This is a genomic window from Enterobacter cloacae complex sp. I1M (genome assembly GCF_014982425.1).
In the GTDB taxonomy this organism is placed as follows: domain Bacteria; phylum Pseudomonadota; class Gammaproteobacteria; order Enterobacterales; family Enterobacteriaceae; genus Enterobacter; species Enterobacter intestinihominis.
The window spans coordinates 56920-114590 of the sequence record NZ_JADCLG010000019.1; the positions used below are offsets into that span (position 1 = coordinate 56920).

Here is a 57671-nt window from a genome sequence, read left to right on the forward strand (position 1 = left end):
GCAGGCGGGCGAGGACGTGAGTTTCAGGTAGTTTTGTTGCCCGGTGGCGGCTACGCCTTACCGGGCCTACAACGGCTCGAACCATAGTCCGGGTAAGCGTGAGCGCCAACCGCAACAGCAGCTCGGACCGTAGGCCGGGTAAGTGTGAGCGCCAACCGCAACAGCAGCTCGGACCGTAGGCCGGGTATGCGTTAGCGCCACCCGGCAACAGCGGCTCAGACCGTAGGCCGGGTAAGCGTTAGCGCCACCCGGCAACAGCAGCTCGGACCGTAGGCCGGGTAAGCGTTAGCGCCACCCGGCGAAAAGGGTCAGGAGAAATACTGCTGCAACAGCGGCGCAGTTTCCTGGTTAGCGGGCGCCGCAGGGGTAATCGCCTGCGTACGGAACGGGATCACCTGCGCTCGTCCATCCACATTCACAATCTGGTAGAACTGCGGCAGGTTGAAGTTGATAAAGCTTGAGCCGTAGGTAAAGCGATCGTGCGAGGATGAATAGAACCGGCTGACGTCGCGCACCAGCTCCTCTTTGCTGCCTTCACAGTGGTGATACACCTCGGCACGGTTGGTTTCATCCAGAATGTAGATATTAAACCCGGCGTTATCGCCCGACTCCTCGAAGAAGAACTGAATAATCCCTTCACTCGCAAAGCCATCCACCACCTGCGGCAGCTTAACGTGGTTGGTTTCCACCTGAACCGACAGGCCATGCAGTTTGTTGTGTGAAATCGCGCCGTAGAATTCAATGGCGTTCTCCAGCTTCTGCACCGACACGTTCAGGCGCTCAAAGAACAGCCCCCAGGTCTGGCCGGAGACGCGCAGCGCTTTAAAGCGTCCGGTTTCATTCCGGGTGCTGGAAAGACGCAATTCGATGCACTCAGACACCAGCTGCTGCACGCGGGTACGAATCAGGCCGCGAAGGTGCTGGCTGTAGCAGAACACCTCCACGCTGTCCGGCGGCGCGGCGTCCTGGTGCATCTTGCCGAGGATCGTTTTCAGCGCCTCGATCATCGCCTGCTCGCCGTTAAAGTGCAGGGTACGCACTTCGTTCCACGAGTTGCGGTACAGCAGATCCACGCTGCCCACCAGGCAGTTTTGCTGCTCACCGAAGCTAAAGACGTCCAGCTTACGGAAGTCAAAGTGAACCACCTGATTGCGGAAGGCCGCCGTCGGGTCGTATTCCAGGTTGACGATGATCGCCAGATGGCGAATCTCACACGGGCTGTAGAGCGCTTTTGGCGTCGGCGCAGGCAGACGCAGTGGGAAGTGGTGCGAGACATCCGCCACCATCTCCTGCAATTTGGCTAAATCGACCACCTCGTTGCCCTTGATAAACAACCGGGTGCGTGAGGTGAGAAGGCCGTTAAACCAGGCCCAGGCCACCAGCTTGTTAAGGTAGCGGTTATACTCCAGCGGCTGATGGCTGATGATCGAATCCATGCTTGGCGCACGGTTGTACAGATACCACCCGGTGCGGTTTGCGCGGCCCGGCGGCACGTAGATAAAGGTCAGATTCGGTTCAGACAGGTCAGGCGAAATCTGTGGGTTCACCAGCGTTACCTTGCCCGGCAACGCTTCAAACGCGGCGTACAGTTTACGGGTCAGCACCCCGATATCCTGTGGGCTGGCAGAAACGCTAAGGTTGTTACGGCGGGCAAAGCGGATCAGGTTGCGGTAGCTCTGCATCATCGCATCAAGCAGCTCGTTGTGCGCCTCGCGCACCTGATCGATTTTCCAGTTGGCGCGGTTGTCGAGCATGGCGAGACGCGCTTCGTCCCATCCCCACTCTTTGACTAACTGGCTGACCACTTCACGGCGCCAGCCAACGCAGGCGCGCTCGCGGCTCAGTTTTTCACAGACTTTGAGATAGAAACATCGACGCACCAGGTCAAGACGCGTGGCGTCATCAATGGCAGTCAGGTATTCGGTGACGCGTTCCAGCATCATGCAGTAGGCATCAAGCCCGTAGGAGACGATCTCCCCGTCGTGCAGACGCTGCTTAATATCTTTCGCCAGCAGACGCGGCGTGGGGTATTCCCAGGAGTAGGCTTCCAGCAGCAGGGTTTTCAGCACCGCTTTGTACGGTGAATCAATGCTCTTATAGAGCTGCCAGAGGCTTGCACCAAAGTACTCTTCGGCGGACAGGGAGCTCAGACCGCCTAGATCCAGCCACTCGTTTGGCGTCAGTACGCCCTGCGAGTAAAGCGACATGACGTAGTCGTCATAATTCTCTTCTTCATCGCACGGCACCATATTCCACAGAATACGTTTTCCGGCCAGGCGAACCGCAGTACGGTAAAACTCATCCAGCAACAGAATGTGCTGAGTCGAGCCGCAGTCTTCACCACCCAGACTGCCGCTTTCGTTATGGCGGAAACGGTTTTCATCAATCAGGAAGAAGCTCACTTCCACGCCGAGCGACGCCGCCCAGCTCTCCAGCAGACTGCATTTACGCTGCAACAGCTGGCGCTCTTCATTGTCGAGCCAGGACTGATGGCAGACCCAGATATCCAGGTCAGAAGAACAACTTTGCCCAACCGATGACGTGCTGCCCATGGAGTAAACCCCGGTAATCGGCAGCTCGCCTTTCGGCGAAACCTGCGGCGGCATACCACGATAAAGCTCAAGTTCAGTCAGATAGTGCTGTTGGGTTTCATCAGGCGTGAAGAGGCAAATGCCCTGGGGAACGTTACCATCGAGGTAACCCGGCATTAGCGGATGGTGATAGTGCAACAATGTCGGCAGTAGACTGTATACCTGCTGGAAAGCAGGGCCCATGGCAGCAAGCGCGCGATCCACACGCAATTGATTGATGGCATCCAGTCTCTGTTTCAGAGTCTCAATATAGAGGTACAAGACGTATCGCCTGATGTTTCCGGGTGTCGCACGCCAGTCAAAACAGAACAAGCAGCGGACCCGCAGTATTTCAAAAAATAACCGTTACCCTTTTTCGCCTTGTTGTTTTCTGGTGGTACAGACGAAAAAATGGTCTAAAACGTGATCAATTTAACACCTTGCCGGTTGACCGTAAAGAAAGATGCGCTACATACAAGTGTAGCACCGTTCTGTACGTGTAAATTCCTGAATACGGCGGTGGCTGACGCGAACGCCGCCCTGTCCCTCTCACTCTTCATCAACCGTAAAACTGCCATCCGAGTGTCAACAATGTTAGGATGGTTAGCGATTGATAATGACGGTAACAAGCATGTTAGACAATGTTTTGAGAATTGCCACACGCCAAAGTCCTCTTGCGCTCTGGCAGGCACATTATGTTAAGCAGCGCCTGGAAGCCTGCCACACCGGATTACGCGTTGAGCTGGTGCCAATGGTCACGCGTGGCGATGTCATTCTTGATACGCCGCTGGCCAAAGTGGGCGGAAAGGGTCTGTTTGTCAAAGAGCTGGAGCTGGCATTGCTTGAGAACCGCGCCGATATCGCCGTGCATTCGATGAAGGATGTGCCCGTTGAGTTCCCGAAAGGGCTGGGGCTGGTGACCATCTGCGAGCGCGAGGATCCGCGCGATGCGTTTGTCTCTAATCGCTATGACTCGCTTGATGCGTTGCCGGCAGGCAGCGTGGTCGGCACGTCAAGTTTACGCCGCCAGTGTCAGCTGGCTGAACGTCGCCCGGATCTGGTGATTCGCTCGCTGCGTGGGAACGTCGGCACACGCCTTGGCAAGCTGGATAACGGCGACTACGATGCCATTATTCTTGCGGTTGCGGGCCTGAAACGCCTGGGGCTGGAAGAACGTATTCGCGTGGCGTTGCCGCCGGAGCTGTCGCTGCCCGCCGTCGGCCAGGGTGCCGTCGGCATTGAGTGTCGTCTGGATGATACGCGTACTCAGGCACTGCTCGCGCCGCTGAATCATGACGATACCGCCGTTCGCGTAAAAGCCGAGCGCGCGATGAATACTCGCCTCGAAGGAGGCTGTCAGGTGCCAATTGGCAGCTATGCTGAATTAACTGACGGTGAGCTGTGGCTGCGTGCGCTGGTTGGCGCGCCGGACGGCTCGCAGATGGTTCGCGGTGAACGTCGCGGCAAGCCGCAGGATGCCGAGGCGCTTGGCGTATCGCTGGCGGAAGAGCTGCTGAGTAATGGCGCGCGTGAAATTCTGGCTGAGGTCTATAACGGAGAGCCCCCTGCATGAGCATACTTGTCACCCGCCCTTCTCCCGCAGGAGAGCAGTTAGTGAGCCGTCTGCGCGCACTGGGGCAGGTGGCCTGGAGTTTTCCGTTGATTGAATTCTCCCCCGGTCGCGAGCTGCCTACGCTCGCTGACCAGATGCGTGCCTTGCAGGAAGGTGATCTGCTCTTTGCGCTATCGCAGCATGCCGTGGAATTTGCCCATGCGCAGCTACAACAGCAGGGCGTTAACTGGCCCCACGCACCCCGCTATTTCGCCATCGGGCGCACCACGGCGCTGGCCTTACATACCGCGAGCGGAATCGATGTTCGTTACCCGTTAGATCGGGAAATCAGCGAAGTCTTGCTACAATTACCTGAATTACAAACTATTGCCGGAAAGCGTGCGCTCATTTTGCGCGGCAACGGTGGTCGCGAACTGCTGGGCGAAACGCTGCGCGAACGCGGCGCAGACGTGACGTTTGTGGAGTGCTATCAGCGCTGTGCGAAACACTATGATGGCGCGGAAGAAGCCATGCGCTGGCACGCGCGCGGCATTAATACGCTGGTGGTTACCAGCGGTGAAATGTTACAACAGCTTTGGTCGCTGATTCCGCTTTGGTATCGCGAAAACTGGTTACTCCGCTGTCGGCTTCTGGTCGTCAGCGAGCGTCTGGCGAACCACGCCCGGGAACTGGGCTGGCAGGATATTCGGATCGCTGATAACGCCGACAACGATGCGCTGCTGCGCGCATTACAATAACTCTCAAATGGGAAGCCATAATGACGGAACACGAAAAATCCTCCGCCGTGGTTGAAGAGACCAGGGAGACTGTGGACACCACGTCACAGCCAGAGACGACAGACAAAACCGTTGAGAAGAAAAACGGCAGCAATAAAACCAGCCTCACGCTGAGCGTGATTGCCATCGCGATTGCGCTGGCCGCAGGCGTGGGTCTCTACGGACTGGTGAAGAAACAAGGCACCAACCAGACGGCCACCAGCGACGCGCTGGTTAACCAAATCACCGCCCTACAGAAAGCGCAGGAGACGCAAAAAGCTGAGCTGGAAGGCGTGATCAAACAGCAGGCTGCCGCCCTCGCCGACGCGAACAGCAAACGTGAAGAGTTGACCAAACAGCTGAGCGAAGTGCAGGAGAAAGTCGCCACGATTTCGGGAACCGATGCCAAAACCTGGCTGCTCTCACAGGCCGATTTTCTGGTGAAGCTGGCCGGGCGCAAGCTCTGGAGCGATCAGGATGTCACCACCGCCGCCGCGCTGCTGAAAAGCGCCGACGCAAGCCTGGCCGATATGAACGATCCGAGCCTCATCAACGCACGCCGCGCTATTACAGAAGATATCGCCAGCCTGTCTGCGGTTTCTCAGGTCGACTACGACGGTATCATCCTTAAGGTAAATCAGCTCTCCAACCAGATTGATAACCTTCAGCTGGCCGATAACAACGACGATGACTCCCCGATGGATTCTGACGGCACCGAGCTTTCCAGCTCCCTGAGCGAATGGCGTATCAACCTGCAAAAGAGCTGGCAGAACTTTATGGACAGCTTTATTACCATTCGCCGCCGCGATGAAACTGCCGTGCCGCTGCTGGCACCGAACCAGGATGTCTATCTGCGCGAAAACATTCGCTCCCGCCTGCTGGTGGCTGCCCAGGCCGTACCACGTCACCAGGAAGAGACCTACAAACAGGCGCTGGATAACGTTTCAACGTGGGTACGTGCTTACTACGATACCAATGACGCAACCACGACCGCGTTCCTGGAGGATATCGACAAGCTGAGCCAGCAAAACATCACCATGAACGTGCCGGACAAGCTGGAAAGCCAGCCGATTCTGGAGAAGATCATGCAGACGCGCGTGCGTAACCTGCTGGCCCAGCCGGGCGTTCCGGCAGAGCGCCCGGCTGAAGCACCTGCCGCCGCGCCAGCGCCTGAAAGCGCGCCGCAAGGAGAGTGATGATGCTAAAAGTCTTCTTACTCTTCATCCTGCTGATCGCCGGAATTGTACTGGGGCCGATGCTCGCGGGTCACCAGGGTTACGTATTGATCCAGACCGATAACTACAACGTCGAAACCAGCGTGACAGGGCTGGTGATCATCCTGATCCTGGGTGTGGTCGTCCTGCTGGCAGTGGAATGGATCCTGCGTCGGATTTTCCGTACCGGGGTTCACACGCGCGGCTGGTTCGTTGGCCGTAAGCGCCGTCGCGCCCGTAAGCAGACCGAGCAAGCGTTGCTGAAGCTGGCCGAAGGCGACTATCAGCAGGTTGAAAAGCTGATGTCGAAAAATGCCGACCATGCAGAACAGCCGGTTGTTAACTATCTGCTGGCCGCTGAGGCGGCGCAACAGCGAGGCGATGAGGCCCGCGCCAATCAGCATCTTGAACGCGCATCTGAGCTCTCAACTAAGGATCCGATTCCGGTTGAGATCACCCGCGTTCGTCTGCAACTGGCGCGCAATGAAAACCATGCCGCACGTCACGGCGTTGACCGTCTGCTGGAAATTACCCCTCGTCATCCGGAAGTGCTGCGTCTTGCGGAGCAGGCATACATTCGGACAGGTGCCTGGGGTTCGCTGCTGGACATTATCCCTTCCATGGCGAAAGCCGACGTGGGTGATGATGAACATCGTGATGAACTTCAGCGTCTGGCCTGGATTGGCCTGATGGATCAGGCGCGCGCCGATCTTGGCAGCGACGGCCTGAAAACCTGGTGGAAAAACCAGAGCCGCAAAACGCGCCAGCAGGTTCCCCTTCAGGTGGCGATGGCAGAACATCTGATTGAGTGTGACGACCATGACACCGCGCAGGAGATCCTTCTCGACGGTCTCAAGCGACAGTATGATGACCGCCTGGTGATGGTCATCCCGCGTCTGAAAACCAACAATCCGGAACAAATAGAAAAAGCACTGCGCCAGCAGATCAAAACCGTGGGCGATCGTCCGCTGCTGTGGAGTACGCTTGGCCAGTCTTTGATGAAACACGGCGAGTGGCAGGAGGCGAGTCTCGCCTTCCGCGCTGCGCTGAAGCAACGCCCGGACGCATTTGATTACGCCTGGCTTGCTGATTCGCTGGACAAGCAGCACAAGCCGGAAGAGGCCGCAGCCATGCGGCGTGATGGGCTTCTGCTTACGCTACACAATAACGGAACGCAGCAGTAATTATCCAGGAGGCCAGATGGCCTCCTTTTTTGTACCCATAAAAAAACGCCTGCTATAAAAGCAGGCGTTAAAACAGGTCTGTAAGACAACATATTTGGTGCTTCACTCAACGTTATGTCCATGGTGTTTGATGAGGCCGAAGCGACATCTGTCAGTGGACGATAAGCACCGTAAACGGCTCTGCGTCATTCCTGAGTTTATGAGGCCGTAGGGCGAACATAAGAGATGGAATGAGCATCTACACGCATATTATTGCATGTAATGTGCCAGGTTTACACGCATAACTTTTACATCGCGCAACATTTTAAGATAAAAGGAAATTATGTTGTTAAGAGGCGCCTTACGCCATACAAACTCGCGCTAAGGGCGGCAATCTGTCGTCACCAGGAGACAGGTTAAGAGAGAAAATAATAAATTCTTTATTATTAAAGGCTTATATGTCGCTGAATCGCGACAAGGATATAGAGTGTTGTCGGGGAATGGCTACAGGATGAAAAAGCGCAGAAAACAAAAAACCCCGCCGAAGCGGGGTTCAAAATTGGTCGGCGAGAGAGGATTCGAACCTCCGACCCACTGGTCCCAAACCAGTTGCGCTACCAAGCTGCGCTACTCGCCGATGTACTGCTTTTTTGAATTTTTAGTTCAACTCATTAAAAGTCGTGGTGCGAGGGGGGGGACTTGAACCCCCACGTCCGTAAGAACACTAACACCTGAAGCTAGCGCGTCTACCAATTCCGCCACCTTCGCAATTCACAACTCTTTCAATAATGGGGTGGCTAATGGGATTCGAACCCACGACAACTGGAATCACAATCCAGGGCTCTACCAACTGAGCTATAGCCACCACTGTATTCTTTCACGCGGTTCTGACTACTTCTCAGACCACCGCAGCTCTAGCGCCGGGACTAAAATGGCGCGCCCGACAGGATTCGAACCTGAGACCTCTGCCTCCGGAGGGCAGCGCTCTATCCAGCTGAGCTACGGGCGCTTAGCGCCGTTGCGGGGCTGGATATTACGTACCTCCGACCCCGCTGTCTAGTGCTTTTTTGAAAAAAATGCGCGTTTGGTTATGGTTTGCACATTTTGCCGCTTATTCCTCCACTTTATGGGCGGAGCCACGGCGACCCAGGCCAAAAAGTTTATATGCAGCTGTGACGGCAGCCAGGAAGATCATCCCGACAAACAGCGACATGCGGGTATCTTCATTAAAGTACATTCCAATTAATACGCAAATCAGGAACGCCATCGTCAAATAGTTCGCATACGGGAACAGAATGGAACGGAATGGATGGCTGGCGATCGCTTCTTTGTGCGCCTGTCGGAAACGCAGCTGGCTAATCAAAATGACAAACCACGGTACCATCCCCGGCAGCACGCTGGCGCTATAAACATAAACAAACACGCGCTGCGGATTCGGGATGATGTAGTTCAGGCAAGAGCCAATCAGCAGAATCACAATCGACACCGCTACGCCCGCCACCGGTACACCCACGCGGGAGACTTTACCCATCACCGCCGGCAGCTGTTTGTTTTGCGAGAGCGCGTAAAGCATGCGCCCGCAGCTGTACATCCCGCTGTTACAGCCGGAGAGCGCCGCCGTCAGCACCACAAAGTTGATAATGGCGGCTGCCGCCGTGATGCCAATCTTAGCGAAGGTTAAGACAAACGGGCTGCCGGTGGTGCCGATCTCGTTCCATGGGAAAATGGTCACGATAACGAAGATCGCGCCCACATAGAAAATCAGGATACGCCACAGCACCTTGCCTACCGCGCTACGCAGCGTGACCTGCGGGTTTTTCGCCTCACCTGCGGTAATGCCGATCAGCTCAACGCCCTGATAGGAGGCGACAACGATACAGAGCGCCGTCAGAAAGCCCTTCCAGCCGCCCGCAAAGAAGCCGCCGTGCCCGGTCAGGTTATCAAAACCGATAGCGTGCCCGCCGTTACCGAAGCCAAAGAAGATGACCCCAAGGCCAACGACAATCATCACGATGATGGTGGTGACTTTGATCATCGCAAACCAGAACTCGATTTCGCCGTAAAGACGAACGGCGGCAAGGTTCGCCAGCGCCACCAGCCCTACGGCAATAAGCGCGGGTATCCACTGGGCCATCTCCGGGAACCAGAACTGCACGTAGACCCCGATGGCGGTGATCTCCGAAATCCCCACGGCCATCCACATAAACCAGTACGACCAGGCCGTGAGATAACCAAAGAACGGGCTCATATACCGGTGGGCGTAAACGGCGAAAGAGCCCGTCACCGGCTCCAGAAACAGCATTTCGCCCATTGAGCGCATGATGAAGAAGACGAACAGTCCGGCAATAATATACGCCAGCAGGACGGAAGGCCCCGCCCACTTCAGCGTGCTTGCCGAGCCCATAAACAGGCCAACGCCGATAGTCCCGCCCAGCGCGATCAGTTCAATATGTCGAGCTTCCAGCCCACGCTGAAGCTCCGGTTTTTTCTCTGCCATAATTCCTCGGTTGTGTTTGCTGTTTCCCGACTTGTTGCCGGGTATTGTTTTGAGGGGTACTGAAATACGGAGCGAATGGTTTCTTAAATTCTGGCAAATGGCAAACAATGCATTAAAAAAATGAATGCATTGCACATAAACTCAGCAGTTTTGCGGGGGGCGTTGCAGCGCGAACAGCAGATCGCGCTGCATATTGATTACATTTTCCCGGTGTAGTGCCAGGCGAGGTAGCGCAGAAGGCGAATCTGTCGTTTTATACGCGTCGGTTGGGAGAGCAGGCGGTAGAGCCACTCCAGCCCCAGATTTTGCCAGACTTTGGGCGCACGCTTAACGTGGCCGGTAAAGACGTCGTAGGTGCCGCCAACGCCCATATAAAGCGCATCCGGGCTGACCAGACGGCAATCGCGCATCAGTATTTCCTGGCGCGGCGACCCCATAGCGACAGTGACAATTTTCGCCCCGCTGTCGCGCACGCGCTCATATAACGCCTGGCGATCTTCCGGCCTGAAATAGCCATCCTGGCTGCCCACTATGTTAACATTCCACTGGCTACGCAGCTTTTGTTCGGTCTGCGCCAGCACCTCTGGCTTGCCGCCGATCAAAAATACCGGCGTGCCTTCAGCGCCTGCGCGCTCCATAAGCCGCTCCCAAAGGTCAGCACCCGCCACGCGAGACACATTAGCGTCTGGAAACTTTTTACGAATTGAACGTACCACGCTAATACCGTCTGCGTATTTAAACTCCGCGGCTTCAATCAGGCTTTTCACTTCCGCATTATCTTCAACCGCCAGCATTTTTTCTGCGTTGATGGCCACCAGCGTGCCCGACTTCATCTGCCCGTCCGCGAACAGAAAATCCAGCGCGTGCTGCATGTCACGCCAGCCAATCAGCTGTAGCCCGCGCAGTGCATAACGCGGGGCTGAAGTTGTATCCGTCATGATAATCCCTACTCAGACTTGCGACAGCGTTGTGCTGCCCTGTGGCTCACGTCTGTGCACAAGCCCTGCACTGTCAAACAACCAGTACAGCAGTTTTGCCAGCAGCAGACAGAGTCCGAAAACGACCATAAAGAACACCACGCGTGAGACGAATGAATCCAGCCCCTCGCGCGCCAGAACGATCATATTGAAAATGGCACCGAAACAGAAACTGTGCAAAACAGCGGCTTTGTAGCGGTTGGTCTCTTCGTTACCCAGCGTATATAGCCAGTCGAACCATTTTATTATCAGCCCTACCGCGATCGCGCCAGGCAGGATAAACCACGTTCCGCCCATCACTACCAGCGAGCCAATCAGGGTTGGGGAAATCGCCAGACCCGAATGGTTGTTCAGCACTTCCCAGGTGAAGTAGTTCGCCGTGTTCAGGACAATGCCGGGACGATCGGGCCACAGCCACGTCGGTATAAAGACATAGAAATCGCGAACAATCGGCGCCAGCCCCTGGAATTCGATCTTGTCGTAGTTTTGCAGCAGTAATGCCAGGTTTTCCCACGGCGAGAAGGTGTCGCGCGTCAGATACAGGAAGGTGTAAAACGCTTCGTCGCCGGCCACGTTCAGCCCGTAGCGCTTCAGCGCCAGCCAGAACATCCCCACAATGCCAAAGACGCCTGCCGCCGCCAGCATCCACAGCGAGATCCAGCCGCGAATAATGCCAATAAACAGGAAAATCGCGAAGGCGATAATGATGTTGGCGCGGGTGCCGCCGACGATCATGTAGGTCAGAATGCCAAATGCGACGGTGCTGACCAGGAAGAACAGCCAGGCTTTGCTGTCCTGACGCAGGAAAAAGATCACCAGCATCGCCGGGATAAAGAAATAGAAGAAACGCTTGAGCGCGACGCCGGAGACTTCGGCGGAGAAAATCTGGCTATAGGACTGCAACTTAAACAGTAAAAAGCCGTTATGCATGAAGAAAATCGCCACGCTGACGAGGGCGATAGTCATCAGCATAACCCACGTCAGATGGGTTTCTACCCGGTTCATGGTAAACAGCGGACGACGGGGGGTGGTGTCTTTTGCCGCCCGCAGGCGCGTTTTATAAGTGACGTAGTACACCGCGTAGAAGCAGGTCGCAGAGAGCAGCGCCTGCAACAAGATTTCCGGCGGCGCGACGCCAACATCAAAGCGGAACACGAGGATGCTGGTCAGCGGGAAGCCAAAGAAAAAGGTCAGCAAAAACAGCAGCGAGAAGAATACGTTGAAGTTAAAACGTACCCGCCGGAATTCAAACCAGGTGAGCGTGGCGATAAACAGCGTGCTCAGCAGCCAGACCACCAGCAAGCCGCTAAACTGCAACTGACTCATGCGTTGTCTCCTGAAGCAATACGCAGCGCGCGGTGCCACGGCGTGAGGTAGTTCGGGCTGAAAAAGTCGATGCTATTTTTATCCACCAGCGTGAGCTGACGCTGCGCTTCCCGTACCACCTCGACATTAAGCGTGTCAGAGGTAAACAGCACCGGAATATGCTGCTCGGCCATGTCCTGCCAGAACGGGTTTTCGCGGTTGAGCACGCAGGGTACGCCCGCCTGAATCAGCAGACACAGCGTGCCAATCCCCTGCTGACGGGCAAAGATGAAATAGCCCAGATCGCATTTTCGCAGCAGCGCGAGATAGTCATCAAATTCCAGCTTATCGCTGAGAATGTGCAGGTTTTCCGCGCTAAACAGCGCAAGCCCCTGCTGGCGAACTTCATCGATGTAGGCGTCGTTATTGGCGGGATAGCCCATCGGCACCACCACGTTCACCGTGTCGCCAAACTGCTGATGCACCGCCCTCAGCGCCGCGACATGCTCGTTACTGCGATCGCCGGAATTCCCCACCAGGATGGTCAGCTTGCCCTCTCGAACCGTGTCATTCGCCATGGTGTTCAGCGCCGGATCCATACGGGTCGGGAAATAGAGCAGCTCCCCGCGAACCTTCGGGTGCTGTTTAGCAAAATAGTTGAGATCGCCTCGGGTAGCAAAAACGCAGCCCACGCGCGCCTGCGCCAGACGACGCAGCGGATAGAAAAGTCGGAACTTCCAGCCACGGGAGACTTCGTAGAGATCCGCTCCCCAGATATGCCAGCTGAACTGAGAAGGTTTGATCCCGCCGCTTAACAGCGCCAGCCACAGTCCGGTATTGAACTGTCCATGGAAGAAGAAACGTTGGCTTCGATCCGCTTTGGCTTTAGCAACCACGGCCTTCGTCAGCGCCGCTTTGTCTGGCCAGAAGGTGATATGCAATGCCGGACACGCCGCGCTCAGGCCGCTGTCGCGTCCAACGACCATAAACTCACGCGCATCGGGCGTGCCGGATGCCAGTTCATCGTTGAAGAACCGCAGAACGGTCTGGTTATGATGCGGGATATCCGATCCCAGTATGTGTATCAGTGCAGTCATGCGCGTTTACGCCAAAGTAAAAATACGCCGCAACAGGCAGCGAAATAAACGATATAAGTTGCCATATAGGCCTGCGCCGCCCCCAGCGCACCGTAGGTGGGGATCAGCCAGTGAGAAAATGCCGTTAGCAGCGCAAACTGGCCGATCTCTGCCAGGATATACAACCGCAGCGAAGCCTTCGCAATCACCAGATAGCCGAAAACGTATGCCCCCACTTTCAGCACATCGCCGACCAGTTGCCAGGCAAACAGATCGCGCATGGCGGTAAACTTCGCCGAAAACAGCAGCCAGATGGCGAAATCACGCAGTAACCACACGGTAAAGCTGGCGATCGCAACCGCCGGTAACACGAAACGCAGGGCGCGAAAAATCTCGCGGGTAATATCCTGCCTGGACGTCAGGCGCGATAAGGTTGGCAGCAAATAGACGCTAAAGGAAGCCGTAATAAATTGGAGGTAAGCATCTGAAATGCTGCTCACGCCCTGCCAGATCCCCACTTCATCCCAGCTGTAATGCGCTGCCAGCAGGTTTCGCATCATCACGTAAGCCACGGGAAGCGTTACCGAAGTGATGAGCGCCATCAGGGTAAACTTTCCTAGCTGCCCCGCCAGCATCTTGTCCCACTGCGGTTTCAGGTAACTCAGCGGGACATTGCCTCTGCGCATCAGCATAAACGCTGCCGGAATGACAACGAGCGCAGGCACCAGCGCCAGCCCCAGCAGCGCGCCTTCATAGCCGCCCAGTCGATAGCAAAAGTAGTAGGCGATAACGCCGATGATGCTGCCGAGGATCAGCGCCAGCGCATTCCCGGCGGCATCACGGAAGCCTTTCATCAGCGCCAGCAGCAGGTTCGCCCAGGCGATGCCCATCTGAACGAACGCCACCAGGCGCACCAGTCCCTGATAGTGCGTGTGTCCGAACAGTCCCTGACTAACAGGTGCCGCCGCCAGCAAAAAGACGATGGCCAGCAACGTAGAGAAGCCCAGCACCATAGCAGAGGAGGTGCCCACCACCGTGCGAAGCTTTTCGGCATCGTCATGATGCTGCGCGACGTATTTGGTGACGCCATTAAATATCCCGGCACCTGCCAGCACGCCAAGCACCGTGACCAGCTGGCGGAAGTTCCCTGCCAGCCCAACGCCTGACGGACCAAATGAGACGGCCAGCAGCTTGACGACCAGTAACCCGGCGCCAATTTTTACTAGCGTGGACGCTGCCGTCCACACCGACGCTTTTGCCAGAGACATATCAGGCGAAATAACTCAGAAGCGAATTGATCACCGTACGCTGGTTCACCGGCGCGAGGTTGTAGAACAGGGGCAGGCGGAGCAGACGTTCGCTCTCTTTGGTGGTGTAGCGGTCTTCACCGGCAAACATCCCGAAGGCTTCGCCAGCCGGGCTGGAGTGCAGCGGAATATAGTGGAATACCGCCATAATTTCCGCCTCTTTCAGCCAGGCAATCAGCTTGCTGCGATCGTCGTTATCGCGCAGCTTGATATAGAACATGTGGGCGTTGTGGATGCAGTCTGCCGGAATGGTCGGCAGTTCAATACGTCCGGCTTTAGCCAGTGGTTCCAGCGCGTCGTAGTAGGTTTGCCACAGGGAGAGGCGTTGCAGATTGATTCGCTCTGCCGCTTCCAGCTGCGCCCAGAGATACGCGGCCTGCAAGTCCGCCATCAGGTAGCTTGAGCCGATATCGCGCCAGGTGTATTTATCCACCTGACCGCGGAAGAACTGGCTGCGGTTGGTCCCTTTTTCACGGATCACTTCCGCACGCTCCACAAGGGCACGATCGTTAATCAGCGTCGCGCCGCCTTCGCCGCCTGCGGTGTAGTTTTTGGTTTCGTGGAAGCTAAAGCAGCCGATATGACCGATGGTTCCCAGCGCGCGACCTTTGTAGGTGGACATCACGCCCTGCGCGGCGTCTTCCACCACGAACAGGTTGTGCTTTTTGGCGATGGCCATGATGGTGTCCATTTCACAGGCCACGCCCGCGTAATGCACCGGAACAATCGCCCGCGTTTTGTCGGTGATCGCCGCTTCAATCAGCGTTTCGTTGATGTTCATGGTATCCGGACGGATATCCACAAACACGATTTTCGCCCCGCGCAGGACAAACGCGTTCGCCGTGGAGACGAAGGTGTAGCTCGGCATGATCACTTCATCGCCGGGCTGAATATCCAGCAGCAGCGCGGCCATTTCGAGCGATGCGGTACAGGACGGCGTCAGCAGCACCTTGGCACTGTGAAAACGTTGCTCCATCCACTGCTGGCAGCGACGGGTAAAACCACCGTCGCCACAGAGCTTGCCGCTGCCCATAGCCGACTGCATGTAATCAAGTTCAGTGCCCACAACGGGAGGCGCGTTAAATGGAATCATCTTGTCACCTGTATAACCAGTAGGCGGTGGCGTCAATGCTGGCACCACTCGCAATATAACGTTTAAGCGCAGCGGTGTTGCCCATCTGGGTTGCGACCCGCAGCGTCGATACCTGTTGTTGCTCCGCCCAGTGCAGCGCCGCCTGCATGAGTTTTTCGCCCATGCCGCGCCCGGCTAACAAACCGATGCGCGCCTCGTGCTCGTTGAGCCTGCGAAGCGAAACAAAACCCTGAATCTGCCCACCGGCAGTACGGAACACCAGACAGACGTGGTCAAACGTGCCTTTAACCGCATTCTCTATCCACCGGGCATAAAAGCGGCCGCTGTCATCGGGCGCATACCAGGGCGCCCGGAAACGGCTTTGAGCGAAAGCCAGCGCCGCCATCTTGCGCAGCGCGGGGATATCCTGCTCCGTTGCAATTTCCGCGCCCGGTGAGCCGTGGCGGGCCACGGTAACAGAGAGATCAACCTCGCCCTCGACCAGCCGGAATCCGTGCTGCTGGAGCGCGTCCAGCAGATCGGCGCGGTCCGCCGGGATCTTAGCCTGTACGCGCTGCCAGGCGCTGAAGTCTGCGTCCTGCAACGCAGGAGCGTTATCGCGCAGACGCACTATCGCTGAGGGGAGCGAAAAAAATACGCTTTCCCACTCAAGGGACTCCAGCACGCCGTTGAGAGTAATCAACGCCAAACGCCCTTAGTATCAACAATATACTGCTGACGCACGGCATCAGCGGAGACCGCTTTAAACGCATTGTGATCCACCAGCAGCACCAGCACATCCGCCGTCGCCAGCGCGTCATCCAGTGCGGTAAGGGTGCAGTGACCGGCAAGTTTTGCCGGCAACGCATGAATATTCGGCTCAACCACCAGCGTTTCACCGCTGTGCCAGGCTGCGATCGTTTCGGCAATTTCCATTGCCGGGCTTTCGCGAAGATCGTCAATATTCGGTTTGAATGCCAGACCAAAGCAGGCAATTTTCAGCTCACTGGCACGTTTACCGCTGTCGGCGAGGCAATCCGCCACCGTGGCTTTCACCTGGTTGATAACCCAGTGCGGTTTGTGGTCGTTTACTTCGCGCGCGGTGCGAATCAGGCGTGCCTGTTCCGGATTCTGCGCCACGATAAACCACGGATCGACAGCGATACAGTGCCCACCCACACCCGGCCCCGGCTGAAGGATGTTCACGCGTGGGTGACGATTGGCAAGGCGAACAAGTTCCCAGACGTTAATCCCCTGATCGGCGCAAATCAACGACAGTTCATTCGCAAATGCAATGTTAACATCGCGGAAGCTGTTTTCGGTCAGTTTGCACATCTCGGCGGTGCGGGAGTTGGTCACCACGCATTCGCCTTCAAGGAAGATCTTATACAGCTCGCTGGCGCGCGCGGAGCAGACTGGGGTCATGCCGCCAATCACGCGGTCATTTTTAATCAGTTCCACCATCACCTGGCCTGGCAGTACGCGCTCAGGGCAGTAGGCGATGTTGATATCGGCCTGGTCGCCCGCCTGCTGGGGGAAGCTGAGATCGGGACGCGCCTCGGCCAGCCACTGTGCCATCTGCTCGGTTGCCCCAACAGGTGAAGTGGACTCAAGAATAACCAGTGCCCCTTTCTTCAGCACAGGCGCAATGGATTTTGCCGCCGCCTCGACGTAAACCATGTCAGGTTCATGATCGCCTTTAAAGGGCGTTGGAACCGCAATCAGGTACGCATCGGCTTCTACCGGCGTGGTGCTGGCGCGCAGGAAGCCACCATCCACCGCCTTTTTCACCACACGATCGAGATCAGGCTCCACGATATGAATTTCGCCACGGTTGATGGTTTCTACCGCATGCGCGTTGATATCTACGCCAATAACCTGCTTTTGACGAGAGGCAAAGGCCGCCGCAGTAGGCAGCCCGATATAGCCGAGACCAACAACAGAGATGGTAGTAAAACTCATAGCGTTACCCGATTGTGTTTAAGTGCGTGCAAAATACGTCCACAAGCCTGCCCGTCCCCGTACGGGTTATGGGCACGGCTCATCGCCTGATACTCTTCTTCGTCATGCAGTAAGCGCGTGACCTCTTCGACAATACGATGCGGATCCGTTCCCACCAGACGCACGGTACCGGCAGTGACCGCTTCCGGACGTTCAGTGGTTTCGCGCATCACCAGTACCGGCTTACCGAGGGAAGGCGCCTCTTCCTGAATGCCGCCAGAATCGGTCAGGATCAGCCAGGCGTGGTTCATCAGCCAGACAAATGGCAGATAGTCCTGCGGCTCTATCAGGAGCACGTTTTCCACGTGGCCCAGGATACGGTTGACCGGTTCGCTGACGTTAGGGTTAAGGTGCACCGGATAGACAATCTGCACATCCTCATTCTGCGCGGCGATTTCAGCCAGCGCGTGGCAGATTTGCTCAAAGCCACGGCCAAAACTTTCGCGGCGGTGTCCCGTCACCAGAATCGTTTTCTTGCCGTTGTTCAGGAACGGATAGCGCGCAGCGAGTTCTGCCTGAAGCTCGCTGTTAGCCAGCACGCGGTTACGCACCCAAATCAGCGCATCAATGACCGTATTGCCGGTAACGAAGATTTTGCTGTCGCTGATGTTTTCGCGCAGCAGGTTCTGACGTGAGTTCTCGGTTGGCGCAAAATGGTACATCGCCAGGTGACCGGTGAGCGTACGGTTGGCCTCTTCCGGCCACGGGGAATAAAGATTGCCGGTACGCAGTCCCGCTTCGACATGGCCAACAGGGATACGCTGATAGAACGCGGCCAGGCTGGTCGCCACGGTGGTGGTGGTGTCGCCGTGCACCAGCACTACATCCGGCTTGAACGACTCCAGAATAGGCTTTAATTCTTGCAGAATACGGAAGGTGATTTCCGTCAGTCCCTGTCCCGGTTTCATTATATTGAGATCGTAATCCGGGACGATAGAAAAGAGGGTTAAGACCTGATCGAGCATCTCACGGTGCTGGGCAGTCACGCACACTTTCGCTTCAATATCAGGATCTCTGGCCAGCGCATGAACCAGAGGCGCCATCTTGATGGCCTCCGGCCTGGTGCCAAATACGGTTAGTACTTTCACATCGATTCTCTTCGATTAGACGATGAAGGCCGCAGCCTTCATCGTAGACGGCGTTCTTAGTTTGTGCGGCGACGCAATAACGCTACGCCAGCGCCAGTCAGTGCGCCCACAATCCCCCACATGATCATCAGGAATGCGCGACGCGGACTATCGCGTTTTACAGGCTCTTCAGGCGTTCTTAAATAACGATAGGTCTGAAAACGCGGGTCCAGCGTTGGACCGACGTTGAGCGTATTGAGCATGGCGCGGTTTTGGTCGTAATCAAGGTCAAAGTCAGGGCCTACGGCCTGGATATTTTCCAGACGTGCCTGAAGCATTGGGCGACCAAGAAGGAACATTTCTGAATCAGGGAGTTCGTCAGCCGGAACATCCGTTTCGCTACGGGAAATATTGTGCTGTTCCGCAATCTTCAGCGCCTGCTCAATATTATGCACGCGACGGGCGAAGATGGCCTTAGCGACCTCTTCCTGACGTTTGACCTGCGCTTTCATCTGAATAGTACGCGCAGCCCAGGCGCCTTTCAGCTCGTCATTCAGATGACTGGCCGCACGCTGGCTGGCAAAAGCAACGTACTGACGCAACAGGTTATTGGCGTCCGGCGCCGTTTCCGCAATCAGCTTCACGCTGTCGCTAACGTTACGGAGCACATCGCCAGGCATAAACTGAATGTTGTTGATTAAATCATCCAGCAGCGCGGCATCCGCTTTGCTGTTACCGACCATGCGCTGCTTGTAGTAGTCTGTCTGGGACCAGAAATCGCGACGTGTATCCCACGACGCCAGCTGCATCACAAACTCTTTGTAGGACTCATCCATCACCGAGGCCTGATCCGGGGTCGCCAGATTGGCCTTGACATCAAGATTACGCAGGAATTGCTGCTGGGAGTAGTAGCCTCCAAGCATATTCACCGTTGGTCGGTCTGTGATCGCCGTGGCGCTCCACTCTTGTTTCGCAAAGAAGGTGTAGGCAAGCGCTAACAGCGCGAACCCCAGGCCAATCCCCACAATCCACAGTTTGCCCTGCCATAACACTCGAAACAAACCACGAATATCCAGCTCGTTCTCAGTGCCCACTGATTTCGCTCCCGCCAACGGTTGAGTCATCATAGTCCCGGTTTTACTTAGTTAAAGTTGTGTTTTTGCCACTGTTCCGACGCATCCTGCGTTTTAAACGTTTAATAAAACGCGCGACTTTCCATGCACGCTTGATGCAGTAACCGTACATGAAAAATGCTAGCAAGAATAATACCAACATTACCCATTCAGGAATGAAATGAGCGTATTCCGCAGCAACGCCAATCGCAGCCAGAATAGCAGCCGCTAGCGTAATCAGCACAAACGCCTGACGAGACGTGAAGCCGGCGCGCATAATCAGATGATGAATATGCTGCCGGTCCGCAGAAAATGGGCTCATTCCTTTACGCAGACGACGATACATAATCGCCACCATATCCATCAGCGGAATGGCAATGATCCAAAGCGCTGTAACCGGGCTGATTGGATGTGTTTTACCCTGAGTGGTTTCCAATAAGATCCAGATAATAGTGAAACCAATCAATGTGCTACCCGCATCGCCCATAAAGACTTTATAGCGACGGCCCAGCGCGCCAAGATTTAAAAGAATATAGGGCAGAATGGCCGCAATCATAGCAAAACACCACATTGCCAGGCTGTATTGACCATCAAACCATAAGATTATGCCAATGGCAGCAAATGAAACACAAGATAGTCCGCCCAATAAACCATCAATCCCATCTACCATATTAAATGCATTGATGGCGACCCATACGGCAAAGAGTGTAAGGAAGTAACCAAACGGCCCAAGTACCATCTCCCAAGAACCAAAAATGTATCCAAGACTGCTAAGGTGAAGGTTTGCCGCCACCATCATGGCAAGAGCAACTGCAGCCTGCACGAAGGCTCGAATTTTTACACTGATATCGTAGCGATCATCAAGTGCCCCCACAACAACCAGAACAGACGCACAGCACAGGTACAGCCTGGCATGTGGGATATAGTAATCCGCGATAGCAAAAGTGAAAGAAACACCTGCAAAAACGGAGATTCCTCCCACCAAGGGAATCATACCTTGGTGCCGTTTACGGAAGTTAGGTTTGTCCACTAAACCGACATATTTTGCTACCTTACGTGCTAAAAAAAGAAAGCAAGTAGTGAACAAAAAAATACTGGTGAGTTCAGCAAACGTATCGAATAGGTTCACAACGGATGTTCTCAACATATGTTAGTCAAAGAAGTATAACCATGATGGCATCAAGCCAGAAGGCATAAAGCACACCTCTTGCGACCCATTTGTTTATTATTCAAGCTATTAATATTTTTACTGTGCGAATTTTCTTATTGTCGCACCGACCGGTCAAAATTGGGAGTGTGTGGTAATAGCGTATAGTCCATAAATAAAAAACGCCACGTAAAAACGTGGCGTTTACTGGGATTATTTGCGTTACGAGCGTTTCATCATGTCGAAGAAATCGTCGTTCGTTTTAGTCATCGCCAGTTTGTTAATGAGGAATTCCATTGCGTCGATTTCGCCCATTGGATGGATGATTTTGCGCAGGATCCACATTTTCTGCAGCTCTTCCTGAGTGGTAAGCAGCTCTTCTTTACGGGTACCGGAACGGTTGTAGTCGATCGCCGGGAAGACGCGTTTTTCTGCGATTTTACGAGAAAGGTGCAGTTCCATGTTGCCTGTACCTTTAAACTCTTCGTAGATAACTTCGTCCATTTTGGAGCCGGTATCGATCAGCGCCGTCGCGATAATGGTCAGGCTACCGCCCTCTTCCACGTTACGCGCCGCACCGAAGAAACGCTTCGGACGATGCAGGGCGTTGGCATCCACACCACCGGTCAGTACTTTACCGGAAGCCGGCACCACGGTGTTGTAGGCACGCGCCAGACGGGTAATGGAATCGAGCAGGATGATCACGTCTTTCTTGTGCTCAACCAGGCGTTTCGCCTTCTCGATAACCATTTCCGCAACCTGAACGTGGCGGGAAGCAGGCTCGTCGAAGGTTGACGCAACCACTTCCCCTTTCACCAGACGCTGCATCTCGGTCACTTCTTCCGGACGTTCGTCAATCAGCAGCACCATCAGCACACAGTCTGGATGGTTGTAAGCAATGCTCTGCGCGATGTTTTGCAGCAGCATGGTTTTACCGGCTTTTGGCGGCGCCACAATCAGACCACGCTGGCCACGACCAATTGGCGATGCCAGATCCAGCACACGAGCGGTTAAGTCTTCAGTAGACCCGTTACCACGCTCCATACGCAGACGAGAGTTCGCGTGCAGCGGCGTTAAGTTCTCGAACAGGATCTTATTGCGGGAGTTTTCCGGTTTGTCGTAGTTGACTTCATTAACCTTCAACAGCGCAAAGTAGCGTTCACCCTCTTTTGGAGGACGAATCTTACCTGAAATGGTGTCACCAGTGCGGAGGTTGAAACGGCGGATTTGGCTAGGGGATACGTAGATGTCGTCAGGGCCGGCGAGGTAGGAGCTGTCTGCAGAGCGGAGGAAACCAAATCCGTCTTGCAGTATCTCCAGCACACCGTCGCCAAAGATATCTTCGCCACTCTTAGCGTGTTGCTTCAGGATGGCGAAAATGATGTCCTGCTTGCGCATACGAGCCTGGTTTTCCAGTCCCATATTTTCGCCGAGAGTGATCAGCTCAGAAACCGGCGTATTCTTTAATTCGGTAAGATTCATAATGGTGTGGGTTCTTAAACTCGGGGTGATTCTCGAACTTAATGTTGTGAATGGTATGGCAGGGTCATCCATGCCTGTTTAGCGGCCATCACCTCATGTCTGTTCGCTGTCTGGTCACAGGGAAAGAACGCAGAACTGAAACGACAAGACGGATTGAGTGACAAGCCCGGAATCTAGCAACTTCACGCACTGTTTAAGTTAACAACGGGAAGTATCGGGTAAAACAAGATTCAAACAACAAGATATGTTTAAAACGTAGTCATAGCTAACTTAGCACGACTAAAGCCGGGCGTCCAGAGCTCACCATTAATTAGGCGCTCTGGACGCTCAGCGGAGAAACCTTACGCCAGGTTAGCGTCCAGGAACTCTTTCAGTTGACCTTTGGACAGTGCGCCCACTTTGGTCGCCGCCACGTCACCGTTCTTGAACAGCAGCAGGGTCGGGATGCCACGGATACCGTATTTTGGCGCGGTGCCCGGGTTCTGGTCGATGTTCAGCTTGGCAACGGTCAGTTTGCCCTGATATTCGTCAGCGATTTCATCCAGAATCGGAGCGATCATTTTGCAAGGACCACACCATTCAGCCCAGAAATCAACGAGGATCAGCCCGTCAGCTTTAAGTACGTCCGTGTCAAAACTGTCGTCAGTCAGGTGAATAATTTTATCGCTCATATATAACTCCACAGGAATAAGCCTGGTACGTTGGTTTTGTCTCCACCAACGACGTGTTGATGTCGCATTAACCAACTAAAGGTTGACTTTATTTCACCGGATACGCTTTCGTAAAGCAATAGTAAGCTGATATTCTACCACACTATGAGCAAAACACATTTAACAGAACAGAAGTTTTCCGACTTCGCCCTGCACCCAAAGGTGATCGAAGCCCTTGAAATTAAAGGGTTTCATAACTGCACGCCCATTCAGGCTCTCGCCCTGCCGCTGACGCTGGCCGGTCGTGATGTTGCAGGGCAGGCGCAAACCGGTACTGGCAAAACGATGGCGTTTTTAACGTCAACGTTTCATTATTTACTTTCTCACCCAGCGATTGCAGACCGCAAAGTTAACCAGCCGCGCGCGCTAATTATGGCCCCGACGCGAGAACTGGCGGTACAGATCCACGCAGACGCTGAGCCCCTGGCGCAAGCCACCGGCCTGAAACTTGGCCTGGCCTATGGCGGCGACGGCTACGATAAACAGCTGAAAGTGCTGGAAAGCGGCGTCGATATCCTGATTGGGACCACCGGCCGTCTTATCGACTACGCCAAACAGAACCATATCAACCTCGGCGCAATCCAGGTCGTGGTGCTGGATGAAGCAGACCGCATGTACGATCTGGGCTTCATTAAAGACATCCGCTGGCTGTTCCGCCGTATGCCTGCGGCAAACCAGCGTCTGAACATGCTGTTCTCCGCAACCCTGTCATACCGCGTACGTGAACTCGCATTCGAGCAGATGAACAATGCGGAATATGTGGAAGTAGAACCGGAACAGAAAACCGGGCACCGCATTAAAGAAGAGCTCTTCTATCCTTCTAATGAAGAGAAAATGCGCCTGCTGCAAACCCTGATCGAAGAAGAGTGGCCGGATCGCGCGATCATCTTTGCGAACACTAAACACCGCTGTGAAGATATCTGGGGCCACCTGGCGGCAGATGGTCACCGTGTGGGCCTGCTGACCGGCGACGTGGCGCAGAAAAAACGCCTGCGCATTCTCGACGAATTTACTCGTGGCGACCTTGATATTCTGGTCGCGACCGACGTGGCGGCCCGTGGCCTGCACATTCCAGCCGTGACGCACGTCTTTAACTATGACCTGCCAGATGACTGTGAAGACTATGTACACCGTATCGGTCGTACCGGTCGTGCCGGCGCAAGCGGTCACTCCATCAGCCTTGCATGTGAAGAGTATGCGCTGAACCTTCCGGCCATTGAGACCTATATCGGTCACTCTATTCCACAGAGTAAATACAATCCGGACGCGCTGATGAGCGAACTGCCGCCACCTAAGCGCCTTACCCGTCCACGTACCGGTAATGGCCCGCGTCGTTCCGGCGGTGCGCCGCGTAATCGTCGTCGTTCAGGTTAAAAAATGATGCTCAGTTCCACCTCGCTCTATGCGGCAATTGATCTCGGTTCGAATAGTTTTCATATGCTGGTTGTACGCGAGGTGGCGGGAAGCATACAGACGCTGACGCGCATCAAGCGCAAGGTCCGCCTGGCGGCGGGCCTGAGCAGCGATAATCACCTCTCTCCCGAAGCCATGGAACGTGGCTGGCAGTGTCTGCGCCTCTTTGCAGAGCGTCTGCAGGACATACCGCATGCCCAAATCCGCGTTGTCGCGACCGCGACGCTCCGTCTGGCGGTTAATGCCGTCGATTTTATTGCCAAAGCGCAGGAAATTCTCGGCTGCCCGGTGCAAGTCATCAGCGGTGAAGAAGAAGCGCGTCTGATATATCAGGGCGTGGCGCACACTACCGGGGGCGACGATCGCCGTCTGGTGGTGGATATTGGCGGAGCGAGTACTGAACTGGTGACCGGTACGGGTGCCCAGGCGACCTCGCTGTTCAGTCTGTCGATGGGCTGCGTAACCTGGCTTGAGCGCTACTTTACTGACCGCAATCTCGCGCAAGAAAACTTCGACGAGGCTGAAAATGCCGCGCGTGAAGTGCTGCGTCCGGTCATGGACGAACTGCGCTACCACGGCTGGAAAGTGTGTGTTGGGGCGTCAGGAACTGTACAGGCGTTGCAGGAAATCATGATGGCGCAGGGGATGGATGAGCGGATCACGCTTGCTAAACTCCAGCAGCTTAAACAGCGCGCCATTCAATGTGGTCGTCTGGAAGAGCTGGAAATTGAAGGGCTGACGCTCGAACGTGCGCTGGTCTTCCCCAGCGGGCTAGCCATTCTCATCGCCATTTTTACCGAGCTAAACATCCAGTGCATGACCCTGGCAGGCGGCGCACTGCGCGAAGGTCTGGTCTATGGGATGCTGCATCTTTCGGTGGATCAGGACATTCGAAGCCGTACGCTACTTAACGTCCAGCGCCGCTTTATTGTGGATACCGATCAGGCGCAGCGAGTGGGCCAACTGGCATCGCTCTTTGCGGATCAGGTTATACCACGTTGGGATATCGAACCGTTAAGCCGCGATTTGCTGCTAAGTGCGTGTGCGTTGCATGAAATTGGGCTTAGCGTTGAGTACAAACAAGCGCCGCTACACGCAGCCTGGCTGGTGCGTAATCTCGATTTGCCGGGCTACACTCCCGCGCAGAAAAAATTGCTCGCGACCCTGCTGCTGAATCAAACCAACGCCGTTGACCTCTCTTCACTTCATCAGCAAAACGCTGTACCGCCGCGCGTGGCCGAACATCTCTGCCGCTTACTTCGTCTGGCGATTCTGTTTGCCAGCCGGCGTCGCGACGATCTCCTCCCGGCCATTACGCTGGTGGCAGACGATGAAAAACTGACGCTGACGCTGCCGGAAAATTGGCTAGAAGATCATCCGCTTGGAGCAGAGTTGATCGAGCAGGAGTGCCAGTGGCAGAGCTATGTGCACTGGGCGCTTGATGTGAAGTGACCCTTTGAAGCGTGCCGGGGGGCGGCTTCGCCTTACCCGGCCTACAAAATTGTTATCCTTTCTCTTTGGCTTTCGCCAGCATGGCGCGTATGTTCGCCACGTTGGCTTGACCCTTGTGCATCCGCTCTTCAGCGGTAATAGCTTTACGCTCCTGCTCCCAGATAAGATCGTCCTGAGGCAACTCCAGCAGGAAACGGCTCGGCTCCGGGCGCACCAGCTCACCATACTGACGGCGCTCTTTGCACAGCGTAAACGTCAGCTCTTTCTGCGCACGGGTGATCCCCACGTAGGCCAGACGGCGCTCTTCGTCGACGTTATCTTCATCAATGCTGCTCTGGTGCGGCAGCAGGCCCTCTTCCATCCCCACCAGATAGACATACGGGAACTCCAGCCCTTTCGAGGCATGCAACGTCATCAGCTGGACCTGATCGGCTTCTTCTTCACTCTCGCCGCGCTCCATCATATCGCGCAGCGTGAAGCGGGTGACCACCTGCGTCAGGGTCATCGGCTCGTCAATCTCAGATCCTTCAAGCATTTCGGTCATCCAGCTGAAGAGCTGGTTAACGTTTTTCATGCGCATTTCTGCCGCTTTCGGGCTGGCGGAGGTTTCATACAACCAGGATTCGTAATCAATACCGTGGATCAGATCGCGTACTGCCGCCACGGGCTCGCGCTCTGCCAGACGCTGCACCTCACCCAGCCAGTGGGTAAAGCGGGTTAAGGCGTCATAGCCGCGCCCGGTCAGGGTCTGGCTCAGCCCCATATCGAAGCTGGCGGTGAACAGACTTTTGTTGCGGGTCATCGCCCATTCACCCAGCTTTTGCAGCGTCGCAGAGCCAATCTCGCGCTTCGGCGTATTTACAATGCGCAGGAAAGCGCTGTCGTCATCCGGGTTGGTCAGCACGCGCAGATAGGCCAGCAGATCCTTGATTTCCGGACGCGAAAAGAACGACGTACCGCCGGAGATTTTGTAGGGGATGCGGTTCTGCATCAGCATCTTTTCAAAGACGCGCGACTGGTGGTTTCCGCGATAGAGGATCGCGTAATCCTTGTATTCAGTTTTGTTGACGAAGTGATGGGCAATCAGCTCGCCGGTTACGCGCTCCGCTTCGTGCTCTTCGTTATTGGCGCTAAGGACTTTCAGCTCGGTCCCGTAACCCAGTTCAGAAAACAGGCGCTTCTCAAAGACGTGCGGGTTGTTGGCAATCAGGATGTTCGCCGCCTTCAGGATACGCCCGGAAGAACGGTAGTTCTGCTCCAGTTTAATCACCTGCAACGCCGGGAAGTCTTTGCTCAGCAGCACCAGGTTTTGCGGACGTGCGCCACGCCATGAGTAAATCGACTGATCGTCATCGCCTACAACGGTAAAACGCGCGCGCTGTCCTACCAGCAGCTTCACCAGCTCGTACTGGCTGGTGTTGGTATCCTGGTATTCATCCACCAGCAGGTAACGAATTTTGTTCTGCCAGCGCTCGCGCACCTCTTCATTCCGCTGAAGCAGCAGCGTCGGCAGCAGGATCAGATCGTCGAAATCCAGTACGTTGCAGGCTTTCATATGCGCGTCGTACAGGCCATAGCAGTGGGCAAAGATGCGGTCACGCTCGCCTTTGGCACTTGCCGCAGCCTGGGCCGGCGTCATCAGATCGTTTTTCCAGTTCGAGATCGTCGAGATCAGCTGTTGCAACAGCACTTTGTCATCTTCTATCAGCCCTTCCGTCAGCTCTTTGAGCAGCGCCACCTGGTCGGTGTCATCAAAGAGCGAAAAGTTGGACTTCATTCCCAGCGCCGCGTATTCGCGCTTGATGATATCCAGACCCAGCGTGTGGAAGGTGGAGATCATCAGCCCGCGCGCCTCTTTACGGCCAAGCGTCTGGCCGACGCGCTCTTTCATCTCACGCGCCGCTTTGTTGGTAAAGGTGACCGCCGCGATATGGCGCGCCTGGTATCCACAACCCCGAATTAAGTGGGCGATTTTGTTGGTGATCACGCGTGTTTTACCAGATCCCGCTCCCGCCAGCACCAGGCAGGGTCCGGTGACGAATTCGACAGCTTGTTGTTGTCCGGGGTTTAAACGCATAAATGATCACTCAATGAAAGTCGGGAGAGGAGGAAAAACGCGTGGTAGTATACCGATCGTAAACTCGTTGACTCAAGGCACGATCATGGCAAAAACAGCAGCAGCACTGCATATCCTTGTTAAAGAAGAAAAACTGGCACAGGATCTGCTCGAACAGATTAAAAACGGCGCCGACTTCGGCAAACTGGCGAAGAAACACTCGATTTGCCCGTCAGGCAAACGCGGTGGTGACTTAGGCGAGTTCCGCCAGGGCCAGATGGTTCCGGCGTTTGATAAAGTGGTCTTCTCCTGCCCGGTGCTGGAGCCAACCGGCCCACTGCATACGCAGTTCGGCTATCACATTATCAAAGTGTTATACCGCAACTAATCAAAAGCCCGGTGCATTAACTCACCGGGCTTTTTTATTTGAGTGTTCCAGCGTTCAGATACCGTCGCCGTATTCGAAGGTGTGGTGAATACCGTTAAAGTGCTGATCCATATCCATCGACGGTTTATCGCTGTCTGGCTTACCGACGATGCGCGCCGGGACACCAGCGGCGGTGGTGTGCGGCGGTACAGGCTGGAGCACAACCGATCCCGCGCCAATCTTTGCGCCGCGTCCGACTTCAATATTGCCAAGGATTTTAGCACCCGCGCCGATCATCACCCCTTCACGAATTTTCGGATGGCGATCGCCGCTGGTTTTACCTGTACCGCCCAGCGTAACGGATTGCAGAATCGACACGTCATCTTCGATCACCGCCGTTTCACCGACAACAATGCCGGTGGCGTGATCGAGCATGATCCCGCGGCCAATTTTCGCCGCCGGGTGAATATCGACCTGGAAGGTCACGGAAACCTGGTTTTGCAGGAAGATGGCCAGCGCGCGGCGTCCCTCATTCCATAACCAGTGGCCGATGCGGTACGCCTGTAAGGCGTGGAAGCCTTTGAGATACAGCAGCGGCGTGGAGTATTTATCCACCGCCGGGTCACGCGTGCGCACGGCCTGAATATCGCAGGCGGCAGAAGCAATCATTTCCGGATCGGCAGCGTAGGCCTCTTCCACCACCTCGCGAATAGCGATAGCAGGCATGATAGGGGAAGCCAGTTTATTGGCGAGCATGTAGCTCAGGGCGCTGCCGAGATTTTCGTGCTTGAGTAGCGTCGCGTGATAAAAACTGGCCAGCATGGGCTCACAGTCGGCCAACGCTCGGGCTTCGGCTTTAATATTATTCCAGACGATATCCAGTTCTTCACACGGCATTGCTTGCTCCAGACGATAGTTAATGACCAGCCAGTTCTGCGCTGGCTGGGTCATTCAGGTGACGATACTTCCCGGCTAATTGCTGCTGCGCTCGTCCTTGCGCGCACGACCTAATAAGGTCAATGCTGCCTCGCGCGCATTTTTTCCGCAATACAATACCTGATAAATTTCCTCGGTTATTGGCATTTCGACACCGAAACGATGCGCCAATTCGCGAACTTCTTTGGTATTGCGATAGCCTTCAACCACCTGACCAATCTTCTCCTGCGCGCTTTTGACATCGCTACCCTGTCCGAGCATCATGCCAAAGCGGCGGTTACGCGACTGGTTGTCGGTGCAGGTCAGCACCAGATCGCCCAGCCCAGCCATTCCCATAAAGGTGGCCGGATCGGCGCCCAGCGCTTCTCCCAGGCGTGACATTTCGGTCAGGCCACGGGTGATCAGCGCCGTACGCGCATTCGCGCCGAAGCCGATGCCGTCAGACATCCCGGCCCCGATGGCAATGACGTTCTTCACCGCGCCGCCCAGCTGTACGCCGATAAAATCAGGGTTGCTGTACACGCGGAAGCTTTTGCCGCAGTGCAGCAGTTGCTGAAGATCGTCGGAAAATGCCTGGTCGGTGGACGCCAGCGAGATCGCCGTCGGCAAGCCCGCAGCCAGCTCTTTGGCGAATGTCGGCCCGGAGATCACCGCCAGCGGGATCGCTGTTCCCAGCGCTTCGCGGGCAACGTCCTGCAACAGACGTCCGGTTTCCGCTTCCAGCCCTTTCGTCGCCCACACAATACGCGCATCCGCACGCATCAGCGGCTTAATCTGACGCAGGACTTCGCCAAACACATGGCTTGGCACCACAATCAAAATATTGCGGCTGGCCGCCAGCGCGGTTGCGAGGTCGCTTTCCAGATACAGAGAGTCAGGGAACGGAACGTCCGGGAGAAACGCCACGTTGCAGCGGTCGTGTTGCAACGTCGCGATATGTTTTGGATCGTGGCCCCACAGGACCACGTCGTGACCATTTCTTGCCAGTGTGATGGCAAGAGCGGTGCCGTAAGAGCCGGCACCGATCACAGTCATTGACGCATTAATAGTGCTCATCAGGCATCCTGATGTTGTTCGGCACCTTCGCCAGCCTGCTGCTGTAGATAGTTCATAAACAGCGCATCAAAGTTGACTGGCGCAAGGTTCAGTTGCGGGAATGTACCGCGAGAAACCAGGCTGGTGATGCATTCACGCGCATACGGGAACAGGATGTTCGGGCAGTATGCACCCAGGCAATGCGCCATCTGGTTACCTTCGATGCCGCCGATAGAGAAGATACCGCCCTGCTGGACTTCGCACAGGAATGCAGTTTCTTCGCCCAGGGAGGCGGTCACGGTGACACGCAGTACGACTTCATACACGTCATCCGCCAGCTGGGTGGATGCGGTATCCAGATCAAGTTTAACCTCTGGCTGCCAGTCTTTCTGGAAAACGTGCGGCGCATTTGGCGCTTCGAAAGAGACATCCTTGGTGTAGATGCGCTGGATCTGGAAAGTCATCTCGGTGTTGTTTTGTTCTGACATGGAAAAACCCTTTTTAATTGTCCTAAAGTCTCTAGCTCAGCAGCGGATCGAGTCCACCGCGGGCGTCGAGCGCATACAAGTCATCACAGCCGCCAATGTGCTGCGCATCAATAAAAATCTGTGGAACCGTTGTGCGACCACTGCGTTGGATCATCTCTTCGCGTTTAATCGCGTCACCATCAATCGGCAGTTCCTTAAACGTTACGCCTTTGCTGGACAGCAGCGCTTTCGCTCGGTGGCAGAACGGGCACGTTGCTTTGGTGTAGATCTCAATATTGGCCATCACTTAACTCCTTATTTACCGCGCACTAAAGGAAGATTCTCCCCGCTCCAGCCGGAGATGCCTTCTTTCAGCACCGTTACGTTTTCAAAGCCTGCTTTATGCAGTGCGTTGGCAGATTCCTGCGCCTGCATGCCAGTGCCGTCAACAACAATAATCGGCTGGGCTTTATGCTTCTCCAGCTCACCAATGTTGTTCGCTTTAATTTCCGCTGGCAGCAGGTTGATAGCACCTGCAATATGGCCCTTGCGGAAATCGTCGCGCTGACGCAGATCGACAACCACGGCGTCCTCTTTGTTGATCAGACGTGTCGCTTCACCGCGGGTGATCACCTTAATTTTAGACGTCAGTCCCTTAAATGTGGTGAACAGTACAGCGACCAGCAGGCCAATCCACGCGATGCTCAGAACCGGGTGGCGGCTAACGAATTGCATAATTTCTTGCATGGGGGGTAACAACTCCCGACTAAGTGATTAAAAAAACCAGGACAGGAGTATACCTGTGCGCTGTGGCAAATACAGCCAGCGACATAAAGCTAATCTATTTTCTGCGGCATGCCACGTAAAAAAAGCCTCAAAATGGCCTGAGAACGGCCTTGCCCCCGCGCTTTCTTTGATCTTCTGCGGCTATTTTATCGATTCAGCTGTAGTAAAATTACGCAAATTTTTTGTCTCTTGAGCATGAGGTTGTCGCAATGTCGGTTTCTAAAAAACCTATGGTACTGGTGATTCTGGATGGCTATGGCTACCGTGAAGATCAACAGGATAACGCCATTTTCAACGCCAAAACCCCGGTTATGGATGCGCTATGGGCAAAACGTCCCCACACCCTGATTGATGCGTCTGGTCTGGAAGTCGGCCTGCCGGATCGTCAGATGGGCAACTCTGAAGTGGGTCACGTTAACCTGGGCGCAGGCCGTATCGTTTATCAGGACCTGACGCGCCTGGACGTTGAAATCAAAGAACGTACATTCTTTGCCAACCCAACGCTCACCGGAGCGGTTGATAAAGCCGTTGCCGCAGGCAAGGCCGTTCATATTATGGGCCTGCTCTCTGCGGGCGGCGTTCACAGCCACGAAGATCACATCATGGCGATGGTTGAACTGGCCGCCGAGCGCGGTGCGGAAAAAATCTATCTGCACGCTTTCCTGGATGGCCGCGATACGCCGCCACGCAGCGCAAAAGGTTCTCTGAAAGCCTTTGAAGATAAATTTGCCGCACTGGGCAAAGGCCGCGTGGCATCCATCGTTGGCCGTTACTATGCCATGGACCGCGACAACCGCTGGGACCGCGTTGAGCAAGCCTATGATCTGCTGACCCTGGCAAAAGGCGAGTTCCAGTTCCCGACCGCCGTTGAAGGCCTGGAAGCGGCTTACGCGCGTGATGAAAACGACGAATTTGTGAAGGCAACCGTGATCCGCGCTGAAGGCCAGGCCGATGCCGCTATGGAAGATGGCGATGCGCTGATCTTCATGAACTTCCGTGCTGACCGCGCGCGCGAAATCACCCGCGCCTTCGTCAACAGCGATTTCGACGGTTTCGCCCGTAAGAAAGTGGCGAAGATCGATTTCATCCAGTTGACCGAGTATGCAGCGGATATCAAAGCCCCATGCGCGTATCCACCCGCTTCCCTGGAAAATACCTTCGGCGAGTGGATGGCGAAAAACGATAAAACGCAGCTGCGCATCTCCGAAACTGAGAAGTATGCGCACGTGACCTTCTTCTTTAACGGGGGCGTAGAAGAGCCGTTTAAAGGCGAAGACCGCATCCTGATTAACTCACCGAAAGTCGCCACATACGATCTCCAGCCAGAAATGAGCTCTGCGGAGCTGACCGAAAAACTGGTGACCGCGATCGAAAGCGGTAAATACGACACCATCATCTGTAACTATCCGAATGGCGACATGGTGGGCCACACCGGCGTGATGGAAGCTGCCGTTAAAGCGGTTGAAGCGCTGGACCACTGCGTTGAGCAGGTCGCGAAAGCGGTTGAATCCGTGGGCGGCCAGCTGCTGATCACCGCTGACCACGGTAACGCAGAACAGATGCGTGACCCGGCAACCGGTCAGGCGCATACCGCCCATACCAACCTGCCTGTTCCACTGATTTATGTAGGTGATAAGTCAGTGAAAGCAGTGGAAGGCGGCAAGCTTTCCGACATCGCGCCAACCATGTTGTCGCTGATGGGTATGGAAATCCCTGAAGAGATGACTGGCAAGCCGCTGTTCATCGTGGAATAATCGCTCCCCATGAGGGGAAAGGCGATTTTTTCAATCACATGGGTCGTGAAGCCGTTTCGGTTATCAGTCAGACCTCTGCTTTGCGCCAGCGCACTCAGCGCTGGCGTATTGCTGTGCGCCGCATCTGCTCACGCGGATGACCGCGACCAGCTCAAATCCATTCAGGCCGATATCGCCGCCAAAGAGCGTGTGGTACGCCAGCAGCAGCAGCAGCGCTCTGCCCTGCTTGCCCAGCTTAAAAAGCAGGAAGAGGCTATTTCCGCCGCCGCGCGTAAGCTGCGTGAAACACAAAACACCCTTGCCCAGCTTAATAAGCAAATCGATGAAATGAACGCGTCGATTGCGAAACTGGAGCGTCAGCGCGATGCCCAGGAGCGCAACCTTGCTGCACAGCTTGACGCCGCTTTCCGCCAGGGTGAGCACACAGGCCTTCAGTTGATCCTCAGCGGTGAAGAGAGCCAGCGCGGTCAGCGTTTACAGGCCTATTTCGGCTATCTCAACCAGGCTCGTCAGGAGACCATTGCGCAGTTGAAACAGACGCGCGAAGAAGTCACCACGCAAAAAGCCGAGCTGGAAGAGAAGCAGAGCCAGCAGCAAACGCTGCTCTACGATCAGCAGGCGCAGCAGGAGAAGCTTGAGCAGGCGCGCAATGAGCGTAAGAAGACGCTCGCCGGGCTGGAGTCCTCTATCCAGGCAGGACAAAGCCAGCTGAGCGAAATGCGCGCCAACGAATCCAGACTGCGTAACAGCATTGCCCGGGCAGAAGCCGCGGCCAAAGCGCGCGCCGAAAAAGAAGCGCGCGAAGCGCAGGCGGTGCGTAATAAGCAGCAGGAAGCCTCCCGGAAAGGCACCACCTACAAACCGACTGAAAATGAACGTTCCCTGATGTCGCGTACCGGCGGCCTCGGCTCCCCGCGTGGTCAGGCTTACTGGCCCGTTCGCGGTACGATCCTGCATCGCTATGGCGAACAGTTGCAGGGTGAGCTACGTTGGAAGGGGATCGTTATCGGTGCGTCTGAAGGTAGCGAAGTGAAAGCCATCGCCGATGGCCGCGTGATCCTGGCCGACTGGCTACAGGGTTACGGGCTCGTGGTGGTGGTCGAGCACGGTAAAGGCGACATGAGTCTTTACGGCTACAACCAGAGCGCGCTGGTCAGCGTTGGCACTCAGGTGCGCGCGGGTCAACCCATTGCCCTTGTGGGCAGCAGTGGCGGTCAGGGCCGCCCGTCACTCTATTTCGAAATTCGTCGTCAGGGTCAGGCGGTCAATCCACAGCCGTGGTTGGGAAGATAAGTTTTGCTTCAATTTCGTCGAATTGTTTTTTCCGTCGTCAGCGCACTGGCGCTGGCTGCACCGGTTTATGCAGGCAAACTCGCGATTGTGATTGATGACTTCGGTTATCGACCACACTATGAAAATCAGGTGCTGGCGATGCCGTCAGCCATCTCTGTCGCCGTCCTGCCTAATGCGCCTCACGCGCATGAAATGGCGACCAAAGCGCACAATGGCGGCCATCAGGTCCTCATCCATCTGCCGATGGCCCCTCTCAGCAAGCAGCCGCTGGAAAAAGATACCCTGCGTCCGGACATGAGCAGCGACGAGATCGATCGCATCATCCGCGATGCGTACAATAAAGTGCCGTATGCCGTGGGTCTGAATAACCATATGGGCAGCGCGATGACCTCCAGCCTGTACGGTATGCTGAAAGTGATGCAGGCCCTGGAGCGTTACAATCTCTATTTCCTCGACAGCATGACCATCGGCAACAGCCAGGCGATGCGTGCCGCTCAGGGGACGGGTGTAAAAGTCATCAAGCGCAAAGTCTTCCTGGACGACTCCCAGAACGAAGCGGATATCCGCATGCAGTTCAACCGCGCGGTACAGCTGGCGCGCCGTAACGGTTCGGCGATTGCCATTGGGCATCCGCATCCGTCTACCGTTCGCGTTTTGCAGCAAATGTTGCCGGGCTTACCCGCCGATATCACGCTGGTGCGTCCGAGCGATCTGCTCAATGAACCTCAGGTGGATACTTCCCGTCCGGGTAGCGCGCAACCACCCGCAACGCAGCCGCGTAATCCATTCCGCGGCGTGAAGAACTGCACGCTGAAACAGCCGCCTGAACCGGTCTATGCAACCCGCTTCTTCACGGTGATTGGCGAAAGCATCAGCAGCAGTACGCTGGTTAAATACGTCCAGCAACAGTGGCAGGGTTGGGGAAAAAAAGCCTGATCGGCTAACGCCTATTCTGCCAGATAAGAGTCCGACTGCTCTTTTGCAACGGACTCTTTCTTTTCTCGATCCTGATACCAGGCCTTGAAATACTTCAAAAAACTGTACGCCGTGGCATAAAACCCTGTCACCACACCCACTTTGCCCTTACGCCACGCACCGCTAAACAGATACCATTTGAAAAATGCGCCGATAGCGCTGATCGCGCCGCGACCAAGAGAGGGACGTATCGTCTGATATTGAACCAGGCGAGTGGTATATCCGTTTAATTTATTGAAAAGTTCATGCAGTGAATAAAACGTATCATGTCTGACATAGCCAGGAATACGTTCAGAACGGAGAAAACCTTCAACCTGATCGTCTACTGGCCGGTTATTAAATCGTGACTGCGTACGGTTAAAAAGACGCACCGGATAATCCGGAGATGAGACTGGATAAATCGTTCGGACATTTTCTCCCAGAACAAACCAGTGACGACATATCCGCCACGCCATATCCGATTCGGGTTCATCGCCCATTTTTAATTTTAAAATAGCACCAACGGTTTCTTGATCGAGTATTTCGTCACTGTCCATGCACAGCACCCAGTCGTTGTGCGCATGGGATACGGCATGATTCATCTGCTCGCCGTGCCAGCTATATTTTTTGAATATGGGCGACAATCCATAACTCTGGCAAATATATATCGTTGCGTCTGTACTGCCGGAATCAACTACAACGAATTCATCCGCTATTTTTAAAAGAGGAGGAATAACATCGTGCAACGTTCTTTCGGAGTTAAACGTTAATAAGCAAACCGTTATTTTAAACATATTCTCACTCTCTCAAAAACAACATAAAATTTTTGTGCTAATACTATCGAATTGAGAAGAGGCGATTAAAGTCTTAAATCGCACTTTTAAAATAAGCGCGTTTAAAACCTTTCCTTATAAAAAGACAAAGAAATACAAAAAATCTATTTTATTTCAGTAAATTCTTTATAATGCGGTCAGATGAAGGGTAGCATACGGATTCAGACATGCCGCAAAAACGTAAAATCCTCCTCCTGGACACAGGCAAAGAATGGGGGGGAGGTACCAACAGTATGCTTGAGCTTCTGAAGCGAATCAACCGCGACAAATTCGACATTACCTGTTGTTTTTACAGTGATTATAGTCGTGCTGAAGGTCAAACGATAGGCCAGGTGCTCAACAGCATTGGGATCCCATTACTCATTATCCCTCAACGTAAGCAACCGGCATGGGCAAAACTCCTGAAAGAAGCGGGACGTGGTCTGCTGTTTTTCTCGCGTTCGGCGCGCAAAGCATTTACGCGGCATATTGATACCCTGTGGCGTATCCGGCCCAACGTCAGCAAGATCGAGACCATTTTCAGGGAAGGTGGATTCGATACGCTGTATATGAACAACCAGCCAGGCTCTAATGAAGAAGGGTATCTGGCGGGCGCAAACCTGCGTGCACGGATAATCCAGCACTGCCGGATTGAACCAGTGCTGACCCCGCCGCTGGTGAAGCTGGTGAATGCCCATGCCACAAAAATCATTGCCGTCTCGCACGGCGTTGAACGCGTGCTACTTCAGCATGGCGTCCGGCCAGAGCTGTGTACCACGGTCAACAATGCCATCGACATCCATCAGCCTTTGCCGGACCGATGCGCGATGCGCCAGCGACTGAATATTGAAGACGATACGTTTGTATTCGGCAGCATTGGCTCGTTAATCCCTCGTAAGGCCAACCACCACACGCTGGAGGCGCTGGCACAGTTCAGCCAGAGACACCCGCAGGCAAAATGGAAAATGGTGCTGGTCGGTGAAGGGGCTGAACGCGGCGCGCTGGCTGCACAAGCTGATGCATCAGGTATTGCTGAGCACGTCATTTTTACCGGTTTCCAGAACACGCCTTTTGACTATCTCGCCACTTTTGACGCGTTCATTCTGGCCTCGCAGAGCGAAGGCTTGCCCCGCGTCGTGCTGGAAGCAATGCTGCTCAACATCCCCGTGATTGGTTCAAAAGTGACCGGCACGGCAGAATTGATCGACCATGAGTCGACCGGGCTGCTGTTCCCCTGGAGCGACGTGTCGCAACTTGCTCAACATCTGGATAATATCTGGCAGGATCCTGCTCTGCGCGCCCGGCTCGCCGCAGCCGCGCACCAGAATGTCTGCAACATGTATGCCATTGAAAGCTATGTTAACGGTGTCGAGGCCGTTCTTGGCGCGCAATAACCAAACGAGAAGAACATGTTTAAATTCCTGAATGCTCGCTACCGCCACATTACCGGGCGTCATAACATTCCTTACGCTTCCCTTCCGGTCACGCGCGATCTCGTTGCGGTTGATTCCATTGTGATCCCGTGTACGGGCGCGGATTTCGTCGAAGAGGCGTTATTGTCAGCGACCTTTGCAGAGCGTTATGCCTCTGACGTCAGCGAGATTGTTATCGTCAGCGATCAGCCTGAATCCGCTTTCGGCGAACTGCCGCCAAAAACCCGCGTTGTTACCCTCACGCTTCCAAAACGTGAAGAAGGTTACCGCTATAAGCAGATCTACCTCAGTCGTCTGGTGAAGCTTAACGCTCCGTTGCAGGCGCGCGGTCAAGGTGTGCTGATGATCGACTCCGATCTCAACCTGCTTAAAATGCCAGAGATCAACATGGCGGATATGCACATCTACTCCAGCTTCCGTCAGGGCAAAATGATTGCCAAGCTGGACGGCGCGCCAGCGGAGAAAGTGCCGGCGTATTACAAAGAAACGGTGCGCCCGTATCTGGTCGATCACGTTAACGGCGCGTTTCTTGCCGCCACCAAAAAGACCTGGCGCCGTATCTGCCCGCTGTGGCTGACGCTGTTCCAGGATACCTGGGAGCTGATGGACGATACGCAGCCGCCGACCGATCAGCTGCCGCTCGCTGCGCTGCTGGACATGCTGGATGTCAAAACGGTTAACCTGGGCGACTGGATGAACTGGCCGGTCTCCAAGAAGATCGGCGGACAGGAAGCCGTTGTGCCGAAAGAGGTGATTGGCGCGCACGGCGGTTTCCCACTTTCCGAATGGCAGAAGTATCTGGAATCACCGGATAATAAGCTGCTGTTCAAAGGTCAGGATTACACCCGCAAGGTGCGTTACCTGACGGACGAAGAGAAAAAGAATCAGTAAAAAAGGGGCCTCAGGCCCCTTTTTGATTACTTATCCCAGCTCAGGATCACTTTCCCTGACTGGCCGGAACGCATTGCGTCGAAGCCCTGCTGGAACTCATCGATGGAGAAACGGTGAGTGATAATCGGGGACAGATCCAGACCGGACTGGATCAGCGCAGCCATCTTGTACCAGGTTTCGAACATCTCGCGGCCATAAATGCCCTTAATGAACAGCCCTTTGAAGATGACTTTGTTCCAGTCGATGGACATATCTGACGGCGGAATACCCAGCATCGCGATTCGGCCTCCGTGGTTCATGGTGTCGAGCATGGTGCGGAACGCCGGTGGCGCACCGGACATCTCCAGACCCACGTCAAAACCTTCGGTCATGCCCAGCTCTTCCATCACGTCTGTCAGGCTCTCTTTCGAGACATCCACCGCGCGGGTGACGCCCATTTTGCGCGCCAGCGACAGGCGGTATTCGTTCACGTCGGTGATCACCACGTTGCGCGCACCCACATGCTTCGCCACGGCTGCCGCCATAATGCCGATTGGGCCCGCGCCGGAGACCAGCACGTCTTCACCCACCAGGTCAAAGGAGAGCGCCGTGTGTACCGCGTTGCCGAACGGGTCGAAGATGGAGGCCAAGTCGTCAGAGATATTGTCCGGGATTTTGAACGCGTTAAACGCCGGGATCACCAGGTATTCCGCGAAGCATCCTGGACGGTTCACACCCACGCCGACGGTATTGCGGCACAGGTGCGTACGCCCACCGCGACAGTTGCGGCAGTGACCGCAGGTAATGTGGCCTTCACCGGAGACGCGGTCGCCAATGTTGAAGCCTTTCACTTCCTGGCCAATGCCGACCACTTCGCCGACATATTCGTGGCCGACAACCATTGGCACGGGAATGGTTTTTTGCGACCACTGGTCCCAGTTATAGATGTGAACGTCAGTACCGCAGATGGCGGTTTTACGAATTTTGATCAGCAGATCGTTATGACCGACTTCCGGCTCCGGCACGTCGGTCATCCAAATCCCTTCTTCCGCTTTCAGTTTGGATAACGCTTTCATCACACGTCCTCAGGCAATTACGCCCAGCTGTTTGCCGATGCGGGTAAAGGCTTCCACCGCACGTTCAATTTGTTCAGGCGAGTGCGCCGCAGACATCTGGGTGCGGATACGCGCCTGACCTTTTGGTACCACCGGGAAGAAGAACCCGGTCACGTAAATCCCTTCTTTCTGAAGCTCACGAGCAAATTTCTGCGCGACAACCGCGTCACCCAGCATCACCGGAATGATCGCATGGTCAGCGCCGGCCAGGGTGAATCCTGCGGCGCTCATTTTTTCACGGAACAGGCGGGCGTTAGCCCACAGGCGGTCGCGCAGCTCAGCCCCGGATTCCACCATCTCCAGCACTTTAATAGAGGCGGCCACAATCGCCGGCGCCAGGGAGTTGGAGAACAGGTACGGGCGGGAGCGCTGACGCAGCCACTCAACCACCTCTTTGCGCGCAGCAGTGTAGCCGCCAGACGCGCCACCAAGCGCTTTGCCCAGCGTACCGGTGATGATATCTACGCGGCCCATTACGTCGCAGTATTCGTGGGAGCCGCGGCCATTTTCGCCGACAAAGCCAACCGCGTGAGAGTCATCCACCATCACCAGCGCGTCGTATTTATCCGCCAGATCGCACACGCCTTTCAGGTTGGCGATCACGCCGTCCATGGAGAACACGCCGTCGGTGGCGATCAGCACGTGGCGGGCACCGGCTTCACGGGCCTCTTTCAGGCGGGCTTCCAGCTCAACCATGTCGTTGTTGGCGTAGCGGAAACGCTTCGCTTTGCACAGGCGTACACCGTCGATGATGGAGGCGTGGTTCAGGGCGTCGGAGATAATCGCGTCTTCTGCACCGAGCAGGGTCTCAAACAGACCGCCGTTGGCGTCGAAGCAGGAGGAGTACAGAATCGCGTCTTCCATTCCGAGGAAGTTCGCCAGCTTTTGCTCAAGCTGCTTGTGGCTGTCCTGGGTACCGCAGATAAAGCGAACGGAGGCCATGCCGAAGCCGTGGGTATCCATGCCGTTTTTCGCCGCGGCAATCAGCTCAGGGTGATTCGCAAGACCTAAATAGTTGTTCGCGCAAAAGTTGATCACATGGCTGCCGTCGGCAACGGTGATGTCCGCCTGCTGGGCAGACGTGATAATACGCTCTTCTTTGAACAACCCTTCCGCACGTGCGGTGTCGAGGTCGCTGTTTAACTGTTTGTAAAAATCACCACGCATTGCAATTCTCCAGACTCGGCAAATTTTGGCACATATTACCCAAACCAATAGTTCATGACGAGATGACGCCGTATCTCTTCTCGTTTTTGCAGCATAAATCACGTGTACCCCTGCTGCATATCGGTGAATGGCTGAAGACCGGGCATTGTGATGATATGATAAAGAGATTAGCGTTCGGGATGTTCCCCGGACTCCACACTTCAAAGGTTACAGTTATGATCATCGTTACCGGCGGCGCGGGCTTTATCGGCAGCAATATTGTTAAGGCCCTCAATGACAAAGGCATCACCGACATCCTGGTGGTGGACAACCTGAAAGACGGCACCAAGTTCGTAAACCTGGTGGATCTGAACATCGCTGACTACATGGATAAAGAAGACTTTCTTATCCAGATTATGGCGGGTGAAGAGTTCGGCGAGATCGAAGCCATCTTCCACGAAGGGGCCTGTTCCTCCACCACCGAGTGGGACGGCAAGTACATGATGGACAACAACTATCAGTACTCCAAAGAGATCCTGCACTACTGCCTGGAGCGTGAAATTCCGTTCCTGTACGCCTCTTCCGCGGCAACCTACGGTGGACGCACTTCAGATTTCATCGAATCCCGCGAGTATGAGCAGCCGCTGAACGTTTACGGTTACTCCAAATTCCTGTTTGATGAGTACGTGCGTCAGATCCTCCCAGAAGCCAACTCTCAGATTGTCGGCTTCCGCTACTTCAACGTCTACGGACCGCGCGAAGGCCACAAAGGCAGCATGGCGAGCGTGGCGTTCCACCTGAACACCCAGTTAAATAACGGCGAAAGTCCGAAACTGTTCGAAGGCAGCGACGGCTTTAAGCGTGACTTCGTCTACGTAGGCGACGTGGCGGCAGTGAACCTGTGGTTCCTGGAAAACGGCGTGTCCGGCATTTTCAACCTGGGCACAGGCCGCGCGGAATCCTTCCAGGCGGTGGCAGACGCGACGCTGGCTTACCATAAGAAAGGCAGCATCGAGTACATTCCGTTCCCGGATAAGCTGAAAGGCCGCTACCAGGCATTCACCCAGGCGGACCTGACTAACCTGCGCGCCGCAGGCTACGACAAGCCGTTCAAGACCGTTGCCGAAGGCGTAACGGAATATATGGCCTGGCTGAACCGTGACCGCGATATAAATTCACAAAATCATTCGAGCGGTATCAAGGCGGCAACGAAGTGAATCTCCGGGAGCTTACAAAAGTAAGTGACTGGAGTGAACGCAGGCAGCCAACGCAGAGACAGCTTGAAGGATGAAGTGAATGAAAATACTGGTGATCGGCCCGTCCTGGGTGGGCGACATGATGATGTCGCAAAGTCTCTATCGCACGCTCAAGGCGCGTTATCCCCAGGCGATAATCGACGTGATGGCACCCGCATGGTGCCGTCCGCTGTTATCGCGTATGCCGGAAGTGAACGAGGCGATCCCGATGCCGCTCGGCCACGGGGCGCTGGAAATCGGTGAACGCCGCAAACTCGGCCATAGCCTGCGCGAGAAACGCTATGACCGCGCATATGTCCTGCCAAACTCCTTCAAATCCGCTCTTGTGCCCTTCTTTGCGGGCATCCCGCACCGTACCGGGTGGCGCGGTGAAATGCGCTACGGCCTGCTGAACGATGCCCGTGTGCTGGATAAAGAGGCCTGGCCGCTGATGGTAGAACGCTACGTGGCGCTGGCCTACGACAAAGGCGTGATGCGCAGCGCGAAAGATCTGCCGCAGCCGCTACTGTGGCCGCAGCTCCAGGTAAGCGACGGGGAGAAATCCCACACCTGCAACGCGTTTGGCATTTCGTCCGAACGCCCGATGATTGGCTTCTGCCCCGGCGCGGAGTTTGGTCCGGCAAAACGCTGGCCGCACTATCACTACGCAGAGCTGGCGAAACAGCTGATCGACGAAGGCCATCAAATTGTGCTGTTTGGCTCAGCGAAAGATCACGAGGCGGGCAATGAAATTCTCGCCACGCTCAGCACCGAGCAACAGGCCTGGTGCCGAAACTTGGCCGGGGAAACGCAGCTCGAGCAGGCGGTTATTTTGATTGCCGCCTGTAAAGCCGTTGTCAGCAACGACTCTGGCCTGATGCACGTCGCCGCCGCGCTGGATCGTCCGCTGGTGGCGCTGTATGGCCCGAGCAGCCCGGACTTCACGCCGCCGCTGTCGCACAAAGCGCGCGTAATTCGCCTGATCACCGGCTACCACAAGGTACGTAAAGGTGATGCCGCAGAAGGCTACCATCAGAGCCTGATCGACATTACGCCGCAGCGCGTTCTCGAAGAGCTCAACGAACTTCTGTTGAGCGAAGAAGGATAACGAATGCGGGTATTGATCGTTAAAACCTCTTCGATGGGCGATGTGCTGCATACGCTGCCGTCACTGACGGACGCGATGCGGGCCATTCCCGGCATTCGTTTTGACTGGGTGGTGGAAGAAGGCTTCGCGCAGATCCCCACCTGGCACGAAGCGGTTGACCGCGTGATCCCGGTGGCCATTCGCCGCTGGCGCAAAGCATGGTTCTCCGCACCGATTAAAGCCGAACGTAAAGCCTTCCGCGAAGCGGTGCAGGCCCGGCGTTACGACGCGATCGTTGACGCTCAGGGCCTGGTGAAAAGCGCCGCGCTGGTCACGCGTCTGGCGCACGGCGTAAAGCACGGCATGGACTGGCAAACCGCCCGCGAACCGCTGGCGAGCCTGTTCTATAATCGTCGCCACCATATTGCGAAGCAGCAGCACGCCGTGGAACGTACCCGCGAGCTGTTCGCGAAAAGCCTGGGCTATGCAAAACCTGAAGCCCAGGGTGACTACGCTATTGCACAGCATTTTTTGCGCGAGACGGAGGAGCATGCTGAACCGTATCTGGTGTTCCTGCATGCCACAACGCGCGACGATAAGCACTGGCCGGAAACGCACTGGAGAAGGCTGATTGAACTAATGCAACCTTGCGGTATCCATATTAAACTCCCGTGGGGTGCAGAACATGAGCGGCAGCGTGCGGAACGTCTGGCAGCAGGCTTTTCCCACGTTGAGGTGTTACCCAAACTCACGCTGGCGCAAGTTGCCGCACAGCTGGCGGGCGCTAACGCCGTCGTTTCTGTGGATACAGGGTTAAGCCATTTAACCGCCGCACTGGATCGTCCTAATATCACGATTTTCGGCCCGACCGATCCGGGGTTGATCGGGGGTTACGGTAAAAACCAGCATCAGATGGTCAGCCCTACGCAACAAACGAAGGATATTAGCGCAGATGCTATTTTTTCATTTTTACAGGGCAGCCATCGGCTTTCCAACAGGGATATTTAACCCATGAGTTATGTATTTCTGCTGATTTTACTCTTTCCGGTGAAACTCCTCCGGAAGCTGTTTCGAAAAGACACGGGCAAAAACCTTGTCATTCAGACAGCCAAAATCGGTGACTTTATTAATGCGACACCTCTTCTGGCATATCTGCAAAAAAGCGATGTGTTGGTCAGTCGCAGCGTTGGTGCGCTGGCGAAGCATGATGAGACTATCGAGCAGATCTATTTTATTGAGCAGCATAAGCGCAACCTGTGGCGTAAACTGTGCTTCGCGTGCAGGATCATGAACCGCTACGACAACGTCTACCTGCTACAACCCAACAGCGTGAACCTCTTTTTTGCCGCCGTCTGCAATGCTAAAAACAAACAATTTTTAACCATTTACACGCGCAGGTGGTATCACGGGATTTTCTATCTTGCGGCTGACGGTACCGTTGAGCATGGCAAAAAAACGCTTTCGGTGTCGAACTACCTGAAACTGGCCGACCGCGCACTCACATGGCAAGACTCTCCCAAGCACGCCACAAAGCCGCTCTTTAAACCGACGACCTGGCCGGCCATTCTTGATAAACCTGACGTTATCCGCATCGGCATCAGTATTGCGGCGGGCAATAAAGCCAAAACCGTTCCTCCGGTTATCTGGAAACGGATTGTTGATCAACTCGCTGATTTACCCTGCGAGTTTTATGTCTTCGGTGCGCCAAATGAACAGTCGTGGATGGACGATATCACCCGCCTTTACGGTGAAATCCCTAATTTTATCAATCTTATTGGCAAAATTTCGCTGGAAGAGCTTCCCTGGGCCATTTCTAAGATGGACTGTTATATCGCGTCTGACTCGGGGAATGTGTATATCGCAGACGCCGTTGGCGTTCCGGTAGTCCTGCTGTTTGGTCCGTGTTGTCATTATGAACAACGTCCGCTTGGCAATGTGTTGCTGATCGGGAATGACGACAACATTTGTTCTTATGTGTTTGAAACGCGCTATTACTTCCCGCAAGAACGGGAAGCACTATTCTCTGTCACTGACTCCGCGTTACACGATCTTCAGCAGTTTATCCGTACATTACCCAAAGCCCGCTCACTGGCTAGCGCTACCGACGCTCAAGGAAACTAATTTTTATGGCTTTTTTAAGCGTCATTATTGCTGCGCATAACGCTGAAGCTACGCTGCATGCCACGCTTTCAAGCCTGCTGGCAGCCACCGTTCAAGACACTGAAATTATTATTTTTAATGACAGTTCTGAGGATACCACGCAGGCAATAATTGAAGAGTGGTCACCTAAATTTCCTCAGATCATAACGCGCACCGTGAACTTTCGTAACGTCGGCCGGGTACGAAACAGTGCTGTCGCACTGGCATCCGGTGAATATATTACGATGCTCGACAGTGACGATTGCTTAAAGCCGGGCAGCCTCAGGGACGCAATTACCTTTCTGAAAGCGCAACGTCCGGATATGTTACTGACACGTTTGCTTGAGATTCGCGATCCCCGGAAAATGACTTCAGACTGGCAGGGATTCAACCCTGTGCCATTGTCACAACATGAAGCAGTCGCTCGTTTCTTACGCCATAAAGACTTTCAGGCGCATCTCATTGGCCAGTTTATTCATCGTAGCCTGTACGAGAGCAACCCTATTCCTCCAATGTTATGTTATGAGGATTTCGCTGTCTTCCCCGGAATGTTGATGCAATCGAGCAAAATAGTCTATCAACGCCAGGGGCATTATTATTACGTCAAGCGTCGCGACAGTTTGTCGAGCAGTCTGGACGCCAGCAAAATTTCAACGCTTGTCGAATGCACGTTACAGATGGAAAGAACATTTCCGTCAAGCTACAGGCATCTTGTCAATTGCCACTGGTTTGATATTTACAGCAACCATCGGTCCTGTCTTACAGACCAACAATTGCAACTCGTGAAACAACGCGTAAAGGCCATGTACACATTGTCTTTTTTCCTGTCCACCGATGTTCGTTTTAGCTACAAAAAAAGGGTTATTGAGGCGTTATGGAAAAAATAAAGTTAAGAACTTACCAGTTAACACTCGCATTGAGCCTTATCTCTTTAGCTCTTGTGCTTGTTAATTCAGGGAAACAACGAGAGTTTTTCTATATTGCAATATATGCAAGTATCTTGGGTTTGGCATTTGAGTATAAAAAAATCTCCTGGCATCCTTTTAGTATCGCCTATCCTATTATGCTGATAGGGTTACTTAATCTTATTTGGTATGTCACTTATGAATTGCATAATGAGGGATTAAACGCATACAGTGATTATCTTGGATCGAGTAAAAAATTAATTCTGGCAAGCCTTTTGATTTTTTACCTTGACCGTTTCAAAAATTATGTAACAAAAGATAATTTTGTGAAATACTTCTTAATTAGTACAGCTGTAGGTTATACCCTTGCCACAGCTTATGGCCTTTATCAGGCTGTACAAGGTATTAATCGCGTAGAGATGGCTATAAACCGTCCAACTATCGCAGCGTATGTATATTCTGTTCTATCATTAGCCTTTGTTTACAGCTTATACCTAAAGAATAATGTGAAATTATACCTTTTGGCAGGCGTCGTAGTCCTGATATCTTTCTTCCTGATTCTTTTGACAGCCACGCGTGCCGCCATGGCCCTTTACCTGTTACTGGCTATTATTCTTACACTTTATCATTTCCGAAAAATTCACCTTAAATCATTAATGATTTTTTTATGCATCGTTGCAGGGATCATAATTGTAAGTTATAAACCATTGATATCACCTAAAATTCAACAAACAGTGACTGAGATAACTAAATATCAGGAAGGGCATGATGCAACTTCTCTGGGGGCTCGTTTTTCAATGTGGAACGTGGGTCTTATGACTGGCATTGCGCATCCACTGGGACAGTCTATTGAAAGCAGGGAATCATGGGTTCGAAATTATGTCGCAAATGGACATCAACATGTTGCAGCAGCGCTCGGTTACATTCGAATTCATTTGCACAATGAGTTTATTGAAAAATATTCACTGCAAGGCATTCCTGGACTGCTAATTTTGTGCTTCTTTTTTGTTTCGATAATAGCTTACTCTATTAGAAGTAAAAACGCACTGCTGCTAACCTCGATGCTACTTTTGCTTTTGTATGGACTGACGGATGTCATACTGCTCAGTTCAGAAGCCTTAATCTTCTTTATGGTTTTGTTTGCATTAAGTACACCTTTCACCCCAACAAAGCAGCAATAGCAAATATGCCCGCCTGGCGGGCATAACTATTTTTTGTACTGGTAAAACTCCGCCAGCGTCATCCCCACGGTCTTATCTGATAACCAGGTAAAGAGCTGCTCCAGATCCTGATAAAGCCCCTCAATCGCGGCCTCGTCTTTAAAAGTAGGGCTCCCGCCAGGCATAAATTCCGACGAATGCAGCATGAACTCTACGTAGTCATTTCCCTGAGACAGGCACTGCTGCGCAACCTTAATCATCTCCTGCGCGTTACCGCCTGCCGGGCGTAACCAGTTAACTGACGGAGAACGGTATTTACCGCGCAGACGATCGTAACCCTGCTTCAGGGAATTCAGCCATGCCGGGTGTTTATACTGGATGCTCATTGGCACTTCGAGGAGAAGGCTGTTTCCCGGCCGGGAAATGTCGTCTACGTCCAAAAAGTAGGCGCGATCGGGAAAATGCTGGTAATTCGTTCCGCCATTACCCTGCGGGGCACCTTTCGCGTTGCGCCAGTTCACGCGCGGCGTAACGGAACAATCTACCTGATACCCCAGCTCAATCAGTAACCGGGCGTAACGGCTGTCGAATGCCCAGCGCCCGGCGCGATGGCTGAGCATTTTTGTCTGGAAGGTCTCTTCCAGTAGGCGGGTCATGAACAGCACTTTCTCACGCATGACCTCGTCTGAAAACTCAATCAGATAAGGCTGCCAGCGCCAGTCATCACCGGTCAGATCGTGCTCCGGAGGGCTGTTCCAGGCATGGAGATGCATTCCTACCTCGCCCTGCCCCCGGGCTATGACCTCTTTCGCGAACTCAATGAACACCGGTTCGACGGCCATCTCGTAGTTGGTGAGCCAGACAGGCTTAAAGCCGAAACGCTCGCAAAGCGTCTGAAACCGCGCCAGGTAGCGCGCGTTTTCCGTTTTGATGACCCGGTGGTTCTGCCAGAGATTATCCCCTTCGGTATCGATCGTGATGATAAACGCTGGTTTTTTCATAATGAGTCCGCAAGACAAAATAGTTAGCGCTATGTTACGCACGCCCGAAAGCAGGAGTAAACCCTTCCAGGGAAATTCCTGACATTATGGAGAAAGAGTGCAAGTCGTTACCAGGTCTATTAGAATTGCCAACAGTACAACGCCGATAAGATGATGATGAATAACTTACCTGACACGCCTGATTTGCGCATTTTACTGATTAAACTTCGCCATCATGGTGACATGTTACTCACCACCCCCGTCATCAATTCATTGCGCCAGAAATGGCCTGAAGCCCAAATCGACGTGCTTCTCTATGAAGAGACGCGAGACATGCTCGCCGCGCATCCGGCAATCGGTACGATCTATGGTATCGATCGTAAATGGAAGCAGTTGGGGACGCTGAAGCACCTGCAAAAAGAGTGGCAGTTGCTTCGTGCTTTACGCGCTCAGCATTATCATCTGGTGATCAATCTTGCCGATCAGTGGCGCAGCGCGCTGGTTACCCGCTTCACCGGCGCACCGGTTCGGCTCGGGTTCGCTTTTAACAAGCGCAATAATGCCTTCTGGCGTTTTTGTCACAGTGAACTGGTCTCAGTCGCCAGCCATCAGTCGCTGCACACCGTTGAACAAAACCTGTCCATACTGAAACCATTACCCGTTGCCGCCAGACCCGCCGTCACCATGGCTTACAGCGCGGATGACTGGCACCATGCTCATCACAAGCTGACACAAAAGGGCGTGGGGGAACGCTATATCGTTATTCAACCCACTTCACGCTGGTTCTTTAAGTGCTGGGACGAAGGCAAAATGGCGCAAACTATCGCCGCGTTGCAGCAGGACGGCCACACTATCGTCCTTACGGCGGGACCGGATAAGAAAGAGCTGGCGATGATTGACCGCATTCTTGCCGCCTCCCCGCAGACGGGTGTTGTATCGCTGGCAGGGCAGTTAACCCTGCGCCAGCTGGCCTCGCTTATCGATCACGCAGCCCTGTTCATTGGCGTTGACTCCGTCCCCATGCACATGGCCGCCGCCCTTCAGACGCCCTGCGTGGCGCTGTTTGGCCCGTCAAAATTGACGTTCTGGTCGCCATGGCAGGTTAACGGCGAGGTCATCTGGGCTGGTAACTACGGCCCGCTTCCCAACCCTGATGCCATTGATACAAAAACGACGGAACGTTATCTCGACGCCATCCCCGTTGATGCTGTCGTCTCCGCCGCAAGGAGATACCTGCAATGAAGCTTCATCGTCTGGCCATTGTGCGCCAAAAATATCGGCCGGATGGGGGAGCAGAACGTTTTGTCTCCAGGGCACTCACCGCGCTGAGCAATCAAAATCTTGAGCTCAACGTCATCACCCGCGAGTGGCAGGGCGAAAAGCAGGACGACTGGCATATTCATATCTGCGATCCACGAAAGTGGGGCCGCATCAGCCGTGAACGCGGCTTTGCACACGCCGCGCGCGCGCTGTGGCAGCAACAGCAGTTTGATATTGTACAGAGCCACGAACGTATTCCGGGCTGCGATATTTACCGCGCCGGAGATGGTGTACATCGACGCTGGCTGCTACAGCGTACGCGTATTCTTCCCGCCTGGCGCGCGAAGCTGCTCATGCACGATCGCTATCACCGCTACGTGATGAACGCCGAACGTGAAATGTACCAGGCTCCCGAGTTGAAAGCCGTTATCTGTAATGCGGAGATGATCAAGCGCGAAATCGTCGAAGACTTTGATATTGACGCAAAAAAGATACATGTGATTTATAATTCAATAGATTCCCGCCGCTTCGTTCCGGCAGAAGAGAGGCAGCGAGCTGTACTGCGTAAGCAATTTGGCTTACCCGCTGATGCCGTCATTTTCTGCTTCGTGGGTTCAGGGTTTGAACGCAAGGGGCTGGCAAGCGCTATTCAGGCTATAGCAGGAACATCGGCGTGGCTGGTTGTGGTCGGTCAGGATAAAGCGGAAAGCCGTTATCGCGACCTCGCCCGTTCATTAGGCTGTGAGGGGCAAATCCGTTTCCTGGGAATGCAAAAAGAGACGCTGCCATTTTATCAGCTTTCTGATGGTTTACTGCTGCCGACGCTGTATGATCCTTTCCCTAACGTCATACTTGAAGCAATGGCCTGTGGATTGCCCGTCATTACGTCAGAGAGTTGCGGTGGTTCAGAATTTATTGAGCAAGGCCAGAACGGGTTTTACTGTGATGCACTTGATATCCACACATTGAAGGAGGCCGTCATGTCCATCCCTTCACTGGAAAAAAATAACAATATGGGGCTTGCGGCGCGTGAACGCGTCAGAGAAGCAACCCCTGAAAAACTATCAAGTCAGCTTATTTCGCTTTATCAAAAATTACTGGATTAATAATGCGCATCCTAATGATTATTGATGGTTTACCCGGTGGAGGAGCCGAAAAAACGGTTCTCACCCTCTCCAGCGGACTGACAGAACTGGGGCATCAGGTCACCCTTTTCTCCTTACGGAAGGTGTGCGACTACGCCATTCCGGAAGGCATCGATTTTCAGGTCGTGCAGGATACCTGTAAAAAACCCTGGCGGAAGCTGACCGAGATCCCGCGTCGCGCCCGTTTGCTGGATCGCGCCATTGAGCAGGCAGAACGCAGCGGTAAATTTGACGTCGTCTTCTCGCATCTGCATAAAACCGACCGTATCGTGGCGCACAGCCGCGTGCTGGATCGCGATAAGGTCTGGTTCTGCGTACACGGGATGTTCTCCTTCTCCTATTTGCGCCATCGCAGCGGGCTTTCTCGCTGGTTTAAGCATTATAAAATTCGTCATACCTATGAAAACCGCAACGTGGTGGCGGTATCCGGCGCCGTGCTGCACGATCTGTCTGAAGTACTCGCGATCCCCCTGCGGCGCAAAGCGGTTATCCATAACCCGTTTGATATCCCTGAAATTCAGCGTCTGGCGGAAGCGCCCTTTGAGATGCAGGGGCAGAATTACATTATCCACGTTGGCCGTTTTCATGAGCACAAACGTCACGACCGGCTGCTGCGGGCGTTTGCGATGAGCAAGATTGACGCATCGCTGGTGTTGATGGGCAAAGGCTCTGACGTGAAAATTAACCAGCTCAAACAGCTTGCCGCTAAGCTGGGAATTGAAAACAAGATCGTCTTCCGCCCGTTTGAAACCAATCCTTATCCGTGGATCAAAGGTGCACGCCTTTTAGTGTTAAGTTCCGACTGCGAAGGTTTTGGTAATGTACTGGTAGAGTCCATTATCTGTCAGACCCCACCGGTGAGTACAAACTGCCCTGGCGGCCCTGCTGAGATCCTTACTGGCCCTCTGGCGCGTGGTCTGACCGCGTTAACCGACGAATCACTGGCGAAAACACTGGCAGAACTGTATGCCTCTCCGCCGGTTGTTGATCGCGAAACGATCGCATCGTTCGGTATCAACGCCATTTGCCAGCAATACATTGCTTTGGTCGACAACCAAAAATAATCAGGTTTCATATGCAAAATTCAGCGCCTTTATTAAGCGTGGTGGTTGCCGTTTATAACGGTGAAGCTTTTCTCGATCAGTTCTTTACCTGCCTTGTAAATCAACATATCGACAGTATGGAAGTCATCATCGTGAATGACGGCTCCACTGACCGCTCGATGCAGATTGTCGAAAAATGGCGCGAACAGCTGCCACAGATGCAGGTTATTGAACAACCTAATCAGGGCGTGTCCATCGCGCGTAATACCGGCCTGGCCGTTGCGACCGGCCAATATCTCTCTTTCCCGGATATTGATGATGTCTTCAAACCCGGCATGTACCAGCGTCTGCTGGATATGGCCGTCACGCAGAACCTGGATGTCGCCACCTGCAATGGCAACTACGTCTGGGAAAATAACAAAAAACCGTCTCGCCCTATCTTCCCTGAAGATAAGCTCGCCTCAACGGGCGTCATGAATGGCGCGGCATGGTTAAAAAAGGCGCTGGATTCACGTAAGTTCCTGCATGTGACCTGGCTGAATATCTATCGTCACGATTTTATTCGTCAGCACGGCTTTCGTTTCGAGCCTGGCCTGCGCCATCAGGATATCCCGTGGACGACTGAGGTGCTGCTTGCTGCGGAACGCGTTCAGTACACCAGCGAACGCTTTTACGACTACTACATTCACTCCGCCTCGGTATCGCACACCCCGGATAATGACGACACGCTGATTCGCTCAGCGCGCCATTACATGAAGATCCTGAAGATGCTTGATGCCATTAACCAGCGCTACCCGGATAAAGTGAAAAATATCCCGGCCTGTCACTGGCAAATCGCCAAAGAGGGTCTGGGAATTATTCATACCTTCGACAACATGAAGGATGAAGCGAAGAAATCAATGATAATCAAAGAGTTCTTCGACACCGGGATCTGGAAGCTCATCTGGAAAAGTGCCAAAAGCCCGCGTTTGCGCTGGCGCCTGGGCCGACGCTACTTCCGTTTAAAACGGTATCTGGCATAAGAGATAGCTTTAGCACGCTTAAATGCTTAGAATTTCCCGGCCGAAACTAAAAAAACGGATAATCGCTTGGAATTGTTGTATACCGCCCTGCTCTACATCATTCAGCCACTGGTGTGGCTGCGACTGTTGCTTCGTAGCCGTAAAGCGCCTGCGTACCGTAAACGCTGGGCCGAACGCTATGGCTACTGCCGCAATAAAGTGGCGCCGGACGGTATTCTGCTGCATTCCGTGTCAGTCGGGGAAACGCTGGCCGCCATTCCACTGGTGCGTGCCTTACGCCACCGTTATCCGTCACTGCCCATCACCGTCACCACGATGACGCCAACCGGCTCAGAGCGCGTGATGTCTGCCTTCGGTAAAGACGTGCATCACGTCTACCTGCCGTACGATCTCCCCTGCGCCATGAACCGTTTCCTGAATACCGTTCGCCCTAAACTGGTGATCGTCATGGAAACTGAACTGTGGCCGAATATGATTTCCGCCCTGCATGCCCGTAAAATTCCTTTGGTTATCGCCAACGCGCGTCTGTCGGAACGCTCGGCGAAAGGGTACGGCAAGCTGGGTAAATTTATGCGTCGCCTGCTCAGCAAAATTACGCTGATCGCCGCGCAGAACGAAGAAGATGCCGCGCGCTTTATCGCCCTCGGCCTGAAGCGCAACCAGCTTGCGGTCACGGGTAGCCTGAAGTTCGATATTTCCGTCACCCCTGAACTCGCCGCCCGTGCGGTGACGCTGCGTCGTCAGTGGGCGCCGCGTCGCCAGGTCTGGATTGCCACCAGCACCCATGACGGCGAAGAGGCCATTATTCTTCAGGCTCACCGCCAGCTGCTGGAAAAATTCCCTGATTTACTGCTGATTCTGGTTCCTCGCCATCCTGAGCGTTTTAAAGATGCCCGGGAGATGGTGCAAAAAGGCGGTTTCAGCTTCACCCTGCGCAGCAGCGGCGAAATCCCCTCTGGCAGCACGCAGGTGGTGATTGGCGATACGATGGGCGAACTGATGCTGCTGTACGGGATTGCCGATCTTGCATTCGTTGGCGGAAGCCTGGTGGAGCGCGGTGGTCATAACCCGCTGGAGCCGGCAGCCCACGCCATTCCCGTGCTGATGGGTCCACACACGTTTAACTTCAAAGATATCTGCGCGAAATTGCAGCAAGCCGATGGCTTAATCACCGTGACCGATGCGGACTCGGTGGTCAAAGAGGTCTCAACCCTTCTGACTGACGAAGATTACCGCCTGTGGTACGGTCGTCACGCCGTTGAAGTCCTGCATCAGAACCAGGGCGCACTGACCCGTCTGCTGCAACTTTTGCAACCTTACCTGCCGCAGCGGAGCCACTAATGTCAACGCGTCTGTCGGTCGTGATGATCGCCAAAAACGCCGCCGACCTGCTTCCGGATTGCCTGGCCTCTGTTGCCTGGGCTGACGAAATCGTCATTCTCGATTCCGGAAGTACGGACAATACGGCGGACGTTGCCCGTACAGCCGGGGCAAAAGTCTTTACCGACACCGACTGGCAGGGCTACGGTATTCAGCGTCAGCGTGCGCAGAGTTACGCCACGGGCGATTACGTGTTGATGATCGATACCGATGAGCGCGTCACCCCGGAACTCCGACAGGCCATTCAAACGGTGCTTGCCGCGCCACAGCCCGGCGCGGTCTACAGTATCGCGCGTCGTAACTATTTCCTGGGCCGCTTTATGCGCCACAGCGGCTGGTACCCCGACCGCGTGATGCGCCTCTATGCCCGCGAGCGTTATCAGTACAACGACAACCTGGTCCATGAGTCTCTGGCCTGCGATAACGCTCAGGTCATCCCCCTGACGGGCGATCTGCTTCATCTGACCTGCCGCGATTTCGCCAGCTTCCAGCGGAAACAGCTGAACTATGCCACCGCCTGGGCACAGGAGCGGCATGCGCGCGGCAAGAAGGCCACGCTGACCGGCATCTTCACCCATACGCTGGGCGCGTTTCTGAAAACGCTGCTGCTACGTGGCGGCGTGCTGGACGGCAAGCAGGGCTGGTTACTGGCGGTAGTGAATGCCCAGTATACTTTCAATAAATACACCGAGCTGTGGGCGCTGAACCGCGGCTACTCAGAGAAAACGTGAGCCATGAGCACAAAAGCGATTTATCCGGGTACCTTCGATCCGATCACTAACGGTCATCTTGATATCATCACCCGTGCGGCGTGTATGTTCGACAAGGTGATTCTGGCCATTGCCGCCAGCCCGAGCAAAAAGCCGATGTTCGACCTGAACGAACGCGTGCAGCTTGCCACCGATGCGATTTCGCATTTGTCGAATGTTGAGGTCGTCGGATTCAGCGATTTGATGGCAAACTTTGCCCGTGCCCAGCAGGCCAATATCCTGATCCGCGGTCTTCGCGCGGTAGCAGACTTCGAATATGAGATGCAGCTGGCGCACATGAACCGCCATCTGATGCCGGAGCTGGAGAGCGTATTCCTGATGCCCTCCAAAGAGTGGTCCTTCATCTCTTCTTCGCTGGTGAAAGAGGTGGCGCGCCATCGCGGGGACGTTACCCACTTTCTGCCGGTTAACGTCCACCAGGCGTTGATGGAAAAGTTAAAGTAACCCTACTTCTGGCACTGACGGCAGTAAAACGTGGCGCGCTGAGCGTGCTTCGTGGCAATAATCGGCGTCCCGCATGCTCTGCACGGTTCCCCCTTACGACCATAAACCTGCAACTCCTGCGCAAAATAGCCCGGCTTCCCGTCGCTTTGCAGAAAATCCTTCAGCGTCGTCCCGCCCTGCTCAATTGAGCGCAGCAGTACCGCTTTAATCACTCTGACCAGCAGCTCGCACTCCTGCGCAGACAGCGAAGAGGCCAGCCGATCGGGATGGATCCCGGCGGCAAACAACGATTCGCTGGCATAGATATTCCCCACGCCCACGACCAGCTTGTTATCCATCAGCCAGGGTTTAATCGGGGTTTTCTTTTTCGCGCACTTCTCTTTGAGATAATCTGCGTTAAACGCCTCTGAGAGCGGCTCAGGTCCAAGATGCGCCAGCACGTTGTGCCCTTCCAGCTCTTTGGTCCACAGCCATGCACCAAAGCGACGCGGGTCGGTGTAACGCAGCACCTTGCCGTTACTCATCACCAGATCAACGTGGTCGTGCTTTTCCGCAGGCAACTCTTCGGTGAGGATGCGCAGGCTTCCCGACATGCCCAGATGGATAATGATCCAGCCGTCAGGCAGCTCCAGCAGCAGGTATTTCGCGCGGCGCTGTACGCTCAGGACGGGTTTATCGCTTAACGCGTGGATCTCATCGGACACCGGCCAGCGCAGACGCCCGTTGCGAACGACAGCATGAAGAATAGTCGCGCCAACCAGATGGGGCTCAATGCCGCGGCGGCTGGTCTCTACCTCAGGTAATTCAGGCATGGTTCCTCCGTTGAGATGCAGAATGCAAAAAACCCCGCAGATGCGGGGTTTTTCAATACAAGGAGACTAAAATTATTTGATTTTAGCTTCTTTGTACAGTACGTGCTGGCGTACAACTGGATCGAATTTTTTCAGTTCCAGTTTTTCCGGCTTAGTACGTTTGTTCTTCGTGGTGGTGTAGAAGTGACCTGTACCAGCAGAAGAAACCAGCTTGATTTTCTCGCGAATACCTTTAGCCATGATTTATTTCCTCTTTAAGTACTTAGTACTTTTCGCCACGGGCACGCAGTTCGGACAGAACTGTATCGATGCCTTTCTTATCGATTACACGCATACCTTTAGCAGATACGCGCAGGGTGACAAAACGCTTCTCGCTCTCAACCCAGAAACGGTGAGAGTGCAGGTTCGGCAGGAAACGGCGTTTAGTCGCGTTCAGTGCGTGGGAACGGTTGTTACCGGTCACCGGACGCTTGCCAGTAACTTGGCAGACTCGGGACATGTCTATTCTCCAAAAATCAAATTAGCTCGAGCTTCGTATGGGGTATCGGCGCCTCGTCAGGCTTTACAGCCCGGTCATCGCATAGTTCTATTGAACTCTCGATTGCCAGGCCCAAATGCCAAACCCGAGATTCTCAAAGGTGGCGTAGTATACGCTGACTCGGCGGCGTGCTCAAGTCCCGAACAGACAAAGATCCCGATGGATCGCGAGAAAAGGCCTAAATCCAGCCACGTTCGGCAAAAGAAATGTACTCTCCGCGGCCAATTATCAGATGGTCCAGCACACGAATGTCCATGAATTGACAGCATTTGATAATACGTTCGGTAATTGCTTTGTCAGCTCTGCTTGGTTCTGCACAGCCAGAGGGGTGATTATGCGCGAGGATCACGCCGGCTGCATTCACTTTTATCGCTTCCCGCACAATTTCACGCGGATGCACCTCAACGTGGCTCAATGTTCCCGAAAAAAGGCGGGTATGTTTCAGTACCCGGTTTTTATTGTCGAGAAAGATCACCATAAAGATCTCCCGCTCCAGATCGGAAAGCTGGCTTTGCAGAAATTCGCGGGTCATATCGGGGGTGAGGATCGGGTCTTCTTCCTCCATACGCACGTTGTAAAATCGCCGGGCCAGCTCGGCAATGCCCCGTAACTGGGCATATTTCGCCACGCCAATACCCTCAACGTGCGTAAACGCCTCCAGCTCGGCGGTCAACAATCCATACAGTGAGCCGAAATGCTCTATCAGCTCTTTCGCCAGCGTAAATACCGTTTTCCCCGGCGTGCCTGTGCGTAAAAAGAGCGCCAGCAGCTCGTCGTCCTTTAACAACGTGACGCCATGGCGCAGCATTTTTTCACGCGGTAGCAGCAGTTCAG

Annotated in this window: 54 protein-coding genes and 4 tRNA genes (2 of these 58 only partly in view); 26 read left to right on the forward strand and 32 right to left on the reverse strand. The window is 54.4% G+C overall.

Features of this window, described 5'->3' with window-relative positions; genetic code table 11:
* Positions 1-31: the end of an iron donor protein CyaY gene (gene cyaY, locus INF86_RS11565; RefSeq protein WP_003860816.1), read on the forward strand. The gene continues 290 nt to the left of window position 1, outside the view; only the last 31 of its 321 coding nucleotides appear in the window; its start codon lies off the left edge, out of view; the stop codon is at positions 29-31.
* Positions 32-308: 277 nt separating this feature from the next.
* On the opposite strand, the gene cyaA is transcribed toward cyaY, so the two are convergent.
* A complete protein-coding gene (cyaA, locus tag INF86_RS11570) occupies positions 309-2852 on the reverse strand; it encodes a class I adenylate cyclase (protein ID WP_023299043.1) in 2544 nt (847 codons plus the stop codon).
* A 349-nt stretch (positions 2853-3201) separates the two neighbouring features.
* Here cyaA and hemC point away from each other — a divergent pair, with 349 nt between their 5' ends.
* Genes hemC through hemY form a run of 4 tightly spaced genes read left to right on the forward strand, consistent with a single transcriptional unit; the run spans position 3202 to position 7296 of the window.
* Positions 3202-4143, forward strand: a complete 942-nt coding sequence (hemC, locus tag INF86_RS11575) for a hydroxymethylbilane synthase (protein ID WP_180243285.1) — start codon at positions 3202-3204, stop codon at positions 4141-4143.
* Positions 4140-4880, forward strand: coding sequence for a uroporphyrinogen-III synthase (gene hemD, locus INF86_RS11580; RefSeq protein ID WP_023299041.1), 741 nt, complete (start codon positions 4140-4142; stop codon positions 4878-4880). The genes hemC and hemD overlap by 4 nt, the downstream gene beginning before the upstream one ends.
* Positions 4881-4900: 20 nt before the next feature.
* Complete coding sequence (gene hemX, locus INF86_RS11585; protein WP_022646657.1) at positions 4901-6094, forward strand: uroporphyrinogen-III C-methyltransferase; 1194 nt, start codon at positions 4901-4903, stop codon at positions 6092-6094.
* A gap of 2 nt (positions 6095-6096) precedes the next feature.
* Entirely contained in the window at positions 6097-7296 is a 1200-nt protein-coding gene (gene hemY / locus INF86_RS11590) for a protoheme IX biogenesis protein HemY (RefSeq protein ID WP_032622057.1), read from the forward strand.
* Positions 7297-7835: 539 nt separating this feature from the next.
* On the opposite strand, the gene INF86_RS11595 is transcribed toward hemY, so the two are convergent.
* The 17 genes from INF86_RS11595 to trxA form a co-directional block, all read right to left on the reverse strand.
* Positions 7836-7912: transfer RNA gene (locus INF86_RS11595), tRNA-Pro, on the reverse strand.
* Positions 7913-7956: 44 nt separating this feature from the next.
* Positions 7957-8043: transfer RNA gene (locus tag INF86_RS11600), tRNA-Leu, on the reverse strand.
* Between the two features lie 21 nt (positions 8044-8064).
* Positions 8065-8140: transfer RNA gene (locus tag INF86_RS11605), tRNA-His, on the reverse strand.
* Positions 8141-8207: 67 nt separating this feature from the next.
* Positions 8208-8284: transfer RNA gene (locus tag INF86_RS11610), tRNA-Arg, on the reverse strand.
* A gap of 102 nt (positions 8285-8386) precedes the next feature.
* On the reverse strand, positions 8387-9772 hold the full coding sequence (locus INF86_RS11615) for an amino acid permease (protein WP_022646654.1): 1386 nt from the start codon (positions 9770-9772) through the stop codon (positions 8387-8389).
* Between the two features lie 197 nt (positions 9773-9969).
* Positions 9970-10710, reverse strand: coding sequence for a lipopolysaccharide N-acetylmannosaminouronosyltransferase (wecG, locus tag INF86_RS11620; protein WP_015570015.1), 741 nt, complete (start codon positions 10708-10710; stop codon positions 9970-9972).
* Positions 10711-10722: 12 nt separating this feature from the next.
* On the reverse strand, positions 10723-12075 hold the full coding sequence (gene wzyE, locus INF86_RS11625) for an ECA oligosaccharide polymerase (protein ID WP_193543554.1): 1353 nt from the start codon (positions 12073-12075) through the stop codon (positions 10723-10725).
* Positions 12072-13151: a TDP-N-acetylfucosamine:lipid II N-acetylfucosaminyltransferase gene (locus tag INF86_RS11630; protein ID WP_038415039.1), complete on the reverse strand. Its 1080-nt coding sequence runs from the start codon at positions 13149-13151 to the stop codon at positions 12072-12074. The genes wzyE and INF86_RS11630 overlap by 4 nt, the downstream gene beginning before the upstream one ends.
* A complete protein-coding gene (gene wzxE / locus INF86_RS11635) occupies positions 13148-14398 on the reverse strand; it encodes a lipid III flippase WzxE (protein WP_193543555.1) in 1251 nt (416 codons plus the stop codon). The genes INF86_RS11630 and wzxE overlap by 4 nt, the downstream gene beginning before the upstream one ends.
* A 1-nt stretch (position 14399) precedes the next feature.
* Entirely contained in the window at positions 14400-15530 is a 1131-nt protein-coding gene (rffA, locus tag INF86_RS11640) for a dTDP-4-amino-4,6-dideoxygalactose transaminase (protein ID WP_022646650.1), read from the reverse strand.
* Between the two features lie 4 nt (positions 15531-15534).
* Positions 15535-16212 carry a dTDP-4-amino-4,6-dideoxy-D-galactose acyltransferase gene (gene rffC / locus INF86_RS11645; RefSeq protein ID WP_046621722.1) on the reverse strand — a complete coding sequence of 226 codons (678 nt, stop codon included), beginning with the start codon at positions 16210-16212 and terminating at the stop codon, positions 15535-15537.
* A complete protein-coding gene (gene wecC, locus INF86_RS11650; RefSeq protein ID WP_023299034.1) occupies positions 16209-17471 on the reverse strand; it encodes a UDP-N-acetyl-D-mannosamine dehydrogenase in 1263 nt (420 codons plus the stop codon). The genes rffC and wecC overlap by 4 nt, the downstream gene beginning before the upstream one ends.
* Entirely contained in the window at positions 17468-18598 is a 1131-nt protein-coding gene (wecB, locus tag INF86_RS11655; RefSeq protein ID WP_193543556.1) for a non-hydrolyzing UDP-N-acetylglucosamine 2-epimerase, read from the reverse strand. Before wecB ends, wecC begins: the two co-directional genes overlap by 4 nt.
* A gap of 56 nt (positions 18599-18654) precedes the next feature.
* The gene (gene wzzE, locus INF86_RS11660) at positions 18655-19701 is read right to left on the reverse strand and encodes an ECA polysaccharide chain length modulation protein (protein ID WP_105322887.1); all 1047 of its coding nucleotides are present in this window, start codon (positions 19699-19701) and stop codon (positions 18655-18657) included.
* Positions 19702-19714: 13 nt separating this feature from the next.
* On the reverse strand, positions 19715-20818 hold the full coding sequence (wecA, locus tag INF86_RS11665) for a UDP-N-acetylglucosamine--undecaprenyl-phosphate N-acetylglucosaminephosphotransferase (protein ID WP_022646645.1): 1104 nt from the start codon (positions 20816-20818) through the stop codon (positions 19715-19717).
* A gap of 240 nt (positions 20819-21058) precedes the next feature.
* Positions 21059-22318 (reverse strand): transcription termination factor Rho, encoded by a 1260-nt coding sequence (gene rho / locus INF86_RS11670; protein ID WP_001054528.1) that lies wholly within the window; start codon positions 22316-22318, stop codon positions 21059-21061.
* Positions 22319-22659: 341 nt separating this feature from the next.
* Entirely contained in the window at positions 22660-22989 is a 330-nt protein-coding gene (gene trxA / locus INF86_RS11675; protein ID WP_006812392.1) for a thioredoxin TrxA, read from the reverse strand.
* 144 nt (positions 22990-23133) lie between these two features.
* On the opposite strand from trxA, the gene rhlB reads away from it, so the two are divergent.
* Together rhlB and gppA are read left to right on the forward strand one after the other, a co-directional pair.
* Positions 23134-24402, forward strand: coding sequence for an ATP-dependent RNA helicase RhlB (gene rhlB / locus INF86_RS11680; protein ID WP_154849687.1), 1269 nt, complete (start codon positions 23134-23136; stop codon positions 24400-24402).
* 6 nt (positions 24403-24408) lie between these two features.
* Positions 24409-25893 carry a guanosine-5'-triphosphate,3'-diphosphate diphosphatase gene (gene gppA / locus INF86_RS11685; protein ID WP_193543582.1) on the forward strand — a complete coding sequence of 495 codons (1485 nt, stop codon included), beginning with the start codon at positions 24409-24411 and terminating at the stop codon, positions 25891-25893.
* Between the two features lie 52 nt (positions 25894-25945).
* Here gppA and rep read toward each other — a convergent pair whose 3' ends face one another.
* On the reverse strand, positions 25946-27970 hold the full coding sequence (gene rep, locus INF86_RS11690; RefSeq protein WP_022646642.1) for a DNA helicase Rep: 2025 nt from the start codon (positions 27968-27970) through the stop codon (positions 25946-25948).
* An 85-nt stretch (positions 27971-28055) separates the two neighbouring features.
* On the opposite strand from rep, the gene ppiC reads away from it, so the two are divergent.
* Positions 28056-28337 carry a peptidylprolyl isomerase PpiC gene (gene ppiC / locus INF86_RS11695; protein WP_006812396.1) on the forward strand — a complete coding sequence of 94 codons (282 nt, stop codon included), beginning with the start codon at positions 28056-28058 and terminating at the stop codon, positions 28335-28337.
* A 54-nt stretch (positions 28338-28391) separates the two neighbouring features.
* Here ppiC and cysE read toward each other — a convergent pair whose 3' ends face one another.
* The 5 genes from cysE to INF86_RS11720 form a co-directional block, all read right to left on the reverse strand.
* Entirely contained in the window at positions 28392-29213 is an 822-nt protein-coding gene (cysE, locus tag INF86_RS11700) for a serine O-acetyltransferase (protein ID WP_022646641.1), read from the reverse strand.
* Between the two features lie 75 nt (positions 29214-29288).
* On the reverse strand, positions 29289-30308 hold the full coding sequence (gene gpsA, locus INF86_RS11705) for an NAD(P)H-dependent glycerol-3-phosphate dehydrogenase (RefSeq protein WP_063200516.1): 1020 nt from the start codon (positions 30306-30308) through the stop codon (positions 29289-29291).
* The gene (secB, locus tag INF86_RS11710; RefSeq protein ID WP_003860835.1) at positions 30308-30775 is read right to left on the reverse strand and encodes a protein-export chaperone SecB; all 468 of its coding nucleotides are present in this window, start codon (positions 30773-30775) and stop codon (positions 30308-30310) included. The genes gpsA and secB overlap by 1 nt, the downstream gene beginning before the upstream one ends.
* Positions 30776-30806: 31 nt before the next feature.
* On the reverse strand, positions 30807-31058 hold the full coding sequence (gene grxC / locus INF86_RS11715; RefSeq protein ID WP_003860837.1) for a glutaredoxin 3: 252 nt from the start codon (positions 31056-31058) through the stop codon (positions 30807-30809).
* 11 nt (positions 31059-31069) lie between these two features.
* On the reverse strand, positions 31070-31501 hold the full coding sequence (locus tag INF86_RS11720) for a rhodanese-like domain-containing protein (protein WP_003860840.1): 432 nt from the start codon (positions 31499-31501) through the stop codon (positions 31070-31072).
* Between the two features lie 248 nt (positions 31502-31749).
* Here INF86_RS11720 and gpmM point away from each other — a divergent pair, with 248 nt between their 5' ends.
* Genes gpmM through INF86_RS11735 form a run of 3 tightly spaced genes read left to right on the forward strand, consistent with a single transcriptional unit; the run spans position 31750 to position 35523 of the window.
* The gene (gene gpmM / locus INF86_RS11725; RefSeq protein WP_048966556.1) at positions 31750-33294 is read left to right on the forward strand and encodes a 2,3-bisphosphoglycerate-independent phosphoglycerate mutase; all 1545 of its coding nucleotides are present in this window, start codon (positions 31750-31752) and stop codon (positions 33292-33294) included.
* Positions 33295-33327: 33 nt separating this feature from the next.
* Entirely contained in the window at positions 33328-34587 is a 1260-nt protein-coding gene (gene envC, locus INF86_RS11730) for a murein hydrolase activator EnvC (protein WP_230259580.1), read from the forward strand.
* Positions 34588-34590: 3 nt separating this feature from the next.
* Entirely contained in the window at positions 34591-35523 is a 933-nt protein-coding gene (locus tag INF86_RS11735; protein WP_045346012.1) for a divergent polysaccharide deacetylase family protein, read from the forward strand.
* An 11-nt stretch (positions 35524-35534) separates the two neighbouring features.
* On the opposite strand, the gene INF86_RS11740 is transcribed toward INF86_RS11735, so the two are convergent.
* Entirely contained in the window at positions 35535-36335 is an 801-nt protein-coding gene (locus INF86_RS11740; protein ID WP_193543557.1) for a glycosyltransferase family 2 protein, read from the reverse strand.
* A 206-nt stretch (positions 36336-36541) separates the two neighbouring features.
* Here INF86_RS11740 and INF86_RS11745 point away from each other — a divergent pair, with 206 nt between their 5' ends.
* Together INF86_RS11745 and INF86_RS11750 are read left to right on the forward strand one after the other, a co-directional pair.
* Positions 36542-37747, forward strand: a complete 1206-nt coding sequence (locus INF86_RS11745; RefSeq protein ID WP_154051752.1) for a glycosyltransferase — start codon at positions 36542-36544, stop codon at positions 37745-37747.
* Between the two features lie 15 nt (positions 37748-37762).
* Positions 37763-38677: a hypothetical protein gene (locus INF86_RS11750; RefSeq protein ID WP_063137880.1), complete on the forward strand. Its 915-nt coding sequence runs from the start codon at positions 37763-37765 to the stop codon at positions 38675-38677.
* A 26-nt stretch (positions 38678-38703) separates the two neighbouring features.
* Here the strand turns inward: INF86_RS11750 and tdh are convergent, their stop codons facing one another.
* Together tdh and kbl are read right to left on the reverse strand one after the other, a co-directional pair.
* Positions 38704-39732: an L-threonine 3-dehydrogenase gene (gene tdh, locus INF86_RS11755; protein ID WP_017383610.1), complete on the reverse strand. Its 1029-nt coding sequence runs from the start codon at positions 39730-39732 to the stop codon at positions 38704-38706.
* A gap of 9 nt (positions 39733-39741) precedes the next feature.
* Positions 39742-40938: a glycine C-acetyltransferase gene (gene kbl, locus INF86_RS11760; protein WP_015570030.1), complete on the reverse strand. Its 1197-nt coding sequence runs from the start codon at positions 40936-40938 to the stop codon at positions 39742-39744.
* A gap of 215 nt (positions 40939-41153) precedes the next feature.
* On the opposite strand from kbl, the gene rfaD reads away from it, so the two are divergent.
* From rfaD to INF86_RS11790, 6 genes are all read left to right on the forward strand, one after another.
* Positions 41154-42134 (forward strand): ADP-glyceromanno-heptose 6-epimerase, encoded by a 981-nt coding sequence (gene rfaD, locus INF86_RS11765; protein WP_022646634.1) that lies wholly within the window; start codon positions 41154-41156, stop codon positions 42132-42134.
* A 79-nt stretch (positions 42135-42213) separates the two neighbouring features.
* Positions 42214-43260, forward strand: a complete 1047-nt coding sequence (gene rfaF, locus INF86_RS11770) for an ADP-heptose--LPS heptosyltransferase RfaF (protein ID WP_022646633.1) — start codon at positions 42214-42216, stop codon at positions 43258-43260.
* 3 nt (positions 43261-43263) lie between these two features.
* Entirely contained in the window at positions 43264-44247 is a 984-nt protein-coding gene (rfaC, locus tag INF86_RS11775) for a lipopolysaccharide heptosyltransferase RfaC (RefSeq protein WP_022646632.1), read from the forward strand.
* Positions 44248-44250: 3 nt separating this feature from the next.
* The gene (locus INF86_RS11780) at positions 44251-45360 is read left to right on the forward strand and encodes a glycosyltransferase family 9 protein (protein WP_022646631.1); all 1110 of its coding nucleotides are present in this window, start codon (positions 44251-44253) and stop codon (positions 45358-45360) included.
* Positions 45361-45365: 5 nt separating this feature from the next.
* Positions 45366-46265, forward strand: coding sequence for a glycosyltransferase family 2 protein (locus tag INF86_RS11785; RefSeq protein ID WP_023305212.1), 900 nt, complete (start codon positions 45366-45368; stop codon positions 46263-46265).
* The gene (locus INF86_RS11790; RefSeq protein WP_063148219.1) at positions 46253-47464 is read left to right on the forward strand and encodes an O-antigen ligase; all 1212 of its coding nucleotides are present in this window, start codon (positions 46253-46255) and stop codon (positions 47462-47464) included. Before INF86_RS11785 ends, INF86_RS11790 begins: the two co-directional genes overlap by 13 nt.
* A 26-nt stretch (positions 47465-47490) precedes the next feature.
* On the opposite strand, the gene INF86_RS11795 is transcribed toward INF86_RS11790, so the two are convergent.
* A complete protein-coding gene (locus INF86_RS11795; RefSeq protein ID WP_046621788.1) occupies positions 47491-48444 on the reverse strand; it encodes a polysaccharide deacetylase family protein in 954 nt (317 codons plus the stop codon).
* 150 nt (positions 48445-48594) lie between these two features.
* On the opposite strand from INF86_RS11795, the gene rfaQ reads away from it, so the two are divergent.
* The 7 genes from rfaQ to coaD all read left to right on the forward strand — a co-directional run bounded on the left by rfaQ (position 48595) and on the right by coaD (position 55487).
* Positions 48595-49665 carry a putative lipopolysaccharide heptosyltransferase III gene (rfaQ, locus tag INF86_RS11800; protein WP_074134778.1) on the forward strand — a complete coding sequence of 357 codons (1071 nt, stop codon included), beginning with the start codon at positions 48595-48597 and terminating at the stop codon, positions 49663-49665.
* Positions 49662-50789: a glycosyltransferase family 4 protein gene (locus tag INF86_RS11805; RefSeq protein ID WP_023299023.1), complete on the forward strand. Its 1128-nt coding sequence runs from the start codon at positions 49662-49664 to the stop codon at positions 50787-50789. Before rfaQ ends, INF86_RS11805 begins: the two co-directional genes overlap by 4 nt.
* Before the next feature lie 2 nt (positions 50790-50791).
* Positions 50792-51892, forward strand: coding sequence for a glycosyltransferase (locus INF86_RS11810; RefSeq protein ID WP_046621790.1), 1101 nt, complete (start codon positions 50792-50794; stop codon positions 51890-51892).
* An 11-nt stretch (positions 51893-51903) separates the two neighbouring features.
* On the forward strand, positions 51904-52893 hold the full coding sequence (locus tag INF86_RS11815; protein WP_045621031.1) for a glycosyltransferase: 990 nt from the start codon (positions 51904-51906) through the stop codon (positions 52891-52893).
* A 66-nt stretch (positions 52894-52959) separates the two neighbouring features.
* The gene (gene waaA, locus INF86_RS11820; protein WP_003860874.1) at positions 52960-54234 is read left to right on the forward strand and encodes a lipid IV(A) 3-deoxy-D-manno-octulosonic acid transferase; all 1275 of its coding nucleotides are present in this window, start codon (positions 52960-52962) and stop codon (positions 54232-54234) included.
* Positions 54234-55004: a glycosyltransferase family 2 protein gene (locus tag INF86_RS11825; protein ID WP_193543558.1), complete on the forward strand. Its 771-nt coding sequence runs from the start codon at positions 54234-54236 to the stop codon at positions 55002-55004. Before waaA ends, INF86_RS11825 begins: the two co-directional genes overlap by 1 nt.
* A gap of 3 nt (positions 55005-55007) precedes the next feature.
* Entirely contained in the window at positions 55008-55487 is a 480-nt protein-coding gene (coaD, locus tag INF86_RS11830; protein WP_022646622.1) for a pantetheine-phosphate adenylyltransferase, read from the forward strand.
* Positions 55488-55489: 2 nt separating this feature from the next.
* On the opposite strand, the gene mutM is transcribed toward coaD, so the two are convergent.
* The 4 genes from mutM to radC all read right to left on the reverse strand — a co-directional run.
* Positions 55490-56299: a bifunctional DNA-formamidopyrimidine glycosylase/DNA-(apurinic or apyrimidinic site) lyase gene (gene mutM / locus INF86_RS11835; RefSeq protein WP_003860879.1), complete on the reverse strand. Its 810-nt coding sequence runs from the start codon at positions 56297-56299 to the stop codon at positions 55490-55492.
* Between the two features lie 72 nt (positions 56300-56371).
* Complete coding sequence (rpmG, locus tag INF86_RS11840) at positions 56372-56539, reverse strand: 50S ribosomal protein L33 (RefSeq protein WP_003024094.1); 168 nt, start codon at positions 56537-56539, stop codon at positions 56372-56374.
* Between the two features lie 22 nt (positions 56540-56561).
* Positions 56562-56798: a 50S ribosomal protein L28 gene (rpmB, locus tag INF86_RS11845; protein WP_002436699.1), complete on the reverse strand. Its 237-nt coding sequence runs from the start codon at positions 56796-56798 to the stop codon at positions 56562-56564.
* A gap of 217 nt (positions 56799-57015) precedes the next feature.
* On the reverse strand, positions 57016-57671 hold the 3' portion of the coding sequence (gene radC / locus INF86_RS11850; protein ID WP_022646621.1) for a DNA repair protein RadC. Its footprint extends 10 nt past the window's final position; the window shows 656 of its 666 coding nt (coding positions 11-666); its start codon lies beyond the right edge, outside the window — the gene reads right to left on this strand; the stop codon is at positions 57016-57018.

Coding starts and splice junctions, on each gene's coding strand:
- INF86_RS11745 (WP_154051752.1), top strand. CDS start 36,542: ATGCCGCAAAAACGTAAAATCCTCCTCCTGGACACAGGCAAAGAATGG.
- rfaD (WP_022646634.1), top strand. CDS start 41,154: ATGATCATCGTTACCGGCGGCGCGGGCTTTATCGGCAGCAATATTGTT.
- INF86_RS11630 (WP_038415039.1), bottom strand. CDS start 13,151: ATGACTGCACTGATACACATACTGGGATCGGATATCCCGCATCATAAC.
- hemY (WP_032622057.1), top strand. CDS start 6,097: ATGCTAAAAGTCTTCTTACTCTTCATCCTGCTGATCGCCGGAATTGTA.
- grxC (WP_003860837.1), bottom strand. CDS start 31,058: ATGGCCAATATTGAGATCTACACCAAAGCAACGTGCCCGTTCTGCCAC.
- INF86_RS11815 (WP_045621031.1), top strand. CDS start 51,904: ATGCAAAATTCAGCGCCTTTATTAAGCGTGGTGGTTGCCGTTTATAAC.
- coaD (WP_022646622.1), top strand. CDS start 55,008: ATGAGCACAAAAGCGATTTATCCGGGTACCTTCGATCCGATCACTAAC.
- hemC (WP_180243285.1), top strand. CDS start 3,202: ATGTTAGACAATGTTTTGAGAATTGCCACACGCCAAAGTCCTCTTGCG.
- hemX (WP_022646657.1), top strand. CDS start 4,901: ATGACGGAACACGAAAAATCCTCCGCCGTGGTTGAAGAGACCAGGGAG.
- rffA (WP_022646650.1), bottom strand. CDS start 15,530: ATGATTCCATTTAACGCGCCTCCCGTTGTGGGCACTGAACTTGATTAC.
- gpsA (WP_063200516.1), bottom strand. CDS start 30,308: ATGAGCACTATTAATGCGTCAATGACTGTGATCGGTGCCGGCTCTTAC.
- hemD (WP_023299041.1), top strand. CDS start 4,140: ATGAGCATACTTGTCACCCGCCCTTCTCCCGCAGGAGAGCAGTTAGTG.
- INF86_RS11810 (WP_046621790.1), top strand. CDS start 50,792: ATGCGCATCCTAATGATTATTGATGGTTTACCCGGTGGAGGAGCCGAA.
- rfaF (WP_022646633.1), top strand. CDS start 42,214: ATGAAAATACTGGTGATCGGCCCGTCCTGGGTGGGCGACATGATGATG.
- INF86_RS11805 (WP_023299023.1), top strand. CDS start 49,662: ATGAAGCTTCATCGTCTGGCCATTGTGCGCCAAAAATATCGGCCGGAT.
- kbl (WP_015570030.1), bottom strand. CDS start 40,938: ATGCGTGGTGATTTTTACAAACAGTTAAACAGCGACCTCGACACCGCA.
- INF86_RS11795 (WP_046621788.1), bottom strand. CDS start 48,444: ATGAAAAAACCAGCGTTTATCATCACGATCGATACCGAAGGGGATAAT.
- INF86_RS11720 (WP_003860840.1), bottom strand. CDS start 31,501: ATGCAAGAAATTATGCAATTCGTTAGCCGCCACCCGGTTCTGAGCATC.
- INF86_RS11780 (WP_022646631.1), top strand. CDS start 44,251: ATGAGTTATGTATTTCTGCTGATTTTACTCTTTCCGGTGAAACTCCTC.
- wzzE (WP_105322887.1), bottom strand. CDS start 19,701: ATGACTCAACCGTTGGCGGGAGCGAAATCAGTGGGCACTGAGAACGAG.
- INF86_RS11825 (WP_193543558.1), top strand. CDS start 54,234: ATGTCAACGCGTCTGTCGGTCGTGATGATCGCCAAAAACGCCGCCGAC.
- secB (WP_003860835.1), bottom strand. CDS start 30,775: ATGTCAGAACAAAACAACACCGAGATGACTTTCCAGATCCAGCGCATC.
- mutM (WP_003860879.1), bottom strand. CDS start 56,299: ATGCCTGAATTACCTGAGGTAGAGACCAGCCGCCGCGGCATTGAGCCC.
- gppA (WP_193543582.1), top strand. CDS start 24,409: ATGCTCAGTTCCACCTCGCTCTATGCGGCAATTGATCTCGGTTCGAAT.
- rho (WP_001054528.1), bottom strand. CDS start 22,318: ATGAATCTTACCGAATTAAAGAATACGCCGGTTTCTGAGCTGATCACT.
- rfaQ (WP_074134778.1), top strand. CDS start 48,595: ATGATGATGAATAACTTACCTGACACGCCTGATTTGCGCATTTTACTG.
- ppiC (WP_006812396.1), top strand. CDS start 28,056: ATGGCAAAAACAGCAGCAGCACTGCATATCCTTGTTAAAGAAGAAAAA.
- wzxE (WP_193543555.1), bottom strand. CDS start 14,398: ATGTCTCTGGCAAAAGCGTCGGTGTGGACGGCAGCGTCCACGCTAGTA.
- INF86_RS11785 (WP_023305212.1), top strand. CDS start 45,366: ATGGCTTTTTTAAGCGTCATTATTGCTGCGCATAACGCTGAAGCTACG.
- trxA (WP_006812392.1), bottom strand. CDS start 22,989: ATGAGCGATAAAATTATTCACCTGACTGACGACAGTTTTGACACGGAC.
- tdh (WP_017383610.1), bottom strand. CDS start 39,732: ATGAAAGCGTTATCCAAACTGAAAGCGGAAGAAGGGATTTGGATGACC.
- rhlB (WP_154849687.1), top strand. CDS start 23,134: ATGAGCAAAACACATTTAACAGAACAGAAGTTTTCCGACTTCGCCCTG.
- INF86_RS11615 (WP_022646654.1), bottom strand. CDS start 9,772: ATGGCAGAGAAAAAACCGGAGCTTCAGCGTGGGCTGGAAGCTCGACAT.
- rpmG (WP_003024094.1), bottom strand. CDS start 56,539: ATGGCTAAAGGTATTCGCGAGAAAATCAAGCTGGTTTCTTCTGCTGGT.
- wecG (WP_015570015.1), bottom strand. CDS start 10,710: ATGACGGATACAACTTCAGCCCCGCGTTATGCACTGCGCGGGCTACAG.
- INF86_RS11740 (WP_193543557.1), bottom strand. CDS start 36,335: ATGTTTAAAATAACGGTTTGCTTATTAACGTTTAACTCCGAAAGAACG.
- rep (WP_022646642.1), bottom strand. CDS start 27,970: ATGCGTTTAAACCCCGGACAACAACAAGCTGTCGAATTCGTCACCGGA.
- INF86_RS11790 (WP_063148219.1), top strand. CDS start 46,253: ATGGAAAAAATAAAGTTAAGAACTTACCAGTTAACACTCGCATTGAGC.
- wzyE (WP_193543554.1), bottom strand. CDS start 12,075: ATGAGTCAGTTGCAGTTTAGCGGCTTGCTGGTGGTCTGGCTGCTGAGC.
- cysE (WP_022646641.1), bottom strand. CDS start 29,213: ATGCCGTGTGAAGAACTGGATATCGTCTGGAATAATATTAAAGCCGAA.
- INF86_RS11750 (WP_063137880.1), top strand. CDS start 37,763: ATGTTTAAATTCCTGAATGCTCGCTACCGCCACATTACCGGGCGTCAT.
- rfaC (WP_022646632.1), top strand. CDS start 43,264: ATGCGGGTATTGATCGTTAAAACCTCTTCGATGGGCGATGTGCTGCAT.
- rpmB (WP_002436699.1), bottom strand. CDS start 56,798: ATGTCCCGAGTCTGCCAAGTTACTGGCAAGCGTCCGGTGACCGGTAAC.
- gpmM (WP_048966556.1), top strand. CDS start 31,750: ATGTCGGTTTCTAAAAAACCTATGGTACTGGTGATTCTGGATGGCTAT.
- wecC (WP_023299034.1), bottom strand. CDS start 17,471: ATGAGTTTTACTACCATCTCTGTTGTTGGTCTCGGCTATATCGGGCTG.